General features: G+C 41.5%; 48 protein-coding genes and 1 riboswitch (1 of these 49 only partly in view). Of the genes, 29 read left to right on the top strand and 19 right to left on the bottom strand.

Annotated features, from left to right (window positions below):
• Positions 1 to 89: 89 nt before the first annotated feature.
• Positions 90 to 1,547, top strand: a complete 1,458-nt coding sequence (gene thiI, locus C7Y70_RS18225) for a tRNA uracil 4-sulfurtransferase ThiI (protein WP_099295030.1) — start codon at positions 90 to 92, stop codon at positions 1,545 to 1,547.
• A gap of 31 nt (positions 1,548 to 1,578) precedes the next feature.
• Here the strand turns inward: thiI and C7Y70_RS18230 are convergent, their stop codons facing one another.
• Positions 1,579 to 2,481: a 2-dehydropantoate 2-reductase gene (locus C7Y70_RS18230; RefSeq protein WP_135476345.1), complete on the bottom strand. Its 903-nt coding sequence runs from the start codon at positions 2,479 to 2,481 to the stop codon at positions 1,579 to 1,581.
• Positions 2,474 to 2,824, bottom strand: a complete 351-nt coding sequence (locus C7Y70_RS18235; protein WP_099295028.1) for a VanZ family protein — start codon at positions 2,822 to 2,824, stop codon at positions 2,474 to 2,476. Before C7Y70_RS18235 ends, C7Y70_RS18230 begins: the two co-directional genes overlap by 8 nt.
• A 152-nt stretch (positions 2,825 to 2,976) precedes the next feature.
• On the opposite strand from C7Y70_RS18235, the gene C7Y70_RS18240 reads away from it, so the two are divergent.
• Together C7Y70_RS18240 and C7Y70_RS18245 are read left to right on the top strand one after the other, a co-directional pair.
• A complete protein-coding gene (locus C7Y70_RS18240) occupies positions 2,977 to 3,459 on the top strand; it encodes a YajQ family cyclic di-GMP-binding protein (protein WP_099295027.1) in 483 nt (160 codons plus the stop codon).
• A gap of 205 nt (positions 3,460 to 3,664) precedes the next feature.
• Positions 3,665 to 3,823: riboswitch (cobalamin riboswitch) on the top strand.
• 33 nt (positions 3,824 to 3,856) lie between these two features.
• Positions 3,857 to 5,710: a TonB-dependent receptor gene (locus tag C7Y70_RS18245; RefSeq protein WP_135476347.1), complete on the top strand. Its 1,854-nt coding sequence runs from the start codon at positions 3,857 to 3,859 to the stop codon at positions 5,708 to 5,710.
• A gap of 56 nt (positions 5,711 to 5,766) precedes the next feature.
• On the opposite strand, the gene msrA is transcribed toward C7Y70_RS18245, so the two are convergent.
• From msrA to C7Y70_RS18260, 3 genes are all read right to left on the bottom strand, one after another.
• A complete protein-coding gene (gene msrA, locus C7Y70_RS18250; protein ID WP_135476348.1) occupies positions 5,767 to 6,300 on the bottom strand; it encodes a peptide-methionine (S)-S-oxide reductase MsrA in 534 nt (177 codons plus the stop codon).
• 145 nt (positions 6,301 to 6,445) lie between these two features.
• Positions 6,446 to 9,544, bottom strand: coding sequence for an efflux RND transporter permease subunit (locus C7Y70_RS18255; protein ID WP_135476350.1), 3,099 nt, complete (start codon positions 9,542 to 9,544; stop codon positions 6,446 to 6,448).
• A gap of 3 nt (positions 9,545 to 9,547) precedes the next feature.
• Entirely contained in the window at positions 9,548 to 10,600 is a 1,053-nt protein-coding gene (locus C7Y70_RS18260; protein WP_135476351.1) for an efflux RND transporter periplasmic adaptor subunit, read from the bottom strand.
• 231 nt (positions 10,601 to 10,831) lie between these two features.
• Here C7Y70_RS18260 and C7Y70_RS18265 point away from each other — a divergent pair, with 231 nt between their 5' ends.
• The 4 genes from C7Y70_RS18265 (at position 10,832) to C7Y70_RS18280 (ending at position 14,192) form a co-directional block, all read left to right on the top strand.
• Entirely contained in the window at positions 10,832 to 11,548 is a 717-nt protein-coding gene (locus C7Y70_RS18265; protein ID WP_245321596.1) for a DUF2982 domain-containing protein, read from the top strand.
• A gap of 23 nt (positions 11,549 to 11,571) precedes the next feature.
• The gene (locus C7Y70_RS18270) at positions 11,572 to 11,904 is read left to right on the top strand and encodes a hypothetical protein (RefSeq protein WP_099295022.1); all 333 of its coding nucleotides are present in this window, start codon (positions 11,572 to 11,574) and stop codon (positions 11,902 to 11,904) included.
• A gap of 102 nt (positions 11,905 to 12,006) precedes the next feature.
• Positions 12,007 to 13,686, top strand: coding sequence for a DUF1566 domain-containing protein (locus tag C7Y70_RS18275; protein WP_099295021.1), 1,680 nt, complete (start codon positions 12,007 to 12,009; stop codon positions 13,684 to 13,686).
• Positions 13,683 to 14,192, top strand: a complete 510-nt coding sequence (locus C7Y70_RS18280) for a DUF1566 domain-containing protein (RefSeq protein ID WP_099295020.1) — start codon at positions 13,683 to 13,685, stop codon at positions 14,190 to 14,192. The genes C7Y70_RS18275 and C7Y70_RS18280 overlap by 4 nt, the downstream gene beginning before the upstream one ends.
• Here C7Y70_RS18280 and C7Y70_RS18285 read toward each other — a convergent pair.
• Positions 14,189 to 15,304: a tRNA nucleotidyltransferase gene (locus C7Y70_RS18285; RefSeq protein WP_135476353.1), complete on the bottom strand. Its 1,116-nt coding sequence runs from the start codon at positions 15,302 to 15,304 to the stop codon at positions 14,189 to 14,191. The genes C7Y70_RS18280 and C7Y70_RS18285 overlap by 4 nt on opposite strands.
• 128 nt (positions 15,305 to 15,432) lie before the next feature.
• Here C7Y70_RS18285 and C7Y70_RS18290 point away from each other — a divergent pair, with 128 nt between their 5' ends.
• Together C7Y70_RS18290 and C7Y70_RS18295 are read left to right on the top strand one after the other, a co-directional pair.
• Positions 15,433 to 16,350: an AAA family ATPase gene (locus tag C7Y70_RS18290; protein WP_135476355.1), complete on the top strand. Its 918-nt coding sequence runs from the start codon at positions 15,433 to 15,435 to the stop codon at positions 16,348 to 16,350.
• A 12-nt stretch (positions 16,351 to 16,362) separates the two neighbouring features.
• Positions 16,363 to 17,415 (top strand): general secretion pathway protein GspB, encoded by a 1,053-nt coding sequence (locus C7Y70_RS18295; RefSeq protein WP_135476357.1) that lies wholly within the window; start codon positions 16,363 to 16,365, stop codon positions 17,413 to 17,415.
• 19 nt (positions 17,416 to 17,434) lie between these two features.
• Here the strand turns inward: C7Y70_RS18295 and C7Y70_RS18300 are convergent, their stop codons facing one another.
• The 8 genes from C7Y70_RS18300 to putA form a co-directional block, all read right to left on the bottom strand.
• The gene (locus C7Y70_RS18300) at positions 17,435 to 20,104 is read right to left on the bottom strand and encodes a TonB-dependent receptor (protein WP_245321592.1); all 2,670 of its coding nucleotides are present in this window, start codon (positions 20,102 to 20,104) and stop codon (positions 17,435 to 17,437) included.
• An 89-nt stretch (positions 20,105 to 20,193) separates the two neighbouring features.
• Positions 20,194 to 21,222 (bottom strand): FecR domain-containing protein, encoded by a 1,029-nt coding sequence (locus C7Y70_RS18305; protein WP_135476360.1) that lies wholly within the window; start codon positions 21,220 to 21,222, stop codon positions 20,194 to 20,196.
• 23 nt (positions 21,223 to 21,245) lie between these two features.
• Complete coding sequence (locus tag C7Y70_RS18310; protein WP_135476361.1) at positions 21,246 to 21,824, bottom strand: RNA polymerase sigma factor; 579 nt, start codon at positions 21,822 to 21,824, stop codon at positions 21,246 to 21,248.
• A 77-nt stretch (positions 21,825 to 21,901) separates the two neighbouring features.
• On the bottom strand, positions 21,902 to 24,646 hold the full coding sequence (locus C7Y70_RS18315; RefSeq protein WP_135476363.1) for a family 20 glycosylhydrolase: 2,745 nt from the start codon (positions 24,644 to 24,646) through the stop codon (positions 21,902 to 21,904).
• 203 nt (positions 24,647 to 24,849) lie between these two features.
• Positions 24,850 to 27,135, bottom strand: a complete 2,286-nt coding sequence (locus C7Y70_RS18320; RefSeq protein ID WP_135476365.1) for a family 20 glycosylhydrolase — start codon at positions 27,133 to 27,135, stop codon at positions 24,850 to 24,852.
• A gap of 83 nt (positions 27,136 to 27,218) precedes the next feature.
• Positions 27,219 to 29,735 (bottom strand): TonB-dependent receptor, encoded by a 2,517-nt coding sequence (locus tag C7Y70_RS18325; protein ID WP_135476367.1) that lies wholly within the window; start codon positions 29,733 to 29,735, stop codon positions 27,219 to 27,221.
• A 107-nt stretch (positions 29,736 to 29,842) separates the two neighbouring features.
• Complete coding sequence (locus C7Y70_RS18330) at positions 29,843 to 31,042, bottom strand: HD-GYP domain-containing protein (protein ID WP_135476369.1); 1,200 nt, start codon at positions 31,040 to 31,042, stop codon at positions 29,843 to 29,845.
• Positions 31,043 to 31,146: 104 nt separating this feature from the next.
• Positions 31,147 to 34,950, bottom strand: a complete 3,804-nt coding sequence (gene putA / locus C7Y70_RS18335) for a bifunctional proline dehydrogenase/L-glutamate gamma-semialdehyde dehydrogenase PutA (protein ID WP_135476371.1) — start codon at positions 34,948 to 34,950, stop codon at positions 31,147 to 31,149.
• Positions 34,951 to 35,120: 170 nt separating this feature from the next.
• Between putA and C7Y70_RS18340 the strand changes: the two genes are divergently transcribed.
• Positions 35,121 to 35,600: a winged helix-turn-helix transcriptional regulator gene (locus C7Y70_RS18340; protein WP_099295014.1), complete on the top strand. Its 480-nt coding sequence runs from the start codon at positions 35,121 to 35,123 to the stop codon at positions 35,598 to 35,600.
• A gap of 38 nt (positions 35,601 to 35,638) precedes the next feature.
• On the opposite strand, the gene C7Y70_RS18345 is transcribed toward C7Y70_RS18340, so the two are convergent.
• The gene (locus tag C7Y70_RS18345) at positions 35,639 to 36,238 is read right to left on the bottom strand and encodes a TIGR04211 family SH3 domain-containing protein (protein WP_099295013.1); all 600 of its coding nucleotides are present in this window, start codon (positions 36,236 to 36,238) and stop codon (positions 35,639 to 35,641) included.
• A 208-nt stretch (positions 36,239 to 36,446) separates the two neighbouring features.
• Between C7Y70_RS18345 and C7Y70_RS18350 the strand changes: the two genes are divergently transcribed.
• From C7Y70_RS18350 to C7Y70_RS18365, 4 genes are all read left to right on the top strand, one after another.
• Positions 36,447 to 37,967: a CYTH domain-containing protein gene (locus C7Y70_RS18350; protein WP_099295012.1), complete on the top strand. Its 1,521-nt coding sequence runs from the start codon at positions 36,447 to 36,449 to the stop codon at positions 37,965 to 37,967.
• A 32-nt stretch (positions 37,968 to 37,999) separates the two neighbouring features.
• A complete protein-coding gene (locus tag C7Y70_RS18355; RefSeq protein WP_135476373.1) occupies positions 38,000 to 38,662 on the top strand; it encodes an START domain-containing protein in 663 nt (220 codons plus the stop codon).
• Positions 38,663 to 38,802: 140 nt separating this feature from the next.
• Positions 38,803 to 40,791 (top strand): alkaline phosphatase family protein, encoded by a 1,989-nt coding sequence (locus C7Y70_RS18360; RefSeq protein ID WP_245321594.1) that lies wholly within the window; start codon positions 38,803 to 38,805, stop codon positions 40,789 to 40,791.
• Positions 40,792 to 40,859: 68 nt separating this feature from the next.
• Entirely contained in the window at positions 40,860 to 41,246 is a 387-nt protein-coding gene (locus tag C7Y70_RS18365; RefSeq protein WP_135476445.1) for a diacylglycerol kinase, read from the top strand.
• Between the two features lie 258 nt (positions 41,247 to 41,504).
• Here C7Y70_RS18365 and metK read toward each other — a convergent pair whose 3' ends face one another.
• On the bottom strand, positions 41,505 to 42,656 hold the full coding sequence (gene metK, locus C7Y70_RS18370) for a methionine adenosyltransferase (protein ID WP_135476375.1): 1,152 nt from the start codon (positions 42,654 to 42,656) through the stop codon (positions 41,505 to 41,507).
• A gap of 278 nt (positions 42,657 to 42,934) precedes the next feature.
• On the opposite strand from metK, the gene tkt reads away from it, so the two are divergent.
• The 9 genes from tkt (at position 42,935) to C7Y70_RS18415 (ending at position 51,529) form a co-directional block, all read left to right on the top strand.
• A complete protein-coding gene (gene tkt, locus C7Y70_RS18375; protein ID WP_135476377.1) occupies positions 42,935 to 44,926 on the top strand; it encodes a transketolase in 1,992 nt (663 codons plus the stop codon).
• 530 nt (positions 44,927 to 45,456) lie between these two features.
• Complete coding sequence (locus C7Y70_RS18380; RefSeq protein ID WP_135476379.1) at positions 45,457 to 46,053, top strand: hypothetical protein; 597 nt, start codon at positions 45,457 to 45,459, stop codon at positions 46,051 to 46,053.
• Between the two features lie 17 nt (positions 46,054 to 46,070).
• On the top strand, positions 46,071 to 46,697 hold the full coding sequence (locus C7Y70_RS18385; RefSeq protein WP_135476381.1) for a hypothetical protein: 627 nt from the start codon (positions 46,071 to 46,073) through the stop codon (positions 46,695 to 46,697).
• Positions 46,698 to 46,939: 242 nt separating this feature from the next.
• Positions 46,940 to 47,251: a pyrimidine/purine nucleoside phosphorylase gene (locus tag C7Y70_RS18390; RefSeq protein WP_135476383.1), complete on the top strand. Its 312-nt coding sequence runs from the start codon at positions 46,940 to 46,942 to the stop codon at positions 47,249 to 47,251.
• Positions 47,252 to 47,426: 175 nt separating this feature from the next.
• On the top strand, positions 47,427 to 47,783 hold the full coding sequence (raiA, locus tag C7Y70_RS18395; RefSeq protein ID WP_099295005.1) for a ribosome-associated translation inhibitor RaiA: 357 nt from the start codon (positions 47,427 to 47,429) through the stop codon (positions 47,781 to 47,783).
• 131 nt (positions 47,784 to 47,914) lie between these two features.
• Positions 47,915 to 49,165: a divalent metal cation transporter gene (locus C7Y70_RS18400; RefSeq protein WP_135476384.1), complete on the top strand. Its 1,251-nt coding sequence runs from the start codon at positions 47,915 to 47,917 to the stop codon at positions 49,163 to 49,165.
• 44 nt (positions 49,166 to 49,209) lie between these two features.
• Positions 49,210 to 49,665: a GNAT family N-acetyltransferase gene (locus C7Y70_RS18405; RefSeq protein WP_135476386.1), complete on the top strand. Its 456-nt coding sequence runs from the start codon at positions 49,210 to 49,212 to the stop codon at positions 49,663 to 49,665.
• Positions 49,666 to 50,077: 412 nt separating this feature from the next.
• Positions 50,078 to 50,944, top strand: coding sequence for an alpha/beta hydrolase (locus tag C7Y70_RS18410; protein ID WP_135476388.1), 867 nt, complete (start codon positions 50,078 to 50,080; stop codon positions 50,942 to 50,944).
• Between the two features lie 120 nt (positions 50,945 to 51,064).
• Complete coding sequence (locus tag C7Y70_RS18415) at positions 51,065 to 51,529, top strand: nuclear transport factor 2 family protein (RefSeq protein WP_135476390.1); 465 nt, start codon at positions 51,065 to 51,067, stop codon at positions 51,527 to 51,529.
• An 82-nt stretch (positions 51,530 to 51,611) separates the two neighbouring features.
• Here C7Y70_RS18415 and C7Y70_RS18420 read toward each other — a convergent pair whose 3' ends face one another.
• From C7Y70_RS18420 to C7Y70_RS18430, 3 genes are read right to left on the bottom strand one after another with little or no spacing between them, the layout of a single operon-like run.
• A complete protein-coding gene (locus C7Y70_RS18420; RefSeq protein WP_135476392.1) occupies positions 51,612 to 52,799 on the bottom strand; it encodes a VWA domain-containing protein in 1,188 nt (395 codons plus the stop codon).
• A 1-nt stretch (position 52,800) separates the two neighbouring features.
• Positions 52,801 to 53,649 (bottom strand): MoxR family ATPase, encoded by an 849-nt coding sequence (locus tag C7Y70_RS18425; RefSeq protein WP_135476394.1) that lies wholly within the window; start codon positions 53,647 to 53,649, stop codon positions 52,801 to 52,803.
• A 52-nt stretch (positions 53,650 to 53,701) separates the two neighbouring features.
• Positions 53,702 to 53,941 (bottom strand): DUF1653 domain-containing protein, encoded by a 240-nt coding sequence (locus tag C7Y70_RS18430; RefSeq protein WP_099294999.1) that lies wholly within the window; start codon positions 53,939 to 53,941, stop codon positions 53,702 to 53,704.
• A gap of 60 nt (positions 53,942 to 54,001) precedes the next feature.
• Between C7Y70_RS18430 and C7Y70_RS18435 the strand changes: the two genes are divergently transcribed.
• From C7Y70_RS18435 to C7Y70_RS18460, 6 genes are all read left to right on the top strand, one after another.
• Entirely contained in the window at positions 54,002 to 54,478 is a 477-nt protein-coding gene (locus tag C7Y70_RS18435) for a DUF2947 domain-containing protein (RefSeq protein ID WP_135476396.1), read from the top strand.
• Between the two features lie 63 nt (positions 54,479 to 54,541).
• Positions 54,542 to 55,165 (top strand): hypothetical protein, encoded by a 624-nt coding sequence (locus C7Y70_RS18440; RefSeq protein WP_135476398.1) that lies wholly within the window; start codon positions 54,542 to 54,544, stop codon positions 55,163 to 55,165.
• A 63-nt stretch (positions 55,166 to 55,228) separates the two neighbouring features.
• Entirely contained in the window at positions 55,229 to 55,519 is a 291-nt protein-coding gene (ftsB, locus tag C7Y70_RS18445; RefSeq protein WP_099294996.1) for a cell division protein FtsB, read from the top strand.
• A complete protein-coding gene (ispD, locus tag C7Y70_RS18450; RefSeq protein ID WP_135476400.1) occupies positions 55,509 to 56,210 on the top strand; it encodes a 2-C-methyl-D-erythritol 4-phosphate cytidylyltransferase in 702 nt (233 codons plus the stop codon). Before ftsB ends, ispD begins: the two co-directional genes overlap by 11 nt.
• Positions 56,207 to 56,689, top strand: a complete 483-nt coding sequence (gene ispF, locus C7Y70_RS18455) for a 2-C-methyl-D-erythritol 2,4-cyclodiphosphate synthase (protein ID WP_135476402.1) — start codon at positions 56,207 to 56,209, stop codon at positions 56,687 to 56,689. Before ispD ends, ispF begins: the two co-directional genes overlap by 4 nt.
• Positions 56,686 to 57,671: the 5' portion of a tRNA pseudouridine(13) synthase TruD gene (locus tag C7Y70_RS18460; protein WP_135476404.1), read on the top strand. Its footprint extends 43 nt past the window's final position; 986 of the gene's 1,029 nt are visible here — the first part of the coding sequence; it begins with the start codon at positions 56,686 to 56,688; the stop codon falls past the right edge of the window. Before ispF ends, C7Y70_RS18460 begins: the two co-directional genes overlap by 4 nt.

Here is a 57,671-nt window from a genome sequence, read left to right on the forward strand (position 1 = left end):
TGTTTATTTCCTAGACGCTAGATTTTTTGCTATAATCGCGCGCCCAGCACGTGGGTGCGTGAATTCTTAAATTGCCAAACGAGTAAACTATGCTTAAATTTATCGTCAAACTTCATCCTGAAATAGCCATTAAGAGCCGTTCAGTTCGTAAACGTTTTACAAAAGTGTTAGAAAATAACATTAAAATCGTGCTACGAAAGCTAGACGAGAAAGTGCAGGTTAAAAATAACTGGGATAATATTTCGGTTGTCACAAAAAGTGATAGTGCGCAGATGCGCCTTGACTTTATCGACGGTTTACAACGAATTCCAGGCATCGTTCAGTTTATTGAAGTAACAGAAACCCAGTACGATAACCTTCATGATATTTACGAAATTGCGTATGACTTAATTGGCCACACTATTGCAGGCAAATCATTTTGCGTGCGTTGTAAACGTCAAGGTAAACATGAATTCACCTCTACAGATGTTGAACGCTATGTCGGAGGCGGGCTAAACCAGCATGTTGAAGGTGCTCGCGTACAACTTAGTCGCCCTGAAGTGACTATTCGCATCGAAATAAAAGATGATAAAGCCTACATTGTTACGCAAACTCACTTTGGTATGGCAGGCTTTCCACTGCCAACGCAAGAAGATGTGCTATCACTTATGTCAGGTGGTTTTGACTCGGGTGTTGCTAGTTACCAAATGATCCGTAAAGGTGCGCGCACTCACTTTTTATTCTTCAACCTAGGTGGTGCCGCCCACGAGATTGGCGTAAAGCAAGCCAGTTACTACATTTGGAAACAGTTTAGCTCTACGCACAAAGTGAAATTTGTTAGCGTAGACTTCGAACCTGTGGTCGCTGAAATTCTTGAAAACGTTGAAAACAGCCAAATGGGCGTAGTGCTTAAGCGAATGATGATGCGTGCAGGTAGTAAAATAGCCGAGAAGATGGGTGTTCAAGCACTCGTCACCGGTGAGAGTATTGGTCAAGTTTCAAGTCAAACATTGGCTAATTTAAGCGTGATTGACCGTGTAACAGAAACGCTAATTTTGCGCCCGTTAATTCAACATGACAAACAAGAAATTATCAATATTGCGCGTAAAATTGGCACTGCTGAAATGGCAGAAACGATGCCTGAGTATTGTGGTGTAATTTCTAAAAAGCCGACTGTTAAAGCAAAAGTACAAGTCATTGAAGCAGAAGAACAAAAGTTCGATTTTGATGTGCTTGATACCGTTGTTAGCAATGCACGTGTGATGGATATTCGTGATATCGATGTAGAAGCCAAGCAAGAACTTAAAGAGGCTGAATCAGTCTCCGAGCTTCCCGCAGGAGCTGTTGTTTTAGATATTCGCTCACCAGAAGAAGAAGATGCAAATCCGTTAGAGATTGACGGTACTGAGGTTGTGCATTTACCCTTTTTCCGCTTAGCAACTAAGTTTGGGGATTTACCGCAAGATAAAGACTACTACTTGTATTGTGCAAAAGGGGTAATGAGTCAATTACAAGCCCTTATAATGCATGAAAACGGCTTTGCTAATGTAAAAGTCTATCGCCCATAACGAGTACAGCAACTTATTGTGAAAGCGCGAATTAATTCGCGCTTTTTTTATGCCTGATTACATCCAAGTAATATTGATTGTATGGTGTTTTTATACCGATCAACTCAGCTTGTTGGCAAATATAGCCGCACATAGCATCAATTTCAGTAGGGCGATTATGCATAATATCCTGATGCATGGATGAAAAGTTATTTGCAGTCGCACTCATTACCTTATAAGCGCTTTCTAATGAGTCAGGTAGTGTTACTGCAATGCCAAGTTTATTGGCTACAAAGCAAGCTTCGTTGAGTAAGTTGAAAATATCACTGTTGTATTTAGGTGAGTTAAGCTCTCCATTTTTCACATTATAAAATCCACTTAGTGGATTAATCGCTATATTTATTAATAATTTCTGCCAGCGAATAGTATCAATCTGCTTGCTGTAGCTAAGGTCAGGAATTGCGCAAAGAGTTGATACCAATTCGCAATATTGTTTATCGGCAGGGCTATTATAGGCTCCCAATATACTCTCGCCGTTTCCAGTATGTATCACCGTTGTTGAGTTTGCCTTGAAGCCCGCTAATCGTGTTGTTAAAAAATAAATGGGTTGGTTGTTTAATATGTTGTTCATAATAGGCGCTAAATCAGTCATCCCATTATGAGATAAAACCACTTTACATGAATCATTTAGGTAAGGGGATAATTGACTTAAAGCAATTTCAACTTGGTACGCTTTAACCGCAATAATAACAATGTCAATATTGGCTAAGCAGGCTAAGTGCTGATTATTGAGAGTTTTAATATTGATTAAATGTTTGCCACTGCTGCCTTGATAATAATATTGCTTGCCTGACTTTTTGCTACGGGTGATTAAAGTTACATGGTTTGAAGTACTTAAAAAATAACTATATAACAACCCTATAGCGCCATCACCCACAATAACAACATTACTCATGGCTCGGCTTTTTTCCAATATGAAATGCTAACTTGATAACAAAATAACTGGCGGCCCCAGCAAAGTCAGCAATAAAATCGGCCACAGAGGCTTGGCGGTATGGGAGCATACCTTGCATTACTTCAATGGCAGCACCATATCCGGCAAGCAAAAATATTTGCACCCATAAAGGTAGTTTAAATGCTTTGTCCATTACGACAGCAAGGGCAAAAAAGATTCCAAAGTGAGCTACTTTATCAACATGCGGAAATAAGCTTGCAGCGCCTTTTATTTCTTTGGCAAATAAAAAAGTAAAGGCCACTATGCTGACTAAAAAGAGTACTTGATAAACACGCCGAGTCACAAAAAATCCTAAATTGGCTATAAATAGAGCCACAGTATATCAAACTAATTTTGCATCGCACCTGAACGATATGCAGAAATATGTAAAGATTTATAATTTTGGCGTTATAATCCCAAGCATATTAATTTTTTAAATCTTGTTAGGAGAGACGAATGCCTTCTTTTGATATTGTATCTGAAGTAGAAATGAACGAAGCACAAAATGCGGTTGATAATGCAAAACGTGAACTTGAGACCCGCTTTGACTTTAGAGGCGTTGACGCATCAATTGAACTTAACGACAAAACCATCAAATTAAAAGCAGAAGCTGATTCACAAGTTCTACAGTTATTTGATATTTTAGCGAACAAAATTTCAAAACGTGGAATGGATGTATCAAGCCTTGAGTTGCAAGATATTTCGCGTGCAGGTAAAAACGTGTTTCGTAATGTCGCGCTTAAGCAAGGTATTGAAAAAGACGTAGCTAAAAAAGTAGTCAAAGCCATTAAAGACTCAAAAGTAAAAGTACAAGCCGCTATCCAAGGCGAAGAAGTACGTGTAACAGGCAAAAAGCGTGATGATTTACAAGAGGCCATGCAAGTTGTACGTAGCGCTGAGTTAGGTCAGCCGTTCCAGTTTAAAAACTTTAGAGATTAAAAAGCTCGGTTGCTAGGAGCTAGAAAAAGCCAAACTACAGTATTGTAGTTTGGCTTTTTTAGTTTGGAGCTTATGATGATTTTTTAAATCTAGAACCCAGGACCTATGACCCTGAATTCAGAATATTTAGATGTATAGCCGTCCATTGACATTTATCCCTAAAATCATCACAATGACGGCCTATTTCCAAGGTGCTTACTAAATATTAAGGTATAGGTTTCAAGGTATTGAAATTTTTAGTGAGATAATCGGGAAGTTGGTGAGTAGCCATGAAGACTGCAACTCCAACACTGCCCCCGCAACGGTAATGCAAGTGCTAAGCACACGCTGAGTCCGGAGACCGGCCTTGGAGTAATTTACTATTTGCGTGTGCGGTGGGCACAGGCTTGGGGAACTCATGCTAAACAAATCGATTTTAGGCGTAGCTATCGCAGCTGCGTTATCATTTTCAGTGTCTGCTGAACAACAACCTATTGAACATATTATGGTTTCTGCTAATAAGTTTGAACAAAACATTAATGATGTACTTGCCAGTGTCACGGTGATTGACCGTGCAGACATTGAATCAAGTTATGTACGTGACCTACCAAGCTTGTTATCAAAAGAAGCCGGTTTTCAAATCAATGCAAATGGTGGCTTTGGTCAAAGTGCAGGGTTGTCTTTACGCGGCGCAAGCTCACGCCATACACTTATCTTAATTGACGGGGTTCGCACTGGCTCAGCTACTCTTGGCTATAAGAGTATTAATAATATTCCACTTAATAGCATTGAAAGAGTCGAGATAATAAAAGGCTCACGTGCAGCTGTTTATGGATCTGATGCGCTAGCGGGCGTAATAAACATTATCACCCGAAAAGCACAAAACACGACGATCGACCTTACTGCTGGTTCCGATTCTTATAAACAGTTACAACTTGCAACTAGTGGGCAGTTTAGTGATGTAGATATAGCTTTAAACGCAGGGTATGAAAAAACCGATGGCTTTGACGTATTGCAAGGGTTGGCGCCTGATGAAGATGGTTTTGAAAATAAAAACATCGGCTTTAATATCGCATATCAAGATGAGTATTTAGGTACATTTTTAGCCCAGGGGCAGTATGCTCAAGGGGAGGCTAGCTATGACAGTGCTTATAGTCCCGCTGACAGTACCGTTGAGCAAGGTGAATTTGAGAATTATCAAACATCATTAGGCTGGAAAAAAACGTTTGAAAACCACAGCCACTCGATCGATATTGCCACTTCAAACGACAGCTCTGATGATTCAAGAGTGAGTTATACCGGCGATACGGTTGTTGATAAGTTTGAAACTGAGCGTGAGCAAATTGATTACAATGGTCAATATTTTTTAAATCAAGTTTTGACTTTGAGTGGTGGTTTAAACTGGTATAAAGACCAAATAAACACAAGTTCAGGCAGTTATTTAAAAGACAGCCGTGAAGTGTTTGCAGCTTTTGCTGGTGCTTATTACGATGATGAGCAGGTGCTTGCTAATTTAACGCTCCGTCAAGATGATGATCAGCAGTTTGGTAATGAAACAACTTACACAGCCGCTGTGGGTTACCATCTAAACGATATAGCAACGTTTAGAGTGAGCCAAAGCACAGGTTTTAAATCACCTTCGTTTAACGACCTTTACTACCCAGGTTCAGGCAATCCAGCCCTAAACCCTGAGACTTCTGATAACCAAGAGATTGGTTTATCACTAAACGTGAAAGACATCAGCTTAGACGTGGCAATTTTTAGAAGTGACATTGAGAATAAAATTGCTTGGGCACCTAATGCAGCTGGCAAGTGGGTACCTACCAATATTAATCAAGCACGCCATGAAGGGGTTGAATTTAGCTTTATTCAACAGGTATTTGGCTTTGATCACGCATTCAATATGACTTATTTATCTGCTGATGATACACAAACGGGTGAATCGCTGACTTATGTTTCTAAGCAAAGTATTAATTGGTCGCTTAATAAAGCGTGGGGTGCATTTGATGCTGGCCTTGAAATGCAATACCGTGGTGATCGCCGTGGTAAATTAACTCAATTACCTTCTTATACGCTGTGGAATCTAGTGGGTCATTATCAAGCAACGGATAACTTAACTGTGTCGCTGCGTGTAGAGAATCTATTTGATAGAAGCTACAGCGCCGTTGATGCATATGGTAAAGATGTTGATGGCGATTATATAAATGACGAAATTTATTACTACAACACCGCAGAGCGTCGTGTGTTTGTTGGAGCCCAATACCAGTTCTAATAGTAAGGAAAATTAGCACTGAGTTTAAAGCTCGCCACCTACTTGGCGAGCTTTATTTACTTTAATTTATCAGCATAAAGTTGCTCAAACTTTTTAAGTTTAGGTGCAATCAATATACTGCAATATCCTTGGTTTGGATTTTCGTTGTAGTAATCTTGGTGGTATTGTTCTGCCGAGTAAAAATGACTTGCTGCGCTTATTTCGGTAACAATTGGTTCACGGATCTGTTTCTGCAATTCATTGATCATTGCAGTTGCTTGTACGTGTTGCTGCTCATCATGATAATAAATTACGCTGCGATACTGGGTGCCAACATCGTTACCTTGACGGTTTAGTTGGGTAGCATCATGCAGAGTAAAAAACATCTCTAATAACGTGTTGTAGCTTATTTGGTTTACATCAAATTCAAGCTGAACAACTTCTGCATGGCCTGAGAGTCCAGTGCATATCTGTTTGTAAGTAGGGTTATCTGTTTCGCCACCAGTATAGCCAGAGCTTACGTTTATTACGCCTTCTACACGGCGAAAAGCAGCATCAATACACCAAAAACAGCCTCCACCAAATGTTGCTACTTCAATTTTTTTGCTCATTGTTTACTCCCAAAAACGTTATATCGCTAACATGTTCTAGCCTATCAGAAGAACGGTAACAGCAGGATTTTATTTCATAGATTAGATAGAGCAAGGAGAGGAGAGAAGCGTTGCTGCAAAGTGCAGCAACGCTCAACGCTTTTGCTTATATTTCTTTAAGCGGCTTTTCAGCTTCTTGTTGATTAAGCTTTTGTTGTAAAAACTCTGGTGACTGAGTATTACGTGCAAGCGCAGAGTAAGCCGCAGGCACAATAAACAGAGTTAGTAAGGTCGCAACAATGACCCCTGTAAATACCACAACACCTATTACCATTCTACTTTCAGCGCCAGGACCACTGGCTAACACTAGCGGTACTGAACTCATAACCGTGGTTAAAGAGGTCATGATGATAGGACGTAAGCGTTGTGTTGCAGCTTGAACAATAGCCTCACTAAACTCAACGCCTTTGTCACGCAGTTGGTTGGTAAATTCGACAATCAAAATACCATTTTTAGCACTGAGGCCAATCAGCATAACAATACCAATTTGGCTATAAATATTAAGGGTTAAACCTGTATACCATAAGCCAAATAGTGCCCCTACTAAGCCAAGAGGCACCGTAAGCATGATAACAAATGGGTGAACAAAACTCTCAAACTGCGCTGCAAGTACTAAAAAGGTCACTGTTAATGCTAAAATGAACACATATGTCATGGCAGATGCGCCTTCATAAAACAGTTGAGATTCACCTTTATAATCTACGGCACCGTCTATGTCGTTTTCTTCTGCTGCGACTTTGTTTAAGAAATTAAGCGCTTCTTCTAATGTATAACCATCCGCTAAATTTGCACTTAAAGTAATTGAGCGCATACGGTTGTAGCGGTTTAACCGCGATGCGGTCGCTTCTTCTTTTAAGCTAATAATGCTATCGAGTGGAACCAACTCACCGCTACGTGATTTCAAATAGATATTTGAAATATCAGTCGGGTCGGTAAAATCAGCTTTAGTTCCTTTGAGTATTACATCGTACTCTTCACCTCGGTCAATAAAGGTCGTAGCACGGCGTTGGCCAAGCATGGTTTCAAGCGTGCGGCCAATATCAGAAACTGATACACCGAGATCCGCGGCTTTATTTTTGTCAATGTTGATCAAAAACTGCGGGAAGGTTTCTTTGTAATCATGATCAATACGCACCAAGCCCGGGTTCTTCTCTGCTCGTTCAATGATTCTGTCACGCCAATCAGCTAACTGAGCGTAGTCATTGCCTTGTAACACAAACTCAATAGGGCGAGATGAGCCACCACCGCCAATGCCGCGGCGCATTATAGCAAAAGCGCGCACGTCAGTGACTTCTCTCATCTTGCCACTAATTTCACCCATCACTTCCCAAGTTGAACGCTTGCGCTCATCCCAGTCAGCCATGCCGATAATCGCAACGCCACCATTGCCACCCCAGCCCGGAACTCGCACAAGTACGCGGCTTAGTTCGCCTGACTCAGAGTACGGTAAGAGGCGATCTTCTATCTTCGCCATATTGGCGGCGTTATTTTCATAACTGGCACCTTCTGGGCCACTCATCATAATAAAAAAGGTGCCTCGGTCTTCTTTCGGAGTTAGCTCAGAGGGCACTTGTTGATAAAGCATAAAGCTTGCTAAGCCAGCCAATACCATGGTGAGTATTAAGCTCCACTTTCGGGCCATATTTGACCTCAATGAATTACTGTAGGCATTTTCAATTTTGCCAAAAAAGAGGTCCATTTTTTGGCTGAATTTACTCTCTTTTTCGGATGATTTAAGAACTTTTGAACATAATGCAGGGGAGAGTGTTAGTGCCGTAATACTTGAGAAGAATACAGCTGCACTCACGGCCATAGCAAACTCAGTGAATAACGCGCCAATACGGCCATCCATAAACACTAAAGGAACAAAAACAGAGATAAGCACTAAGGTTGTTGCAACAATCGCAAACCCTACTTCACGGGCTCCACGATACGCAGCTAAAAGTGGTGGCTCTCCAAGTTCTATTCTGCGGTGAATGTTTTCAAGCATGACAATTGCATCATCCACTACGAGTCCGATTGCTAAAACTAACGCTAACAGGGTTAGTAAGTTAATAGAGTAACCCATTGCGAGTAAAAACATAAAACTACCCACAAGCGCTACGGGGACCGTAATTGCAGGAATAAGCGTTGCACGTATATTCCCCAAGAAGAGATAAATAACTAATACGACCAATGCCATTGAGATTGCTAAAGTACGATACACCTCATCGATTGACTCTTTGATGAAGATCGAAGAATCATAACTGTCTTCAATCGTCGTCCCTTCAGGCAGGTTACGCTTTATTTTTTCAAGTTCAGCGCGTGCGTTATCAACCACGGTTAAGGTGTTTGCTTTTGCTTGCTTTACAATACCTAAACCAATCATGTTTCGGCCATTACCACGGAATAGGCTTTCATCATCAGCGGCTTCAAGGTGTACATCAGCCACTTCACCTAGGCGAACTAAGTAGCCATCTTCGCCACGCTTAATGACTAAATTTCTAAAGTCTTGCTGGTCTTTGTAACTACGCGCTGTACGAACAGTGAAGTCGCGATCGATAGATTCAATCTCACCGGCTGGTAATTCAACGTTTTCTGTGCGAAGCGTATTTTCTATATCACTTGAAGTAATACCGCGCGCTGCCATTGCTTGGCGGTTTAGCCACACTTTCATGGCATATTTACGTTCGCCACCAACTCGGACATTAGAAACACCATCTACAACAGCTAAGCGGTCAACAATATAGCGTTGTGCGTAATCTGAAAGCTGCAATGAGTCCATGGTTGTACTGTTAAGAACAAACCAGGCGATAGGGCTCTCATCGCTGTTTGATTTTGACACCTCGGGTGGTCGTACTTGCTCAGGTAGACTATCTAGCGCACGAGCAACACGTTCTCTCACATCATTGGATGCAGCATCAATATCGCGGCTAATATTAAACTCAATGGTAATGTTAGAACGGCCATTTCGGCTCGATGAGTTAATACTTTTTATACCTTCAATACCTGAGATACGGTTTTCCAGTACTTGCGTTATTTTGGTTTCGATAATTTCAGCTGACGCACCAGTGTAGCTAGTACTTACACTCACTATAGGTGATTCTATATCTGGGTATTCGCGCAGTGGTAACATCGAAAATGCCACTAAACCGAAAGTCAGTAGTAATAAGTTAATAACGATCGCAAAAACAGGGCGTTTGACGCTGGTATCAGTAATTTTCACTGTTTACCCCTTCACTGTGACTTTGCTACCAGAACGAATTTTAATAATTCCTTCTGTTACTACCTGTTGACCATCATTGAGGCCTTCATCAATCGCTACCCAGCCGTTGTGTCGGCCAGTAACATGAACTTCTACTTTTGTAGCAACGCCTTCGGTTATTTGGAACACGTAGTGTCTATCTTGCTGAGGGATAATAGCCTTTTCAGGCACCATCAGTGCTTTATTCGTACTTAACTGTAAGGCGGTTTTCAAAAGCATACCAGGGCGTAATAATCCAGATTCATTAACAAAGCTCGCAGTAACTTCAATGCTGCGCGTAACAGAATCTATACGTGAACTTATGTGAGTTACTTGACCGGAAAATGTTTTATCAGGGTAGGCATCATTTTGTGTCATCACTTTCATGCCAAGTCCCAGCTGGGCTAAGTATTTTTCTGGGACTTTAAAATCAACCTTGATTATACTGATATCATCTAAACTGGTTAATATCGTACTATTATTTACAAAGGCACCCACTGAAATAAGGCGTTTACCTAAAACACCAGAGAACGGTGCGGTTATAGTCATTTCGGCGAGTTTAGTTTTTGCATTTTGCAGTTGTGCTTTGGTAGCATCAACGCGAGATAACTGTTCTTCAAGCAATGATTTAGCGGTGGCTTGAGAGCGAGAAAGCTCAGTTAACCTGGCAAGTTGGCGTTCTTCTTCGCGTAAATTAATTGCAAGCTCTTTAACCGTAAGTTGCTCTTGTTGAGATTGTAATTGGGCAAGTCTTTGCCCTTTATCAACGAGATCACCGTCATTAAAGTAAATGTCAGTAATGTAGTCGCTTTGCGCGCTGTTAATGTAAACTGCTTGATTAGCGCGGGCACTCCCGATAGCCTCGATAAGGATTGGGTTTTCTTGAGTGGTTACCGTATGAGCTGTTACTTTAGTTGCTGTTGGTTTAAAACCTAATTGTTCACCCTGGCTGCTTGGCAAATAAAGGTATACACACAACCCGATCAACACTGTGATAATAAATGGAAATAATGCTTTGCCTGACTGCTTTGAATACATCTTATTTATACCGAAAGATTAATTACCACTAGTGTACGAAATAACGACGTAAAAAGACTGCCCGTGTATCTCAGAAATCTGTCAGTTAGCCGTAAAATCGTTTGCTGTCCCTTTTTTGCAAAGGATAAATTGCATCTATGAAGATGAAAACTGGCTGTGAACGATGTCGGAAAATTCGTAAATTAGTAATTTGGGCTATAATTATGTTTGTTTTTTATATGATTTATTATGATGGTTAAAGACGCAATGTTATGTTTAAAGCTTCGCTCACAGGGTTCAAAAAACGGAATGGAAATTCTGTTGGTTGGCTCATTTGGCCTTGTGTTTATTATGCTGGTTAATTTGCTCCGCCCTGGTTTAATCAGCATAGTAGAGATTTTCTTGGTGAGTGTATGCCTTGTTGCCGTGTTTGTTGGTTTTTTAAAGACTCAAGAGCCATTTTACAGCTTAATTATCACAGAGCAGCTACTTACGTATCATCATAAATATGGTTCATGGTCATTAAATAGGGAAAATCTGCACCATAGCGGAATACCAAAAGCGGAGCATGGACTTGAATACCTTGAGTTAAATGCTGTAGGCATTAAACTTAGGGATACGGATGATTTTTTAATGGATATTTCACCGCGGCTAGCGGGTAAACTATTAATAGAACAGCGCCACCTTTTTATGCAGGTTGTTCAAAAACATTGCAAAAATGGCCATTGCCCATCAGAATGGTTGGTAGAAGACAATAATTATACATCTTTAAACGGTCGCAAATTTAATGGATTAATTGCAATGTTCGCAAATCGAATGCGACATTTGCAGCAATTAACAGGGTATGACTTGCTGTTGCCTGCCAGTGTATTAGATAGAAGTATTTGGGATTTTAGCCATGGCCTAAACAGTTGGCAGCAAAATCCCAAACTCTTTATTCAATCTCAGTTAAAGGCTAAGAACGCCTAAATAGACGTCAGTAGGATAATGCGATGAGTCAAGATAGATCATTTATTAAAAGTGGAAGAAATACGATTATCCACAAAGAAAAAAAACTCGATTTAGTGATCGTAAACTCTGAAACTCACCCTAAAATTAAAGTGACTCAAAATGGCTTAGAGCCATTCAAAGAAGAGCTGCCAAAAAACCGTCGTGAAGCAAAAGAGCGTTATCTCGATATGGTATATATTAGTAGTGCTGATGTATTCGGTGAAGAAAAACGACTGCTATTCATACAAGCCTTGGATGGTCGAGAATACAAAGTAGATTACAGTAAAGTTGGCACAAAACTATTTGTACGTATCCATCAAGATAGTTATATGTAATCTCCTGCATAACTGGCATTGTTGTTGCTTATTATCTAATTAAAGAATGTAGCCTAAATAAGCGTGCTATATACCTGTATGATGAAAATGAGGAAACATTGCATGAGAGCTCTATTCACTTTATTGCCTGTTGTTAGCTTGCTCAGTGCTTGCGGCGGCTCAGGTGGTGGGAATGATAATCCCGATGTGGCTGCATCGGTCAACGCTGGGATAGATCAGCAAGTTATTGAGAAGAGCGAATTTACTCTAACAGCGATAGGCTCACCTGCAAATGGAACGTTTTCTTGGCAAAGAATTAATGGGCCCGCTGTTGAAGGGTTACCTGCTGATGGCGATGAACAAACCTTAACAGCGCCAGATGTAAAGACGGACAGCCAACTACTATTACGGGTTAACTACCAAACAGCAGACGGTCAGTTAGTTAGTGATGACGTTATGATTGATATTGTCTCGAATAACCAACTACCCGAGGCGGTTGTTACACAAATTGCGCCTGCAGAATTACCTTCCGATTATAAAGACACCATTACGTTGAGCGGTGCTGAGTCATCAGATCCCGATGAAAATGGTGCTATTAATAGTTATCGTTGGCAGCAAATCTCTGGTCCAACTGTTGCGGTCGATAGCTACAATAATGAGACCATCAGTTTTTCTCACCCTCTATTAGATGTAAACACAACTTTAGTGTGGCAGCTAACCGTCATTGATGATGAAGGGGGAGAAGCGAGTATTCAATATAATCATAAATTAAACAGAACAGATAAAGTGGTTATTGCTAATGCGGGGGCTGATCAAACTGTAAATGAAGTTGAACTTGTCACGCTTGATGCGACGGCAAGTGAAACCGTCACCGAAACATTCTCCTGTCATTGGGAACAAATTGTTGGCAGTGTTACTTTAGCAAATCAAGAACAATGTATTACCTCGTTTACCGCACCAAAAACCGAAGCTGTTAATACGTTTAGTTTTGAGGTAACAGTGACCGATAGTAAAGGTCGAACAGACGCCGATGTCGTACAAATCAATATTGAATCTAAACCGTTAGGTCTAATTAATGATACAGGGGTGAATACGTGCTACAACAATACCCAACAAATAGCATGTGACAGCCCTGACTTTCCTCGCCAAGATGCAGCCGTTGGTCGGGACAGTGTTGTTAGTACGCATATCAATAAAGTAGGCGCTGGTGATTCAGCATTTGATTTTACTAAGTTAAATGAGTTTGCCGATGAGCTTCCGGACAATGCGAGTAACTTTAGTTGCGTTCGAGATAATGTCACAGGACTAATTTGGGAAGTTAAAAGCCCAAACACTGGCACTTTACCTAACGCAACCTCACTCAGAGAAGGGCAGAACCACTATACATGGTATTTAAATGGAGAAACCGGCGTACAAGGTGGTAGTCAACTAGGTGCAACTACCACATGCTCGGCAACAACGAATTGTGGTTTACAAGAGTATGTTAATGCCGTTAATAATTCAGATTATTGTGGTGGAACTAATTGGCGAGTCCCCACGTACACCGAGCTGATGACTTTATTGGATTATTCTCAACATGGGCAATCGTTACTAATTGATAATGATTACTTTGTTAATACACCTACTCAGCACGCTTTTGTAAACCAACCTTTTTTACCTTATTGGACCTCGCAAACAGCGGCAGATGGCACTAGTTTATCGCAGGCATATATAATAGATATGAGCGATGGCAATGATTTAGCTTATCCTAAGAGTGAAACGGCATTTGTACGTTTAGTTAGAACAGCGGGGGCGTCACAATGAAAACATTATTTGCGAGCATACTACTTTTAAGCCCAAGCTTTTTGGCTGCGCAAACGTGTTACAGCACGGTGCCTGAAACAACATCCACAGCGCGTTTTACACTTAACAATGATGGCACCGTGAGCGATAGCGTGACAGGATTAATGTGGCAAACTTGTAGTTACGGGCAAAGCTATGATGCTGATACCACTAGCTGTACAAATAGCGCAATTAAAACCTCGTGGCAAGAAGCTTTAAGAGCGTCGGTTAACGACCGCACAGCAAATCATGATGATTGGCAAGTACCGAATAATAAAGAGCTAGCAAGTATTCTAGAGCACAGTTGTGTAACTCCAAGTATCAATGAGGTTATTTTCAAAGGGAATAAAAGTGAAAACTATTGGACGAGTACATCGGGCGTTATTGACCCCGGCTTTGCTTGGGTATACACATTCGACAGAGGCCTTAACAGTTTACATGCTAAAACTTCTAACGTTTACCTTCGCTTGGTGCGATATGAGGACTAAACCTGATTTAAATGTTGTTTAAACATGTCTAACCGCGCTTGTTCTAGCGCGGTTTTTATATCAGCACCTTTAATACCTTGAGCAATAAACTGTTGCGGGCTAATTTTTTTAGCTGCTTCAGTAGCACTTACTAGAGTGTGTTGCCATTTTAATGGCCCGCAATTGGCAATCTCTGCTGCTTTTAATAAAGCACTGAATCGTTCTGGTCGGCGCCATAGGTCAAGTTGATTACAAAGTGCCAGTAATTCACTGCTGTTAAGTTGTTCATCTTTAAGGGTTGCGAGGTGTTGTTGCAAGTAGAGCGCCATATCCCGAACATCATTTGGCACCCGAATTGATGTCGCTAGTGTGATTATTGAGTCACGGCATAAATCACTGGTGGCTTGGCAAAATAGTAAGCTAAGCTCAGTCACCTTTTGACTGTTTGCATACTCATAGCGGGCTTTGATTTGCTGGTATTTATCAGAGGTCCACAATGAAGCCAATGCGTTGCTGATAGAAGGAAGAGCATTAAGGCTGTAAAGCGTTTGCAAAAACTCAGCAAAAGCGCCATCACTGAGCGACTTTTCACATTCAAGCCAAATACGTTCTGGTGTAAGAGTGTTCAGTTCACCTTGAGAAATCATGTTTTTTAATAGCGTTTTGGTCTCATCAGCAATAGTAAAACCAAGGTAATGATAACGAGCTGCAAAGCGAGCAACACGCAATATTCGAAGTGGGTCCTCACTAAATGCATCGGATACATGGCGAAGAATGCGGTTGTCTAAATCTAGTTTACCGTTGTATGGATCAATTAAGCTGCCATCGTCAGCTTTTGCGATGGCATTAACTGTAAGGTCGCGTCGGCGTAAGTCATCTTCAAGTGTAACATCTGCTGAAAACTCACAAGTAAACCCGGTATACCCTTGACCTTGTTTGCGTTCAGTACGAGCGAGTGCATATTCTTCTTTGGTTTTTGGGTGTAAAAAAACAGGAAAATCTTTACCGACTTGTACAAAGCCTTGCTGTAAAAGTTGATCTGCAGTTGCACCAACAACAACATAATCACGTTCTTTAATTTTACGTCCGAGCAGCTCATCACGCACTGCACCACCCACTAAATAAACTTCCATAGTCACGCCTAGAGTTAACCTGTTTAGGTTATTTTACGTTATTTAAGTAATAAAACGCTAACAAGGTTTTCACTTAGTGCATTTTTTTGCCATTATAGGCGCAGATTTACTCAGTAAGGAAGTTCAGGGTGTATTTAAGCTATTTTGGCTTGTCGGAAAAACCGTTTTCAATCGCGCCAAATCCACAATATTTATTTTTAAGCGAGCGCCACAAAGAAGCATTAGCTCACCTTACCTATGGTTTAGGCGAGGCGGGTGGTTTTGTATTGCTTACAGGCGAGGTAGGGACAGGTAAAACAACCCTAATTCGTAGCTTGCAAGAACAACTGCCTGAGAATACGCAAGTGGCAATGATCCATAACCCGGCATTATCACAGCTAGAGTTGTTAGCCAGTATTTGCGATGAACTTGTCATTAATTATGATGGCGTCAATGCCACACTAAAAACCTTAACTGATGCAATAAAAAAGCATTTAGAGGCTAATCATGAATCGGGTGGTCACACGATACTATTGATTGATGAAGCACAGCTACTTGCACCAGATGTACTCGAACAACTGCGGTTATTGACCAACATAGAAACCAACCATAAAAAGTTACTGCAAATAGTGTTAGTCGGTCAACCAGAGTTACAAGAGTTACTTAAGCGCAATGAATTACGGCAATTAGCGCAGCGTATTACTGCTCGGTACCATTTATTGCCGCTGACCGAGGGGCAAACTATTGCTTATATCAAACATCGTTTATATGTTGCCGGCTGTGAACGTGCGATGTTTTCGGCTGATGCATTAAAAACTGTTTATGTTGTTACAAAAGGTATTCCTAGGTTAGTTAACTTACTATGCGAGCGTTGCTTAATGGGAGCGTTTTCTAAACAAGTTATGGTCATTGATAGTGAAATTGTGATGCGTTCAGCAGAAGAAGCGTTGCCGCCAAGCGTACTGCAAAGTGAAGTTCAAAGTGAAGCAAAAACCAGTAAGCTTTTAATACCTTTCGTTTTTATAACAGTGTTAGGCGCCGGTGTTGGCTTGTCGTTTATTTTTTAGTCGTGGTGAATTATGTCGTTTTTATTAGATGCATTAAAACAATCCGAGCATCATGATGAAGCATCTGCTTTTGATCAAAATGCTCAACAAATTAAACAACAACAAGAGCTAAAAAGGTATCGCTTAATCGCAATGTCACTTGGCTTACTGTTGGCTTTAGCGCTGACCTTAGTGGCTGGCTTTTCAATTGGTAAGTGGTTTCAGACTAAGAGTATTCCAACAGATAGTGCGTCAGAGCCTAGCCTTAAAGAGTTATCAGCAACTGATGAAAAAGTGATTCAGCCGAATGAAGACGTTTCTAGCGTGCAAAAGAGCAGCGATACATTGCCTAAGAATGTACCGCAAGAAGTTCAAACTGCACCCGCACAGTTTACTAATTCACAGCAGCCTGTGATGGCCCAAGGCTACGCGAACCAATCTCAACAGTATCAATGGGTCCAAGTGCCTGTTAATGCTGTACCAACTTACTCGCAAGGGCAAACTGTTTTAGTCCAAACTCCAAATGGGTATCAGCAAGTGATTAATGCCCCTACAGCTCAGTTTCAGCCGCAGCAGTATTCACAGCCACAGCAATACGCTCAACCTCAACAGTTTGCACAATCACAGCCAATAAATACACGCTCAAGAGATATTGATTTAAGCCAATATAAGGTGCTTGGAAAGCCCATTGAGCAGTCAAATTCAACGAACCAAATAGTACCGCAGCGTGACGATGAGTTAGAGACTGTGCCTAGTGAGCTTAAAAATGCGTTTGCCCAAGCAATTAAAGACACTGAAACAGTCACGACCAATCAAGTTACCCAAGCAACAAGAAACTCTTCTTATGCAGAGCCTATTGAGCTACTACCAGACGGCTTATTAGCTTTGCTACCTAATATTAAATATCAGGCACATATTTATTCATCGTCCGTTGAGAAGCGTTGGATCAAGCTTAACAACCGTGAACTGTATGAAGGTGATAGTTTAGATGATATTGAAGTGTTAGAGATAACCCCAGAACAAAGTGTATTAAGTTTCGATGGCTATCAATTTAGTATTAAAGCGTTGCAAGATTGGCCAGAGTAAAAGGCAATTTTTAACCGTATTAAAACTCGAAACTTAAGGCTAGTTTTATGGTTCGGCCAAATATTGGTCGGCCATAAAATAGCGGTTCTTGGTGGTTCAGATCATCTCTTGGATTACCTTCCGTCAAGCCCAGTGTGTTAGTGACGTTTTTCACTTCAAATTGCGCGCTGAGCTGCTCTGTTAGCATATACTGTGCAAAAATATCCCACGTTTGATACGCCGGCAATGCAAATTGATTGGCAACATCAGAATAACGTTTTCCTACATAAGACCAAGTGATTGCAACCGTTAGAGGCCCGACGTTATATTCTGGTGAGAGGCGCAGTTGCAACTTCGGTGTACGGGTTATTTGGTTACCATTATATTTACTCTGTGGTAATCGACCGGGAATGCCATAGAACCCTGCATCTTGCCACACGCCTATCGCAGAATACTGCCAAGTCTGATTAAACTGATAGTTATATTCAAACTCTAACCCTTGAGTTTGGGTGTTAATTAACACTGCCTGTTGTGTATTTTCAGCACCGCGATAAACAGTAAACGCAAGAGGAGCAAAGTTAGTATCAAAAACAGTGCCGCTGAACTGCCAGTGTGATGATTGGTAGCGTATTCCTATTTCACTTAAAGTTAAGCTTATTGGCTGACCAAAGTTTTGCTGTGCGCGTTGCTCATCGTTTTTAGCCCAACCGCGAGCATTACCATAATTTATTAGTCGCGGCATTTCAAAGGCGTCAGCATAGCGCGTAAACACGGCTAGCTGCTCACTGAGTTGGTAGTTGGCTCCGATACTGAGCGCATTTTCACTGAAAGAATCGGCTAGTGAGCTTGTCTCAGAGAAATGTGAGTAATAAGGCTTTGCATTGGATGTCGATGATAGCAGGCCCCGCTGACTATGACTGTTTAGCCTAAGCTGCTCATTTCGCAGTGCAAAATCCACCCTTAGTTTGTCAGTTAAGTGCCAGTCCAAACTTGCATAAAGAGAATGTGACTGCGACTGCCCTTGGCCTGTTAAATACACCGGTCCTGCATAGGATAAAAAACCTTCTTCGGTAAAATTAGCAATAACATTATCTTGCTTATCCACCAGCACAATATCAAGCCGTTCAGGCTGGTGTTTTACATCAGTAAGTAATTGCCCAAGCCATTGATCTAAAGGCAAAGAGCTAAAATCGCTGTGGGCGTAAATGTGTCCTAAGCTGATTGACCAATCTTCTTTCAGGTAGTTAATACTAAAATGATTTATAAACTGTTGTTGCTCGTAGGTAGAGTGCAACGGGTAGCTTGAAGTGATCAGTCCATTGCCATTAAGTCGATGGGGATCGTGAATTAACGTTTTATCCTTGCTGCGCTGGTATTTGGCTTGTAACTCTTCTTGTAATTTACCCTTTGAAAAAAGATTTTTAAATTGTGTTACATCATCAAACAGTAAGCGGCTATTTGCATCAATAATGCTCTCGTTGCCCAAGTTCATTAACGTATAAAGGCGATTACTTAAGTCTGCGTAACGGGTGATATTATTAAGTTGCAGTTGTTCTGAAAGTAGCCCTTTGAACTGGACTGTGTAGCTGTTCATTAAAGTGTGTTGCGCATCTTCTAAATCATGTTGACGGGTGCCTTGTGGGGTATAAAAGCTCAATGATTTTAGGTCACCGCTAAGTAATGTACCGTAGTCATAGGGGAGGCTTTGTAGTTGTTCGATAATGCCATGATTTTGCATAACTAATGGGGCATAAAAGCTGGTTTTATCGTTTAAGTGCTTGTAGCTAAAATCCAGCTCTATATCATCTGTTAGCCAGCTGAGACGGGCGCTAAATTGACCGCCTAAATCACTGTTAAAGCCAGGTTCACGAATGCCATTTGAGCTCCTATAAAAACCACCTAAGGTATAAAAAAGCTGATCATTAATAGGGCCACTAAATACACCGTCAAGACGAGTGTAGTCATAGTTTAGTGCTTGGCTAAGTTTAACTAAGTTAAATGGTATTTCGTCGCCGCGTCGACCAACATAGTTTACCATTGCAGCAGGGCCGTTTAGGGTGAAAATTCCGCTACTACCACCTCTTACAGCTTCAATTTTTTGATGGGTGAGATCGGGGCGTAAAAAAAAATCACTCCAAATACCATCGTAGGTTATTGGCAGCCCATCTTCCATTAAGCTGATAAAGCGAAACCCTTCACCACCTCTAAGGCCGCGTGGTGCAACATTGTTATTAGTTTCGCCACCTGAATCCTCTACCCAAAAGCCTGTGACATTTTTAAGAATTTCAGCGTTGGAATATGGGGTATGTTGATTTAGTTGCTGCGCTGACAGCTGAGTGATTGAAATAGAAGAATTTAAAATATTACGCGTTTTACCACTGACGCCAGTGACTATAATACGCTCAAAGTCGTTCAGTTTATCAACGGGTGTTGGGGTTACAAAAATACGCTGTTGAGTGGAGTCTAAGGTAAATTGATATGGGCTATTGGCCAAAGTTTTAACCAATAATTGCTCAAGCGTAAAGCGCCCTTGTAGTGGGGGAAGGGGCGCCTGTGCTTTTATATCTGCGGCGCTTAGTTGCCAACCACTTTGCGCAGCAACATCAAGCATGCGCTGCTGCAAAGTAGCTTCAGCTAAATTAAATTGATAGTCAGTAGTAGCATGTAGATAGCTACTAAATAATATCAACCAAGGTAATTGCTTGGTCAATAACCTCAATAACATGGTTTGATTCAATATTTTTATTATTGTCCAAACTTTGTACCATTTTTAGCGCACGTATGCCATGCCACTTTTAGCTAATTAGCTGCTAACGTAAACTTTTTCCCTTCTTGAGTCACCGTGATTGGATAAATTTTATCAAGGGTGTGTAGCCATGAGTCGATTTCAGAGGTTAACAAAGTCCCATTGTAGGTAAATTGACTAAGCTTTTGGCTGCCAAGGGTTATTTTTAGCTCACTATAACGGGCAATATCGTCAAGTACATCACCTAAGCGAGCATTCTGATACACTAAACGGCCTTGTTGCCAATCCATGGTGAGGTTTTCTCCTTGTGCTTTGCTACGAATAATAGTGCCAGTTTGAGTTATTTGCGCGGCTTGTCCTTGGGTTAATTTAATTGTTTGCTGCTGTGCAAGCGATACCGTGCCCTCAAGTACATCAACGCGAATAGAAGTAGGATGAGCACGCACATTGAACACCGTGCCTAGTGCTTCTACTTGGCTTTGCTGGTGGCGCACAATAAAAGGTCTTTGTTTGTCTTTAGCGACTGAAAATAGTGCTTCACCTTGGTACAAAGTTAACTCTCGCGAGCTATTACTATAGCGCACAGCTAATTGACTATTAGCGCCTAAATCTACCCGGCTGTTATCATCTAAAGTGAAAGTAAGGTGCTCGTTGATTGTGGTGCGAAAAAACTGATTTTGCACATCGGTCATTGCGGGACTATTATTTGCCACCGTTACAGTTTTATTACTGGGCTGTTCAACATTAATGAAGATACTAAAACTTAATAAAAAAAACGCGGCAGCTAAGGCATAATAGCTTGTTCGAGAGCGTTTTTCAGTACGTTTAATCATGTCTATCGCAGGTGGTATTTGCGCAAGCTGTTGCTCTACGTAATCAGTATCTAGTTGCGTAGTTACTTGCCATAGTTGCTGCATTTTTTGAAAAATATCACGGTGCAATTCGCTTTGCGCCAACCAATCTTGCAACTGAGTTGGGTAGTGTTGGCTGTTACTAATGGGCAGTTGCTGCTCCTCTAATAGCAAAAGCCAATCAGCGGCTTGCTCTTCAATAATCGCTAAATCGTCAGGTGATGGGTTCATGCTAATATCCTTAAAACTCATGATCAAAGCTCATGTTGTAACTGTTGATAGCAATGACGAACTGCACGTAATACATATTTTCGTACCATACTGGGAGATATTTGTAAGGTCAAAGCGATTTCTTCATAACTTTGACCACGAATTTTATACAGTAAAAAAGCCAGTCTGCATTTGTCTGGCAAACTTGCGAGGGACTTCTCCATTTCTTTAAGTAATTCTTGGGTATGATGATTTTTCTCAGGGTTGGCACTGTTACCAAGTTGCGGCATTTGCTCACTTTCGTCAGTGTGCTCTGCAAACGGACTGCGAGCTTTACGACGAAGCTTATCGATGGTTAAGTTGGTTGCTATTTTATATAAATAAGCAGCAATGTAATTACTTACTTGGGCATCTTCTAAACCTAACAGTTTTACAAATGCTTCTTGTGCTATGTCCTCTGCTTCACGCTTATCAAGGCCTTTAGCCATAATATGGCGTACTAACTTTTGCTGTTGTTGTAAAAACAGCTGCTCAACCTGCTGACGGCGCTGGGCATCGGCTTGTATCGTCACCGGGGCCTCGTTTGCGGCTTTCTTTCGTTTAAATGACAATAAAGGTGGCATGGCTACGCATCCTATTCTTCCATTTATAGTGCTACATGGGTTGTACCAATAGTACAACCCATGTGCAGTTTGCTTAGCTAGTTAATTGTTGCGACGCGGCTTACTTTGCCTGAATCACTTACCGTTCTCAGCAGTACACTTGCTGTTGTCGTAAGTGATACGGGAGCTTGATAGCTTTGCCATGTTGCACCTTGATCTGTTGAATACTCTGTTTTCATGCCAACAAATCGTGTATTCACAATGAGCTGGCCGTTTTCAATATTGCCACCGGGTAGAGGTATACGGTAATTAACGCCAATGTGTTCTGGCATTTGAGCATTAATATCGACCACTTGGTAATAGTCCAATAGTGGTAGAGCGTACTGTCCTAAGGTATTGGTGAAGGTTTGCCAAGCTTGTTCCATAGCAGCTCCTTCGGCTGGCATGCTCTGCACCCACGCACGCTCTGCTGCCCCTAATAACTTAGGGAAGGTCATGTAATCTAAAATTTCGGGGGATTTTTGATTTTCACCAAATAACTGTGCCTGAATCCCTTGGATGTTTTGTTTACCGGTTTCATTAAGTAATACCCAGTTTGGGTTCCAAGGCACAGGATTGCCTAGTTTGTCAGTTTCAGCGTTGGCGTAAATATTAAACGGGCGATACTCAAAGGTTTTTTTCGTGTCGGTGTAGCCCGCCCAATGATAGCCAATTTCATCAGGGTGTTTATTGTAAGCTAAATCCAAATACAGGTTTGTGGCATGAGAGAGCACGACTTGATACCCCTGATTAGCAAACTTATAAGCTTGATGCTCATTGCCCCAACCCCATACATTGTTCCAAAAAATAGGGTAGATGGTGCCATAATCTACATTGCCGGTGCCATTATGTGATAACACATCGCCCCAAGTTGCCATATCAAAACCATGTTGATTGACGATTTGTTTCCAGCGTAAGAAAAAGTAATCAAACAATTCAGCATCGGTTTTGCCCGCTGTGTTTGGGTTTTGTTGTACCGCAGGGGATTGAGCCCACCATTCATTTGGCCCTAAATGCGGCAATTCATCACCACCGCCATGTAAACGCGTAAGCTTAGCATCTGGGACTGCATCGTAGATTGCGCGGGTTTCACTGATTATATGGTTTAAAAATGTGAAGGTGCTCTCAAGCGCAGGATTGACAAAGTTATCATTATAAAATTGCGGTGTGTAGTACTTGGATTGATCTAGCGGATCGATCAGGCGATATTTGTTTGCTTGTGCTAAGTTGCTGTCTTTATATTTATTATAACGATACTCCATCGCTTTAATGGCGGCTCTAGCATGGGCAGGGAAGTCATATTCGATGATCACATCTATATGTCGGTCGGCGGCATACTGTAAAATCTCTTTGAAGTCATTAACAGTGTAGTAGCCCCAACCTTTGCCTAAGAAGTTTTGCTGCGCAACTTCAAAACCTTGAAAGCTAGGAGCAACGCCTAAGTTAGCCTCGGTGCGATTAGCTGGTTTATTTTCGATACCATCACCGGCTGCGAATTCATTGGCTGCGCCCATAAACGTATGTAGCATGTTTTCTTCGTTAAGATCATAACCACGCTTGGCACCAAAGTCGGTGAGTTCAGGAATACCTGGGATCTCAAGTCGCCAGCCTTCGTCATTGGCAAGGTTAATTTCGAATTTATTTAATTTATAAAAAGCCATTAAATCTAGCAGCTTGAATACTGTTTCTTTAGATTGAAAATTGCGTGCTACATCCAGCATCATGCCGCGATAGGCAAAGCGCGGCGCATCAAGAATAACACTTGCAGGTAATACGGTGTTGTCGGCCAAGGTTGTAGAGTTTTGCGCATTTTTATATACAGTTGCAGGGATCATTTGGCGTAATGTTTGAATACCATAAAACACGCCTTGTGCATCACTGCCAGTAATTTTAATACCCGTAAAAGCATTAATCTCGAGTTTATAACCACTGTCGTCGGCTTGGCCGTCTTGATTTGTGTCTAGGTTGCTATCAATCAATAGAGTGATTTGATTAGGACCATTTTGTTGGTTGGCATTAATTGCAAAGCTGCCGCTGAGCAAATCGCTTAACGCCGTTTGCAAATAAGCCGCTTCTTTTGTAAGCGCTGTTGGCGCAGTAATTGTGGTTAACTGACTCATTAAGGTTAAAAACTCATTGTCAGTGGTTACGACTGAATGTGGTTGAGGGACAAGTTGGTTTTGTAACGATAAACTGGCAAGCGGCGCACTGTTTTCGCTAAATCGTAATGCGCTGGTTTGCACCGGCATATTATCGTTAGCTGTTTGTGTGGTTTGTTTTGGATCGGTCGGATCCATATGAACATCCACCAAAACCGCCTGAGGTGCTTGGTTTTCATAGCTAATATGAAACCCAGAAGGCGAATCATTTTTTAGCATTTGCCAATACTGGGCGATAATTTCTATTTCACGAGACTCACCTGGTTGAATAGGCGTAAATCCTGCTATGGGTTTTAAGACAAAATAATCCCCGCTTTTTGCTGTGTCTGCATTGTCGAGACTTAAATGTTGTGCCGCAATATGCTGACGAGCTAATGCACCGTTTGGATCTGAACTTGGTAATACGCTAGCTGGTGGCCGCACTGAGCTAAAGTATAACGCCCAGCCAGCTTCACCGAGCGGTTCTAAACCATTGTTAGTAATGGTTAAGCTACCCATAAATATATTTTCACCAATACCATGGTCAATCACTTGCCAATTTAATGCTAAGTTATCTGGATTCGGTTGGGCGCTGCTAAATTGACTCGCAGTGAGTAATGCTAATACTGAAAGTGCTGTAGTAAATTTTTGCTTTTTAACAAACATAATGGCTCCTGAGCATTGTTATTATCTGTAGAGCGCTTACTGCAAGTTGACTCTAAGGTTATAAACGCTTTTAGGAAGCCGTTTGGGAACGAAAAACTAAAAAAAGCGCTAAATACGTATTTAGTATTAGGGCGTGTCGACCTTTCAGAATTAAAATTTGTTCTATCTCGAAAGATAAACACGCCCAAGAACTTTAGGCGGTTTTAGTACACGGCAATTTCATCAATATAAAGTGGTAGCTTTGGGATTTGCGGGTCATCAGATTGCTTACTATTGACCGCAATAACTTTTAAATAGCGCAGCTCCACACTATTAAATATCAGAGTCGATAATGGCCCTTGCGGGTTAATGTCCTCTGCTAAGCGCTGCCAATTTTGTTGATCGTTCGAACCCATGACTTGAATTTTTACGGGAGGATGGAGTTGACGGTGGCGTCCACTGTTGTAACCCAGTTTAACTTGGGTCACCAAAGTAGGCTCTGCCAAGTCGATTATCGCCTCTAAATCAGTGTCGTAAAAAATCGCATAATCGTCACTGCTGTAAAATTGATCATAGGCAAACTGGCCATCTTGCAATTTGGCTGCAGAATCATCGGCAGCTGTATTACTAAGCGTAATTTTTTTAGTTAATGCCAAATGTGGACTGAGGGTAAGGCGGGCATCACCAACTAACTGCCCAATTGCACCTGCATAGCTTTTTGCACGCAGTTGCGTTTCTTTAGAAATGACTAACGGCTCACTGTAGATCATTGATGAAAGTGTTGGCTCTGTGCCATCTAAGGTGTAATAAATGCGTGTGTTGGCAATCTCTGTGCTGATCTCAGCCTGTAAATTATTACCTATAATTGTGCTGCTTATAATCGGCTTATAGGCGCTGCTAGCCGTATTGATATGCATTTGTTGGTAACGTTTAAATAATGCTGGTAAGCGGTTTTGGCTATAGTCAGACCAAGATTTATTGTTTTTGTTAGACCACAATGTTTCAGCTAATGCACTTAAGCGAGGAAAGAGCATATACTCGGCGTGACGAGGGGTTTTAATGTACTCAGTCCATAAAGCGCCTTGTGCGCCAATAATGTAAGCTTGTTGATCGGCGCTTAAGTCAGTAGGTTGAGGATCGTACTGGTATACATCTTTTAATCCCGTTAAGCCATGAATTGCTTTAGGTTCGTCTAGATTGCGTGATTGATAAGCATCAAAATAAATATATTGATACGGGCTCATGATCACTTGATGGCCCATTTTCGCCGCTTGAATGCCGCCTTCTGTGCCACGCCATGACATGATCAAGGCATCATCTGCAACGCCTCCTTCGAGTATTTCATCCCAGCCAATTACCTTTTTATCAAGTGCTTGCACTATTTTTGCTACCCGTTTAATAAAGTAGCTTTGTACTTGCTCGGGGGTTGTAAGGTTATGCTGCTGCATTAATTTTTTCACCTGTGTACTTGCCAGCCACTGCTTTTTAATCACTTCATCGCCGCCGATGTGTATATACTGGCTTGGGAATAACTCAGCTACCTCTTGATAAACCACCGCGAGAAATTCAAATACATCTTCACGCGGGCATAGCACATCTTCAAAAATGCCAAATTGTGCTTGTACACTAACGGGTTGCTGATGACATGAAAGTTCAGGGTAAGCGGCAAGGATTGCAGTGCTATGGCCTGGAATATCAATCTCAGGAATGACTTCAATATGACGTGCTTTGGCATATTCAATCACTTCTTTAATTTGTGCTTTAGTGTAAAAACCCGATACCGGTTGGTTATCAAACAGTGGTTTATAATCATAAGTATGACCTACCACAGTATGCGGGCGAGTAGCACCAATGGAGGTAAGTTTTGGATAGGCATCAATTGCAAGACGCCAGCCTTGGTCGTCGGTTAAATGCCATTGAAAGACATTTAACTTATGCATAGCGAGCCAATCTATGTAACGTTTAATAAAGGCTACATCAAAAAAGTGTCGACTCACATCTAAATGCATTCCACGATAACTAAAGCGTGGCTCATCGTTAATTTCAACTAGTGGGATAAGCCAGCTTTGGCGATTAATTGGCATGCGTGACTCTATGGCTTCGGGCAATAACTGGCGCAAAGACTGCATCGCCCAAAATAGACCTTGTACAGTATTTGCTTTGGCTTCAATAAATTCTTTTTTAACAATTAATTGATAGCCTTCAGCGCTAACAGGGTGCTCGACAAGTTTAAAAAATACACTATTTTTAACTGTGTTATTCGCTTGTGTTACGGGGAATTGGTAGCCAGTTGGTGGGCGTAAAAAATCAGCAAAATGCTGTGCAACAGCTGCTGCGTCACTATGGTTATAGTGAATTTCAGTATCGTAAGCCAAAGTAAAACTGCCTTGGCTATAGTGACTGCTGGTTGGTTTTGGCGTGATCTGTGCAAGTGCAAAGTAGGGACTAACAAGCAGTAGCAGGGCTAGCAGACTGCATTTTAGGTATATAGTAATATAGCGTTGAGGCATTGTAACTTCCTGAGAAAAGCCCGCAATAGCGGGCTTGATTAAACTAATTAGCACTGGGCATAGCGCAAATTAGCAAGGGGGCTTTAAAAATTAAGGGTCAAAGATGCGCTGATAGTGCGCCCTAAAATAGGTCTGGCGTAGTAATAGTCATAGCCTGCCTGTACATCGTTAATTGCTCGCGGATTCCCTTCGGTTAAGCCAAGTTCATCACTGAGATTAGTGGCTTTAACATGCAAGGCAACGCTGTCATTAAAGCGATAATTGACACCCATATCGACGGTAGTATAAGCCGGTAGCTCAAATTTATTTTCGCCGTCGGAGTATCGCTCACCTAGATGATGAACCGTTAAGTACACATCGCCATCGTCAAAATAATAAGTGGGAGTAAAGCGTAATTGTACTTTGGGAGTACGTTTAACTTGTTTGCCATTCCAGTGTGAGAAAACACCGGTAAAACCTTCCATCTTCGGGTTTTGTACCACACCGGTTAATTCCAGTTGCAATGAATCGAGTGCTTGCCAAACAGCCTCAAACTCTACCCCATCAGTAATAGTATCAATCGTTTGGTTGGCGACTTCACCGTTGCTACCAGTAAAGTTACGCTCTACTAAGTCATTAAATTTGGTTCTAAATAACGTGACTGAGGTGCCTAGGGTGTCGCCTGAATAACGAGCGCCAAGTTCGCTAAAGGTAAGATTCACACTGTCATTAAAGTCAGCATCAACACCGGCATGAATGTTTTGCCCGTAGCTCATTAAACGCGGCATTTCGAACGCATCGGCGTAGCGGCCAAACATGGAAACATCGTCACCAATGGTGTAATTAAAGCCCACTGTCCATGCAGTTTCTGTTTCATCACGTTTTTTGGATAAGTATTTTGTTGAGGTGGTATCAACGTAGTTATTAGCGAGGTTGTTATCTACATCATTGCCACTTGCATCAAACGCGCCATCAACAGGTTTGGCAAACTCAGTGCCAGATGCCGTGCTATCAAGTTCTAGCCATTCAACGCGAATACCACCATCCAGACGTAAGTTATCAGTTGCTTGATATTGCTCATTAATAAAGAGTGAGTTCGAGGTACTAGTACCAAATGCTGTTGCTTGACCCCAGCCAGGTGCATAGCCGGTTGAGCCGTTGTCGGTGAGCTGACCAACCACTTGCTGGTTATCATCTACGGCAACAATATCAAGTAATCGGGCATTGTCTTTAACTTCGGTTAAAAATTGCGACTCCCATTTATCAACAGGCAGTGAATCGGCATCGACAAAAGCAAACAACCATCCCATAGTGAAAGTGTGTTTATCGCCTTCGTAGGTAAAATTAAGCTTATTAACGAATTGCTCGGCATCGTAGCGAGAATACAGCGGGTAGCTGGTGGTAATTAAGCCATTGCCATTTAGGTTACTTACATCATTAAGCATTTCGCCGCTATCTACATAACGATATTGGGCTGCTACAGCGCCATCATCCGCAAACTGATCAAGCATTGCCAGTACATCTTGTTGGCCAAGTCGGTCATTGGCATTGACTAAGGTTGAGTTGTCAAAGTTAAGCAAGATATACATGTCGTTTTCAAACTTAGAGTAACGGCCCGCTGTATTAAGTAACCAGCGATCATTGAGCTCCCAATCAAGGTTGTAGCCTAAGGTACTAAACTTAGTGTGTTGGCCGTCTTTATGATCGCGCGTTTGATAACTGCCATCTTCTTGCAAATAGTTAAGTAAGCGCTGACCATTACCAATTAATGTGCCGTGTTGCGGATTAACCCCGGGAATGCCTTTTGGATTGTTTTGATCTTGCAGCGGAATTGGCACAAAGAAAGTGGTGTGATCATTTAAATGTTTAGCCGAGAGGGTTAGTTGTCCTTTATCAAACTCGCGTACTAGATTAAGCCTAAGCTGACCACCGTGATCGGCAGTAAATTCGGTGTCTCTGACTCCGTCTGAACGGCGATAAAAACCACCCATAGACATTTTCCAATTATCACTGATAGGCGTGCCGTAAAAAAACTCACTACGGTACATGCCATAATCGGCAGTTGTGAACTTTATAGTGGCTTCTTCAACATCATCGGGTTTGCGAGTAATAAAGTTAACGAGTGCCGCAGGGCCGTTAGTAGTCAGTAAACCTGACGTACCACCGCGAACGGCTTCCATATGTTCGATGGTAATATCTTGGCGTTGATAAAAATCTACCCATACGCCGTCGTATACAACTGGCAAGCCGTCTTCTTCAACGCCAATATAACGAAATCCTTCACCACCTCTAAGACCACGTGGCGCTACATTGTTATTGGTTTCACCACCTGAGTCTTCAACCCAAAAACCTGGCACTGCTTCAAGTAAATCAGCAGTACCTAGCGGGGCTTCACGGGAGAGTTGCTCAGCATCTAAGGTGGTGATTGAAACTGATGATTCTAATTTTGTTTGTCCACGCCCGCCACTACCTGTGACAACGATGCGTTCAAGATCAAGTAGTTTTTTTTGCTCGCTATTAGAAGCAGAGCTTTGTTCTGCTGCAATAGTATTAATACTGAATAATACACTGCTTACAGCTAATGCTATGAGGTGTTTATTGTAAGTTCTGTTGTTGTTCATCTTATTCCCTTCGTTGTTGTTATAGACAAAGCTGACGGATTATTGGCTTTGTAAATCTATAAACGAACGAAGGGGGAGGTTTGGGAATCGTTTCTTATAAAAATTATTTAAGGCAGGATTGAATGTTTAAAAAATCTGATTAAATCAATATTAAAATCTTTAGGTTTCACGGCTGACTCCAGTGCATCATGAGTACGGCTATGAGCCAAATCAATATCTTCAACGCCTGTGTAGCGTGCATGTTTGGCATGATAAAAGGTTTTAACCTGCGGTTTTAGCGGGCTTGCTGGGTTGCTTTTTGTTACCAATCCGACTTTTTGGCTTGAAAGCTTCACCAAAGTACCAACAGGGTGGATACCAATACATTGGATAAACTTGGTCAATAGCTCGCCATCAAAGCTATCAGGACAGCCATCTTTCAGTATTTTAAAGGCTTTAATGGGCTCCATGCCATCTTTATAAACTCGCTCAGCTGTAAGCGCGTCATATACATCAACGATCGATGCCATACGCACATACTGACTGATTTCATCAGCGTGCTTACCAAACGGGTAGCCACTGCCATCCAGACGCTCGTGGTGAAAGCCTGCAATATCAACAGCAATGCCTGTTAAACCTGATTCTTCTAGAATTTGCTTACTATAAAGCGCATGATTTTGAATTGTTTTAAACTCTTGCTCAGTCAACCTTCCGGGTTTGTGAAGAATCTCATCAGGAATTTGTATTTTACCAATATCGTGTAGCAGGGCGCCTGTTGCTAGTTCTTCTATGAGCTCTTTTTCAAAATTTAAATGCTTGGCAAAAATACTAATTAAAACAGAAACATTAATTGAGTGCTCTAATAGGTAACTGTCTTTTTCTCGCATCCGTGTAATACAGGCCAGCGCATCTTGGTTACGAAAAACCGAATCAATAAAGCCACTTGCAAGCTCTTTAAATGGCGCTACTTCAATTGTTTTTCCTGCTTTAATATCACTAAATGCCTTGCTCTGTAAGTCTTTAGCTTCACAATAAAGTTTTTGAGCTTTGCCCATCTCTTGTTCAACAGAATGAGTGGTATGCCATGGGTCACGTTGTTTTGGAGTGTCACTAACAATGGGGGCGTCGTTGAGCTCTTTTGGTTGCTCTATGATGGTTTTATCAGGGTCAATCTCGACCTCTAAAATACCCGCTTTTATTAACTTATCGATACCAGCCTGCGTTTTTACCCACCCTTGGTTTTTTATTTTGATATTACCTGACTGCTTCGTTACTTGTTGTACGAACATACCGGGTAGAAGCTGTTTTATAGGAATGGTTTTAAACATTACTTACTCAAAAAAATTCGCATACATTAAAGTTAGCAAACTTTTCATTGTATAAGTAGCAAAAAGGGCGCTAAAAAGCGCCCTTTAATACTTAGTTGTTGATTTTATTCGTCATCTTCAACCAAAGTCATGAGAGATGTGTTACCACCTGAGGCGGTAGTATCAATACTAATCGTCTTTTCTGTGATCAGACGTTTGATCAGCGTATCGTAATACTCTGAGCTTATCACAGGCAAGATTGCGCCTTTGCGTTGTGCAAGCTGCTGGCTAAAGTAGCCCAGACGTGATGAACGTGCTGCAACCACTGCGCCCGCTAAATGTGGATGCGCCAAGATTGCTTGTAGCTGGTTTGGCTTTGCAACTTGGAACACACCTTCAGCGACACCCGTTGAGATAAACTTGTCTTTAAACGCAACAGCTTCATCATAGAATAATTCCGATGCTACTGTGATTACAGTATTACCCGCTGCAAGTGCAGTGATAATAGAGATAGCCCAAAAGTTAAATGATGTACTCTTATCTGCGTAACATACTACACAACCGCGTGCTTCAAGGTGTAGTGTGTTTGATTCGCCTGTTGGCCCTGGTAACGTAGTATATTTACGCATGTGCTTTTCAAGGCGGTTTAGCTGGGCACGTGCATCGGCAAGTGTTAATGCTAAATCATCTGCAAGCTCATCGATGATATCAACGGTGGCTACTTTGGCTAATAACTGTCTAACAGCAGAAACACGGTCATTTAGCGGTGTGCCACGCCAAATTTTTTCGTCGCGCATTGAGTTAGTCATTAACTTTTCAACTTGCTCATTTGCACCTGAGTAGTGGTGTAAATCAAGCTCATCGGGCGTTAAGTTGGTCATTTGCACGTTATCAGGTGACGCTTTTTCTTTAACTAAGCGTTGCAGGTAGTTTGGACCACCTGCTTTCGGGCCAGTACCAGATAAACCACGACCACCAAACGGTTGTACGCCTACAATTGCACCAATCATATTACGATTAACGTAAACGTTGCCCGCGCGTGACATTTTAGCAAGGTATTCACAGCGCTCTTCGATACGTGAATGAATACCCATAGTTAAGCCAAAGCCAGTGTTATTGATTTGGTCAACAACACTGTCAATTTCAGCGCCCTTAAAGCGAATTACATGCACACATGGGCCAAATACTTCACGTTTAAGTACTGATAAATCTTTGATTTCATATAAGCGTGGAGCAAAGAAATAAGCGCCATTTTCAGTATTATCAGGAATTTCACACTCATAGTGCAGTGTGGCATTGCCTTTTAGATACTCAACGTGATCGGTTAGGTTCTTCAATGCTTTTTCATCGATAACAGGACCAATGTCTGTTGAAAGTAGTGCAGGGTCGCCAACATGTAACTCTTTCAGCGCCCCTTTGATCATCTCAATGATGCCATCTGCCACGTCTTCTTGTAAAAATAATACACGCAATGCAGAACAGCGTTGACCGGCACTTTGGAAACCAGAACTAATCACATCATCAACCACTTGCTCAGGCAGTGCAGTTGAATCGACGATCATACAGTTTTGACCACCTGTTTCGGCAATTAACGGTACTTGAATATCATTACGCGCTGCAAGTGTTTGTGAGATGATAGTGCCAGTCTCGGTTGAACCGGTGAACATCACTGCTTGAATACGCTCATCGGGTACAATTGTCTTACCTACTTCACTACCGCGGGCAATCACGGGTTGTACAACATGCTCAGGTAAACCTACTGATAACATTAGTTCAATAGAGCGCAGTGCAATGTAACTAGTTTGTTCAGCTGGTTTTGCGATAACGGTATTACCGGTTACGATTGCAGCAGCTACTTGACCCAAAAAGATAGCAAGTGGGAAGTTCCACGGGCTTATACATAAAATAACACCGCGGGCTTCAAAGCGCTCATCTTCACTAAGCTCTTCAGCGCGAGCTGCGTAGTAACGACAAAAATCAACAGCTTCGCGTACTTCATCAATGCCATCTTGTGCAACTTTACCAGCTTCTTTAATACAGATTGCTACAAGCTCATCATGGTGGCGTTCTAGAATATCGGCAATACGACGAAGTAAATTTGCACGCTCTTTTACAGGTGTTTGTGACCATGACTCAAAGGCCGTTTCCGCGTTAGCAAGTAGGCTAAGCATGTCATCACTGTTATGTAATTTAACGTGGCCAATGACTTCTTTATGATTAGCTGGATTTTTAACCGCTAATGAGCCTTCAGGTACGTCACTTTCATTAATGCGATGTTCTTCAAACCACGAATCTAGGTTTTCTTTAAAGGGTGTAATTGCATTGATATCAGTTAAATCCATACCCTTTGAGTTAGCACGCTCTGCGCCGTATAAATCAATAGGCATCTTAATTTGCGTGTTGTACTTATTACGTAAACCTTGCAGTGTTTCTACAGGATCAGGAAGTAATGCTTCAACAGGTTGCGTGGTATCAACAATCGCATTTACAAACGATGAGTTAGCGCCGTTTTCAAGTAAGCGACGAACCAAGTATGCAAGTAAGTCTTCGTGCTGACCAACAGGTGCATACACGCGACACTGAATTTTCTCTTGCGTTACGATTTGGTCAAATAAAGACTCGCCCATGCCGTGCAGGCGTTGGAATTCAAATCCATCATGATCGCCTTTTGCAACTTCTAGAATCGTTGCCGCAGTGTATGCGTTATGAGTGGCAAATTGTGGATACAGCACGTCACGCGCTTCAAGCATTTTAATAGCACAGGCTTTGTATGAAACGTCAGTCGTTGCTTTTCGGGTAAATACAGGGAAATGATCTAAACCATCTTGCTGTGTAGTTTTGATTTCTGTATCCCAGTAAGCGCCTTTAACTAAGCGTACCATTAGTTTGCGGCCAACGCGGGTAGCAAGCTCTGTGAGCCATTCGATAACAAAAATAGCGCGTTTTTGGTATGCCTGAACAGCTAGACCAAAACCATGCCAGCCAGCTAAATCGTCGTCGCTAAATACGGCTTCAATGACATCAAGAGAAATATCCAAGCGGTCAGCTTCTTCAGCATCTACTGTAAAGCCAATATCGTAACTTTTAGCGACCAATGCAAGCGCCTTAAGTTTAGGCACAATTTCTTCCATTACACGTTCTTTATGGGTGAATTCATAACGTGGATGAATTGCCGAAAGTTTCACTGAAATACCAGGGCTCTTAATTGGGCCGCGGCCATTTGCAGCTTTACCAATAGAGTGAATCGCATTTAGGTAACTTTGATAATAACGGTCCGCGTCTTTCATTGTACGCGCGCCTTCACCTAGCATGTCGTATGAGTATACATAGCCCTTGCGTTCTGTATCTGCTGCACGCTCAATGGCTTCGTCAATGGTGCGACCCATAACGAATTGTTTACCCATGATCTTCATCGCGAAGTTAACTGACTTACGGATTACTGGCTCGCCTAAACGACCAATGGTTTTTTTCAACACACCAAATTGCTGATCTTTGGTTTTGTCGTTGTAGTTAACCATTTTCCCGGTCACTAACAAACCCCAAGACGATGCATTAACAAACAGAGAGTCACTGCTACCTAAGTGTGAGCTCCAATCGCCTTTTGCTAATTTGTCACGGATAAGGGTTTCTTGAGTCGCTTTATCTGGCACACGAAGTAGGGCTTCAGCCAAACACATTAATACCACACCTTCTTCACTCGAAAGTGAGAATTCATTTAAAAGTGCATCAACACCGCTTTGACCATCTTGGTCTTTACGAATATTGTGAACTATTTGACGTGCACGCTCCCATGCACGGCTACGGGCTTTAACACCTACTTCGGCAAGGGGTAAAATATGATCAATAACTGCATTTTCATCAATGCGGTAAAAGTCACGGATCTTTTGTCGAATTGGACACGTTGTAGTCAAATCGCCGTTGAATAACATAAGTAACCTCAAAAGTGTGGAGTCTTGCAGCAAAAAAAGAGTGCTGCTCGATTATCATGTTGTTTAATGCGTGCATTCTAATTAAATTCCAGCAGAATATGCTGGTTAAATTTGCCGATTTACGATAATTTACAGGGCATACGTTAAACTTATCCGCATAAAATTCTGTTATGACAAGTCCCAATAGATTACGCCTGCTTGATCGTATCGATTTAGCAATTTTAGACGTTCTGCAAAAAAACGGCAGAATATCTAATGTGAACCTTGCAAAGCAGGTTAACTTAAGCCCCAGCCCTTGTCTTGACCGAGTAAAACGACTCGAGCAAGAAGGCTATATCGAGGGCTACTTTGCTAAGCTTAACGAAGCAAAACTTAACCAGAGTTTATTAGCGCATGTACAAGTGTCATTAGTAACATCAAATACGGCCGTATTTAAAGTCTTCCGTGAACATATTTTACGAATTACTCAAGTTATCGAGTGCGATATGGTGGCAGGGGGTTACGATTATTTATTAAAAATACGTGTGTCAGATATGGACGAATACCGCCAAGTGTTAGGTGATTTAGTTGATATACCAGGCGTAGGTACACACCATACCTATATGGTTATTGAAAAAATAAAGCAAGACAATGGCCTAAAGCTCGATTAAATAAAAAAGCACCTATTGGTGCTTTTTTATTGTATTGCTTATGCCCATCCGTCGTAACGTTTACGGCGCGACAGCACTATCGTTAAAATAATCCCTAAAAACAATCCTATAAATGCGATAGCTCCCCCGTAGGTAAGTAGCTGACGTTTCTCTTTAGCACCGGCTTGTTGCTTTTGAGTACGTTCAGCATTTAGAGTCGTTTGCAGTTTGGTGATTTGTTCTGACAACATTAGATTTTGATCAGTGAGTGATTGGTTTTGCTCTTGTAGTTGTGGCAGTTCAATCTGGGTTTGACGAAGTTGCTCTTGCATCGACGTCATTTCTTCACTCAAAGTGCGATATTGCTGGTGAATACCAGCTGATTTAGAGACAAACTTAGCCTCTACCCAGCCTTCGCGTTCTTTATCATCAATGACTTTGACGAAGCCGTTTTCTTCTGGTGAAAGTTGCGTTAACTTTGTTCCCGCATCTACTGATCCGATAATTCGGTAGTTCTTACTCGCACCAGAATGCATAAACGTATAAAGATTATCAACAATATAAGCCGTATTTGTATTGTTTGTTGAATTTGCTTCTTCGCCGTGACTAACAAACGCAACAGCGCTAAGAAGTAAAGCTAATAAGGAATGTTTAAACATTAATCTACCCTGTTAATGTAACCGTGATCGTTACGGCAATTTTTTCGTTCTAAGTATAGAGATAGTATGGATTAAACTCGTTAATAGCAAGGCTGATATTGTAATCACATCACAGTGAATAAATGAAATCTCGCTAAAAAATTTGCATTACCGCTTTGCTTTGTTTATTTTGAGCTCTTATTTATTTTAAAGGTAATCCTCAAGCCTAATGGATACTGAGATAGAACTTAAGTTTTTGGTGTCAGATGCCGTTGTTCCACTGATCCCCGCGTTAATTACTCAATTTGCAAAAACCGTCACAAACAAGCCTTCCCGTAGTTTGCAAAATGCTTACTATGACACTCCTAGTCGAGAGTTAAGAGCACTTGATATTGGTTTTAGAACACGTTGTGCAGATAATCAATGTGAGCAAACAATCAAACTAGCAGGAGAAGTTGTTGGAGGTTTACATCAACGCCCTGAATATAATTTGCCGATTGAAAGTAACCGCCCAGATATCACTGAGTTTGACAGCGGTATTTGGCCTCACGGCATGCAAGTTAACGCAATAGCCGCTAATTTATACCCAATATTCAGTACTAACTTTATCCGCCGCACTTGGTTAATTGAAACCGAAGGTGGAGCAAAAATTGAGGTTGTTTTAGATAAAGGTGAAGTGTCAGCTTCTGGTCGGGTTGAAATTATTTGTGAGCTTGAAATCGAACTGATGGAAGGCAGTCGTGATGAGTTGTTTGCGTTAGCCGATAAACTAGTCGCACAGAGTAATATTCGTCTTGGTTTGTATTCAAAAGCGGCCAGAGGTTATCGTTTAGCGGATGAAAAACCACTTAAACCGAGCAAATCAATCGGTTTTGTTTCACTGCCTAAAAAGGCCACGCAAGAGCAAGCTCTCATTGCAGCAATAGGGTTTGGTATTCGCTTTGTGCAAAAACATGAGCAGTGCTATTTTGACAAGCCTAGCTTAAAAACGCTTAAACGAGTTACTGATGGCATCAGCCTGATTCGCCACACGTTTTGGCTATTTGATGACATTGTAGATAAAAGTACTACAGAGTCATTAAGAGTTGAGCTTAAGTGGTTGTTAAGCGAACTAGCGTGGGTTGAAAACGCTATTCAACTTAAAACATATACATCAAAACGTCATGCCTATTACAAAAAAATTAACAGTGCGCCAGAGCTTACTCAAGTGATCAATGACCTAAAAGAGCTACAGCCAAGTATTGATGACATCAACAAACTCTTTCACAGCGCACGCTATAATCGGTTACTCCTTAGTTTAACTACCTGGCTTGTAGATAAACAGTGGCGTAAAAGCTGGGGGCAAACCCAGTTTCAAGCCGCGGAACGCTCTGTTGATGAAATAGCAAACCGTTTATTTCATAAAGATTGGCAGGATCTGCACCAGTTGTTACCAGAGCAACAAACTCTTACTTGTAAAGACTACTTAAACCTACGTACCCGCCTTGAAAATAGCTTACTCAGTGGCAACTGTTTAGGTGCATTGTATGATAAAGAGGATCGCAGTGAGTTCCGTATTCCATGGCTTGATATTTCTCATGGGATATATGAGTTGTGTACGCTCGATTATTTAAAGCAGCTATGCGCAGGACAAGAAGACGAAGAGCTTGCCAAAATACAACATTGGCTTGAAATGAAATCTGAGTTTTTGGTCAGTGCGATGGAGCAAAGTCGTTTAGCATCATTTAAGATTTCACCCTACTGGGAATAGCCTTGTACTGATAGCAACACGATGGAGTGTTAATGCGCAAAATAGCCGGGTTATTAATCATACTGTGTTGCTTTACAGTTTATTCTGCGCAGCAAACACCATGGCAATTATGGAAAACTCAAGATGGTGTCAGTGTTTCTTTTAAAAAACACTCAAATGGTATTGTTGAAGTGCAAGGCACGTTACAGATAGAAAATAGCACTGCAAGCGACTTCATGGCCCTTCTTAGTGATACTGAGCGAGCCCCAAAGTGGGTCGAAAATGTGAGTCACGTTGAGGTGCTGGCCCGCCCAAGCGACGCAGAAACTATCGTGTATACAAAAATTAACTCGCCGTGGCCTATCAGAGATAGGGATATGGTGAGTTATTCCTGCTACAAACGGCTAAATCCCACACAAACGTTATTAACGATTAGTGCTTACTCTGATTTTAAAGAACACGTTGATTCGGTTGTGCGTATCAAGGATTTAAAAGCGACTTGGTTACTCGAAGAGCATAATAGCCCAGAAAAGGTCAGTCTGGCGCTCACCCACACAGTTTATGCAGACCCAGGTGGTGCAATACCCCATTGGTTAAGCAATAATGTAAGTTTAAAAAGTACGCTTAAAACACTACGAGCTTTACGTAGTGAGCTCGCTCAAGAGCAATATCACGCTGCGCCTACTGATATCAAAGAGGGTAATTGCTCTATATAGTGTTACCTTTTTGTTCCTTATAAGTTAATTACTTGTATTCGTTACACTTTCTTACATATTAATACATAATCTAAATGGAATTTATGGCTAATATTGGTATAGTTCCTTTTTTAGGAATGTGTGCTATAAGGACATAGGTTGTGTTTAATGCTATTTCAACGCCTTCAAGTCGTTGGTTTTCATTTGTGGCAGAGTGTTGGCGTTTAGCTGCACTTTGGTTTGCAGGTGTATTGCTCTTCATGAGCTTTCGTATTTTCTTCTTAGTATATTTTTATGACCATATTGCAGCACCTTTAGATGCAACAGCTCTATACAATACTTTAAAGACTGGCTTTGCTTTTGACTCAGCTGCGAGTGGGGTGTGTTTTAGTATTCCTTTTTTACTCAACTGCATCTTTCAGCCAATGCGGCTAGGGCACTGGGTTTCAAAAGTTCGTATTTATACTGCGAGAGTATTTTTTAGCGTAATGATCTTATTATGCATTACCAGCGTCACCTATATTTCTGAGTATGGTACACAATTTAACTACTTTATGTTTGAAGGGCTACATGATGATCAGCAGGCCATCGCATTAACCGCAATAAAGCAATACAAGCCATGGGGCAGCCTTATAAGTTTAGTGCTTCTGTTGTTTATTGCGTTTAGATATTGCAAGCATGTTGAGCAAACTAGCCTTAGTTTTTTATCGCGCATTTATACTGTCTGTAAGTGGAAACGCACACTACTGGTTATTCTGATAACGGTGCTTTTTATCTGCGCTATTCGCGGCTCATTCGAATCTCGTCCTGCTTCGCGTAAATGGTCTGCGGTGACTCCTGATGCGTTTGTAAATAACCTTGTGATTAACCCTTTTCGTAGCTTTGTGTATGCAATAAAAGACTATAACGAATTACAAAATCATGGAATAGATGGTAAAAACCCCTATTTGAGCTCAAATGCTGCACCACTCACTGATCCATTACTCGATTATCAGCAACACACAAAAGGAGCGTTTATTGACCCTCCATCACAGGTGTTTTTTATAATCATGGAAAGCTATGATTCGTGGCCTTTGCAGCAAAAGTACGCATCACTTAATGTGACTAATGAATTAAAAAGCTTAGCTAGCAAGGGGATCTATTTAGATAATATGCTACCTGCTGCCAGTAGTACGATGAATTCACTTTCGAGTATTTTGTCTGGTATTCCATTTTCAGGTGTGAACATGAGCCGCATTGGCCCGCAACAACCTGCCAGTAAGCTTTCTTTTATTAATCAAATGGAGCGGCTTGGTTACACCAGTCAGTTTTTTTATGGTGGATTACTCTCATGGCAAAATGTGGGTGAATATGTAGAATCGCAAGGTGTCGATAATATTTATTCCGCGACAGATGCTGGTGGTAAAGGCAGTGCGGGTGTATGGGGGATTGATGATAGCCAACTATTTGAACTCGCAGCGGCTAAAACCGAGCAAAAAAGTTTTAATGTAATTTTAAGCGGCAGTTATCACGGTCCTTTCAATTTAGATTTAGCGCAACTTGACTACCCATACGCATCTTATGATGATTACCCCGCAACAATACAATCGCTAGAAGGCGAACTATTAGACCCCTATGTGTTAGGGCATTTATGGTATGCAGATAAAATGCTGGGCGAGTTTGTGCGAAAAATGGAGCAGCGTTATCCTGATGCACTGTTTGTGATTACGGGCGATCATTTTAGTCGTCGTTACCTACATAGCCGACCTAATTTGTTTGAACTAACACACGTGCCAATGGTGATTTATGGGCAAGGTATTACACCTGATTTGTTGTCATCGCAACACGTTGCAAGTCATATGGATATTGCTCCAACCTTACTTAATTTAATCGCACCTAAAAATACAGCGTTTTATAGTATGGGCCAATCATTGTTAAGTATTGACGAAGAGCGCACCGTTTTTGGTTTTCAAACTATTCGTCGCAATGAAAAACTGTGGAAGGGAGATTTAAAGGCGATTTACGAGTATTATAAGGTTAATGAACACGATAAAACTCAGTTAACGTCATTCAGTCCGTCAGGGGTTGAATATATTGATGCTGATACAGAGCAAGCTTATAATCGTTATATGGCTACTGCATGGCACTTGCTTATTCGTGGTATGGAGTGAGTATTTGTTAGCCATACATCACTAATTCAAAGCCGTATGAAAAAGATAATAAAATGAATAAACCTGAAATCAATTTAGTTAATAAACCCAATGGCATTGGTATAGGCCGAATTATAAAAGCCACTCAGTGTTCTATAAAAGGGTTTAAAGCGGCTTTTAAAGAAGAGTCGGCATTTAGAACTGAACTGGCATTAGGTGTCATTTTGTTGCCCTTATCGTTTTGGTTGGCGCAGTCTTTACTGCACTGGGTGATACTCACTGTTAGCTTTTTATTTTTATTGATTGTTGAATTACTTAACTCCGCTATTGAAGCATTAACGGATAGAGTAGGGGTTGAATATCATGTTTTATCTGGGCGCGCTAAAGATATAGCATCAGCGGCAGTAACCTTAGCTTTAATTGTATTGTTAATAGTATGGGGTGTCGCTGGATATGAAAAGATACTTACATTATAGGTTAGAAAGTTAGGTAAAACGTCACGGGCTTCGAATAGATCTTAGTACCTAGTCACTTTTAGCTATTATTTTATAATTACTTCTCTTGAGCGCAGCGTCTCTTAATCTCTTTGTGAATAAATTACTTTTAAATTTAATTGCGTGGGGTAGCGCATGCCTAGCAGCAAGTTTACCTCGCGACAAAAACGTAGAACATAATTTCTAGGCATAAAAAAAGCGCCAATTGGCGCTTTTTCTACATTCACACAAAGGCTGGAATTAAAGACCAGCTGCTGCGCGAAGTGCGTCTGCTTTATCTGTGCGTTCCCATGGGAATTCATCACGACCAAAGTGGCCGTAAGCCGCTGTTGGTAGGTAAATTGGACGCTCAAGATCTAGCATTTGAATTAAGCCGTAAGGGCGTAAGTCAAAGTGTTCACGAATAAGTTCGATTAAACGACTTTCTTCTAATTTGCTAGTACCAAACGTTTCAACACTGATTGACGTAGGCTCTGCAACACCGATAGCGTAAGAAACCTGTAGCTCACACTTGTCAGCAAGGCCAGCGGCAACCACGTTTTTAGCAACATAACGTGCAGCGTACGCAGCTGAACGGTCAACTTTTGATGGATCTTTACCAGAGAAAGCACCACCACCGTGACGTGCCATACCGCCGTAGGTATCAACAATGATTTTACGACCTGTTAAACCACAGTCACCCATTGGGCCACCGATAACAAAACGGCCAGTTGGGTTGATGAAGAACTTCGTTGCGCTAGTAATTAGCTCTGCAGGTAGTACCGGCTTGATGATAGTTTCCATTACCGCTTCTACTAAGTCATTTTGTGAAATTTCTTCACTGTGCTGAGTAGAAAGAACTACTGCATCGATACCAACAGGCTTACCATTTTCGTATGCAAAGGTTACTTGTGATTTTGCATCAGGACGTAACCAATTAATCTCGCCGCTTTTACGTACTTGCGCTTGGCGCTGTACTAAACGGTGAGAGTACGTGATTGGTGCAGGCATTAGCACTTCAGTTTCGTTACATGCGTAACCAAACATTAAGCCTTGGTCACCAGCGCCTTGTTCTTCAGGGCTAGTACGGTCAACACCCTGGTTGATGTCTGGTGATTGCTTACCGATAGTGTTTAAAATTGCACACGAATCAGCATCAAAACCCATATCTGAATGAGTATAGCCAATTTCACGCACTGTTTTACGCGTGATTTCTTCGATATCAACCCATGCACTCGTGGTGATTTCACCACCGACCATGACCATACCGGTTTTTACGTAAGTTTCACACGCAACACGTGCATGAGAATCTTGCTCTAAGATGGCATCTAGTACCGCGTCAGAGATTTGATCCGCGATTTTATCCGGATGACCTTCAGAAACTGATTCAGAAGTAAATAAATGTTTTGCCATTGTATTTCTGCTCACAAATATTGCGCTTCACAAACGTCGGTAAGAGCGCTAAAAAATTAAGGGACGTATTTTATCTAAAACAAATATATTTTCATAGTAATTTTACGCCTAGACGTCTAAATAAAATTACTAATAACTTTTAGTTCTTAATAAACCTCCATTTTAGTCTAATTTATTAGGGGTTTTAATTGCACACTGCCCCTAGAATAAGTAAGAATGGGTGTTTCTAGTAAAACACACAATCAACCAGCGCAAATACAGTAAAGGTAGGAGAATTCATGCCGTCTCGCAAAGAACTTGCAAATGCTATTCGCGTCTTATCAATGGACGCAGTACAACAGGCCAAATCAGGCCACCCTGGAGCCCCTATGGGCATGGCAGATATCGCAGAAGTACTATGGCGCGATTATCTAAATCATAATCCAACAAATCCAGAGTGGATAGACAGAGATCGATTTATACTCTCAAACGGCCACGGTTCAATGCTTATTTATTCTCTACTGCATTTAAGTGGTTATGATTTACCAATTGACGAAATTAAAAACTTCCGTCAAATGCATTCAAAAACACCGGGTCATCCAGAATATGGTTATGCACCAGGTATCGAAACCACTACGGGCCCACTTGGTCAAGGGATCACAAATGCAGTCGGTATGGCGATTGCTGAAAAAGCATTAGCGGCTCAGTTTAACCGTGAAGGCCACGACATTGTTGATCACTTCACATATACGTTCTTGGGCGATGGCTGCCTTATGGAAGGTATTTCTCACGAAGCATGTTCGCTTGCTGGCACTTTAGGCCTTGGTAAGTTAGTGGCATTTTGGGATGACAACGGTATTTCAATCGATGGTGAAGTCGAAGGTTGGTTCAGTGATGATACCCCAGCGCGTTTTAAAGCGTACGGTTGGCATGTAATCAGTGATGTAGATGGCCATGATTCAGACGCTATTCGCACAGCAATCGAAGAAGCACGCAGCATCACAGACAAGCCAACACTCATTTGCTGTAAAACAGTAATTGGTTACGGTTCACCTAATAAATCAGGTAGCCATGACTGTCACGGTGCGCCACTGGGTGAAGACGAAATTAAAGCCGCGCGCGAGTTCCTTGGTTGGACTGGCGACGCATTTGACATTCCAGCTGACATTTACAGCGAGTGGGATGGCAAAGAAAAAGGTAAGCAACTTGAAGCGAGCTGGGATGAAAAGTTTGCCGCATATGCAGCCGCACACCCTGAACTAGCAGCAGAGTTTAAACGTCGTACAAGTGGTGAGTTACCAGCTGATTGGAGCGAGAAATCACAAGCGTACATTGAGCAACTTGATGCAAACCCAGCAAACCCTGCATCACGTAAAGCATCACAAGATGCACTTAATGCATTTGGTCCTCTATTACCAGAGTTTATGGGCGGCTCTGCTGATTTAGCAGGTTCAAACCTAACAATTTGGAAAGGTTCTAAAGGCCTTGAAGCCAATGATGCCAGCGGTAACTACATCTACTACGGTGTGCGTGAGTTTGGTATGTCAGCAATTATGAACGGTATTGCACTACATAAAGGCTTTATCCCTTACGGTGCGACCTTCTTAATGTTTATGGAATACGCGCGTAATGCTGTACGTATGGCTGCGTTAATGAAAGTGCCAAGCATTTTTGTTTATACCCATGATTCAATTGGATTAGGTGAAGATGGCCCAACCCACCAACCAGTAGAGCAAATTGCGAGCATGCGTTTAACGCCTAACCTAGTTAACTGGCGTCCGTGTGACCAAGTTGAGTCTGCAATTGCATGGCAACAAGCCATTGAGCGTAAAGACGGTCCAACGTCATTGATCTTTACTCGCCAAGGGCTTGCTCAACAAACTCGTTCAGCACAGCAATTAAGCGATGTGAAAAAAGGCGGTTACGTACTTAGCTGTGATGGTGAGCCTGAGCTTATTTTAATTGCAACTGGCTCTGAGGTGCAATTAGCACAAGATTCAGCGACTGAATTACGCAAGCAAGGTAAAAAAGTACGTGTTGTATCAATGCCATCTACCGATGTATTTGATGCACAAGATGCTGCATACAAAGAAAGCGTATTACCAGCAAGCGTTACACGCCGCGTAGCAGTAGAAGCGGGTATTGCTGATTACTGGTATAAATACGTAGGCCTAAATGGCGCAGTAGTAGGTATGACCACCTTTGGTGAGTCAGCCCCTGCTAACGAGCTGTTTGAACACTTTGGCTTCACAGTAGAAAACATCGTAAACAAAGCTAACGAATTGTTTTAAGCGCTAGTTGTTTAAATTTAAAAGCCCGCACTGTGTTTACGCAGCGCGGGTTTTTTTGTGTGGAGCTGTAAGCTTTCAGCCGTCAGCTGTCAGATCAAAAAGTAACCCAAGCACAGTGCCAAGTAAAATCGTAGGAGGGTGCTTAAGCCCCGATTTTTATAGTGTGCTTTTTTAATTCTTTGTAAGATCTTGTAGGCGTGAAACTTGTTCCGCGCGTTGTCTTTGTAGGTCGTGCTTTAGCGCGTCTCCAAAGCCATCAGCTTCAGTCATCATCCGTCAGATCAAGAGTAACCGAGCCACAGTACCAATAAAAACCGTAGGAGGGAGTTTTAGCCCCGATTTTATTGGTGTTTCACTCTCGATTTTATGGTGTCCAAATTACCTTATTTGACTTCGCTTTAAGCAGAGCAAAAACTTAATGATAGTAATGTGTTAGGTAATTTGTTAAAACTATATAAAATAGTAAGTGAGCGGTAAAATGGCAGAAATACCACGATTAGCGTACTAAAAATGTTATAGGTATCAGAGATATGATTGAAGCAATTGAAGGCAAGCTTACTCAAGTTCGAGCTAGTGGAATTGCTGAACTACTAAAAGTCGTAACAGAACAATTCATAATACACTGCAACACCGTAAATCTAGTATACGAAAAATATGGAAAGATACCGGAAGGTAAGCTCTTAGCTCAGGAAAGTTTTGACGCAAAAACTCAAGCAATTGTTTCTCAAGTTTTTACCGCAATGATAATAGAAGCTTTTTACTTTGATTATTATCATGGTAAAAAGTCTAAATCTGAAGCTGAGAAATGGTCTAAGCAAAGCCCAGTAGAAAAGTTCTCGTCGCTTGCCACGAAGTTTTGGAATATTGAAAATATTGAAGAAATTGAGCTATACAAACAACTGCATGATTTAAATAAAGTAAGAAAAAGGTGGGTTCACAATCAAAGTACACAATTAGGTAGATATCGAAAAGACTTAAATTACCTATCTTCTGATGGTTGTGTTGAGCTACTTCGAAGCTTTTTTAGCTTCGTAGATGAGCAAGACCCTTCATACAAGGCTGCAAAATTAATTTCAGATTACTTGTCGGCTTTGCAGTTTAATATAAAAGGATACACAGGCCTATAACAACCCATTGTGGTCGTTTGCAGTACTCACTGGGTATTGGTGTTCTAGGTATAACCGAGACATTATTGATGGAACCAGAAAGTAAAAAATATAATCAAATAATGGTGAAAATGTATGAAACAGTCTCATATTTCATCGAAGATGTTGAATCATCAGATAGGTTAACTATAGTCAAGGACTCACAGTTTAATCGCCGTCAGTATGTTCGTTCATTGTGTGCATTTATTGAAGCAACAATATGGCAATACAAACAGTGCTGTTTGAAGTTAACAAAGCTTGTAAATATGCCAAGTTTAACAACCATTGAGAAGGCATTTTTAGATGACGAGGAAGTCAAATTGAACGATAAAGGCGACTTCTCGACAAGCAGAATTAATATCCCATTATCAAGGAACCTTTTAGCAACAGCTAATGTATTGAATAAAATGCTTCACACAACTATCGAGCCTAAGTCTGATAATGCAGGTTGGGAGTCTTTTGTGAAACTTAATCGAGTTAGAAACACTCTTATGCATCCCAAATCTAAAGCTGATTTCGAGGTAGATGATGATGCTATGAAGTATGCGAGAACCACTTTCATGTGGCTTGTAAAAGAGTTCCATAAAAAAGTTTTTGATTCATCAGTTGAAATCAAGAGTAAGTAAAGCAACTTTGTAGAAAGAGATGTGGGTTCGCGCCTTGTTTTCCCCATCTCTATTTTCACTTATTAACCTTTTAACCTATTGACGCGCTAAAGCACGACCTACAATGTTGGCTCGAAGCTCGAAGCTCGAAGCTCGAAGCTCGAAGCCAAATGAACATTTTTCACTTCACTGCTCTTGCAAGCTTTGGGTGTATCAGGCACTGTGGTCATTAATAAATTATAAAACACTAAACAGGAGTGAGGATGTCTCAGTTTGATAATGTAAGTGTTGTTAAAACAGCAAACGTGTATTTTGACGGTAAAGTGTCAAGCCGTACAGTGATTTTTGCAGATGGCAGCACCAAAACATTAGGCTTTATGCAAGCGGGTGAATTTGAGTTTGCTACTAGTAAAAAAGAGCTAATGGAACTTAACGGTGGTCAGTGGGAAGTTTTGCTCCCGGGTGAGACCGAGTGGAAAACTATGTCAGCAGGTGAGTCATTTAATGTTGATGCGAACGTTACTTTCCAAGTAAAAGTGGCTGATTTTGCTGATTACTGTTGTTCGTACACTTAAAATAAGTATACCGCTGAAAGCCCTGCACCACGTGGGGTTTTGCATATTTAATGCTCGCCAATTGATCTTAATCAGCTTTACTAACAAATAAATGTCATATTTCTGTGTTTTGCGCTTGTGTAAATCTAAATAGCCCCCAATACTAGAGTTGAGGTAACAAAAAAAAGGATACCCTATGAAAATTAATCTTTCTGGTCACCATGTTGACGTTACTGACTCTATTAGAGAACACATCAACGAAAAGTTTTCAAAAATTGCGAGCCATTTTCCATCTCTGATCGCACTAGATATCATTCTTTCAAAAGAGCATCATAAGCTCCAAGCAGAAATTAGCACTATTTACGAAGGCGCGCGTATGTCGGTAAAAGGTGAGAACGAAGTTCTATACCCAGCTATTGCAAGCGCAGCTAAAAAACTCGATGCGGCACTAAAGCATCGTAAAGGACAAATCAAAGCGAACCTACACGAAAAACCAGTGAGCACCACACCTGAGATTGCTCACGAAAAAGTTCAAGAAATGGACTTGCGTTAATATTTAAGGCGCTAGGTTCTAGGTAACTAGGATCTAGCGAACCGTTTAATCTTCTACTTACTTTCTCACTTTCAATCCTCTGTAAAACGTTGTAACTTGCTTATTAATAAAAATAAAATGTAAGCATGGATATGCATTCAACAACATCAACTTGGCAAACTCGTCTAAACGCATTAGGCCCTGGCATATTAATGGCAACGGCGGCAATTGGTGGCTCTCACCTTGTTGCATCAACACAAGCTGGCGCTATTTTTGGCTGGCAGCTTTTTTGGCTCATAGTGGTGGTGAACGTACTAAAATATCCGTTTTTCCGCTTTGGTATTGAATACACGCTCGCCACTAAAAAAAGCTTAGTTGAAGGCTACCAAAGTAAAGGCCCGTGGTTTTTTTACAGCTTTATTGGTTTGAATATTATAGCCGCCATAGTGAATACCGCTGGCGTGTTATTACTCACAGCAAGCCTATTGCACTATGCATTGCCTGTGAGTATCTCTGTAACCTTATTGTGCTGGTTAATATTAGCCGTGTGTTTAGTTATTTTATTGCTAGGCCATTTTAAAGCGCTTGATAACGTTGCTAAAGCGATTATGGGCCTACTCACCTTAGCTACCGTAACAGCGCTTGTTATTGCAGTTAGCAGCGGTGCTATTAATCATGGAACAGTGACGCCTGTTGATTATATTGGCCCGTCGCCGTATGAGCTTGCTATGCTGGGATTTATGGTGGCGCTAATGGGCTGGATGCCCGCACCGATTGAAATTTCAGCACTCAGCTCATTGTGGCTAAAAGAAAAGCAAAGCCAACAAACGGTAACACGTATGGAGGGCTTGTTTGACTTTAATGTTGGTTATTGGCTAACCGCTGCGTTAGCGCTGGTGTTTTTCTCACTGGGCGTGTTAGTGCAATACGGGCAAAACAATGAAATTGCATTAGGCGGCGTAGCATTTGCTAAACAACTGATTGATATGTACGCCTTCACAATTGGTGAGTGGGCAAGGCCCTTGGTATCGGTTATCGCGTTTTTATGTATGTTTGGCACTACTTTAACCGTGCTCGACGGTTATGCTCGAACCCTTAATGAATCGCACAAACTGCTTGGCTTTAAGCAAAGCAAACACAGCTTAAATATCTGGCTAATATTGCAATCACTCGCTGGCATGGCGGTGATCTTGTTTTTTAAATCAGCCCTCGGCCCCATGCTTACCTTTGCCATGACACTCGCCTTTATAACCACCCCCATTTTTGCATGGCTAAACTTTAGCCTAGTGCGCTCGGAGCCCAGTATTCAACACTCTAAATTGGTGCGAACGTTGAGTTGGATTGGTTTGGTTTATCTGATTGGTTTTGCACTGGCGTTTTTGGTTTGGAAATTAGCCGCTTAAAAAGTAATAAATAAAACCGGAATACAACGAGTAAAGAGGAATAAATGAACATTAAAACTGGCGAACTTGCACATCCAGATGTTATTGCATTATTGCAAAGCCACCATAATGATATGCTACAGCATTCACCAGTAAAAAGCGTACACGCCCTTGATGTGAGTAAGCTCGCAGCGCCGGAAATAACGTTCTATAGTTTATGGATTGACAATAATTTAGCAGGGGTTGGGGCATTAAAAGCGCTCAATACGACTCATGGCGAGATTAAATCTATGCGCACATCATCTGCTCATTTACGCCAAGGTATAGCCGCTAAATTACTTACCCACATTATTGCACAAGCAACACAGCGCGGGTATAAAACACTAAGCCTAGAAACCGGCACCGCCGATGCGTTTTTGCCCGCACAAAGGCTATATACTCGCTTTGGTTTTAAAGAATGTGAGCCGTTTGGTGATTATGTTTTAGACCCCTACAGTCTGTTTATGAGTAAAGTGCTTTAAGCTACAGCAAGAAGTACCTACTGCCACTTGTTTAAAATATTTGAATCAATAGGGTCAAATTTTGACTTTAAACATCAAAAGCCTTTTAAAGAAATGACTCACGAAAGTGGATGCATTTACTTCATTCTGCGGCAACTGTATTGCCTTGTTCAGAATATAGAAAAGCTGCAAACAGGCTGCATTAAAAAAGGGGGAAGTCCTTTTCAGCCGAAATATGCCACTTAGTCACCTATAACCACCTTTAAAACATCCACTAAAACAACCGCAAATCCTCTTTTCTATTTTATGTAAGATAGCGATAACAGATTGAACCAAAATAGAAACTCGGCTATGGTTGATTCGTCAATAAAAATAAATTTAAAACGAGTTAATCTACAGGCTTGCTAAGCCTCACGCAGAGAATGGAGTCTAAATGAGATCAATACTATGTTTATTTTCAATTTTAATTAGCTTTGGTGCACTAGGTACAGAGCAGGAGTTACAAGCAACAAAGTCTGGGTTATATGACGTTGGTGGGTTTAAGTTGTATCTTGAGTGCTACGAAAATGACAAGCCTCAATTAATACTTGAGCAGGGCTTCGGTCTTTCTGGTTCAGATGGTATTTGGTTAAAGAATATTGAAAAACTAAAAAGTGAATTCAGTATTTGTTTATATGATCGAGCTGGCCTTAGCAAAAGTGAAAGCGGTCCAGTACCATTTACAGTAAATGATATCTCCAGAAGGCTACGCAACTTATTACAAGCTGCAGATGTTAAAGCTCCTTATTATTTTGCAGGCCATTCATACGCATCATATGTCATAAATTCATTCAATAACCTATATCCGCAAGAAGTGATGGGGGCTGTGCTAATCGATCCACCTCCTTTAGGCTACTTCTATACTATGGGTACAAGGTGGCCTAAAAACTTTAAAACGGATAATGAAAAATTGGAGCGTTTTTATAATTTTGAGCAAAGTGTTTATGATCCAATGTTTGAAAGCGTTCCTGAAAACGTAGATCATATGAAAAGCTACACAATCTTATCTAATGCAGCGAATTTCGGTGATAAACCTATTATAGTTTTACGCTCTAAACAGACTGGAAAGCGCTATGATCCTCCTTTTGTACCTGAGGAAGTCGCAAAGCCAATGGACTCCCTATATGCTAATGCAGAGACTTACTTCAAAAGTTTATCTACAAATAGCCGAATTATCTATTCGGAGTCAGAAAAACACTTCTTGCATATTTATGACAGTGACTTGGTTGTAAAAAGCATTAAAGAACTTGTTAGCAAGTGAGGCTTAACAAGGTGACAAAGCGAATGGGCGTCTTAAATTTGGCTAAGCGTTCATTTTCACTTATTTTAGCCAACTTCAACTAGTTGCTTAACGTTGTGTTAAGCAGACAAAGAGAGTTCAGTGAAAAAATTAACTTTCATATTCATATCGCTTATTTTATCTTTTTCAAGTTCTGCAAATAACAACTTCACGGCAGATCAGTTAATCGAAAAAGCAAAGGCATTTGTAGCAGCCAAAAATGCTCGGCAACAACCAAATACAACCACTAAAGAAATAGATCATTATATATCGTTACTATCTGATAACTTCATCGATGAACATGTTAAATTCAATTTTACGTATACTGATAAATCGAAACTCCGTTCAGATATGATTGGTAAGCTAAAAGATGAAGTTATAAATAGCGATATTGAGATAAACGAAATTATGGTAGGGGCTAATGTTGTTTTTATAAAAATGACTGAAATGGGTAAAGTTAAGCCAGTACACTTAGATAAAACCATTGAATATAGTAAAACTAATATTGTCTCATTAGAGTTTAACGAGTCAGGTTTAGTAAAGCATATTCGCCGACACCACGGTTAAAAAATGAGATCATGGCTTGCCTTTTACCTCTTTTTTGGGTGTTCTAAATAGATACGGAGCTGTGGTTAATTCACGCTTTAACTCAGCTCAATTCCCTGATCGCATTACTAATGCCATCCAAGCTCAGCGGGTACATGCGGTTATCCATCAACTGTTTTATAAAATCAATTGATTGATAGTAACGCCAGTGTTCAACCGGTTGTGGGTTGAGCCAGGCAACTTTATCAAAGTGGTTGGTTATGCGGTTTAACCAAGCACTGCCGGGCTCTTCGTTGTAGTGCTCTACAGAGCCGCCGGGGTAAGCTATTTCATACGGGCCCATGGTGGCGTCGCCGACAAATATTACTTTGTAGTCGCTGGTGAATTTGTTGATTAGCGTCATGGTGTCGATAACGTTTGCATGGCGGCGTTGGTTATCCTGCCAAACATGCTCGTATAAACAGTTATGAAAGTAATAAAACTCTAAGTGTTTAAATTCGCTGTGGGCAGCGCTGAACAGTTCTTCGCAGGTGTGAATGTAATCATCCATTGAGCCGCCAATATCAAACAGCATTAACACTTTAACTGCGTTGTGGCGCTCTGGTGCCATTTTTACATCCAGCATGCCGCCTTGTTTGGCAGTCGCGCGAATGGTTTCGTTTAAATCAAGGGTGTCGCTTGCGCCAGTGCGGGCAAATTTACGTAGTTTTTTAAGGGCGAGTTTAATGGTGCGCGAGCCAATTTCACGATCAGAGTCTAAGTTACGGTATTCGCGTTTATCCCACACTTTGACAGCGCGGCGGTTGCGGTTGCCGTCTTGACCTATGCGCACGCCCTCGGGGTTATAACCATACGCGCCAAAGGGTGATGTACCACCCGTGCCAACCCATTTACTCCCGCCAGCATGGCGTTTTTGTTGCTCTTCTAGGCGCTCTTTCAGGGTTTTCATTAGCTCATCAAGGCCGCCCATGGCGTTGAGTTGGGCTTTTTCTTCATCGCTTAAATGCTTTTCAAACTCTTTGCGCAGCCAGTCATTGGGTAAGTCATGTTGCTGCTTTAAGCTTTCGAGTAAGTCGAGGTCGGCAACGCCACTAAAGTAATCAGCAAAGGCTTTATCAAAACGGTCAAAGTGGGTTTCGTCTTTAACCATAATGGTACGGGCTAAATAGTAAAAACCGTCAATGTCGGCAAATACCGCACCTTTTTTTATTGCATTGATTAAATCAAGCAGCTCACGCATGCTGACCGGTAAGCGGTATTCACGCAATTTGAAGAAAAACGCAATCAACATCTTAACGGCTGCTCATAAAGGCAAGTTTTTCGATTAGGCTGATGTCTTGCTCGTTCTTTAAAAGCGCACCAAACATTGGCATTAGGCCACCTTTTTGGCTTTTGTCGTGCAAGATTTTCGCATCGATATCCTCAGCCATTAAAAGTTTAAGCCAATCGAGTAGTTCGCTGGTAGATGGTTTTTTCTTAATGCCGTTGACTTCACGTAGACCAAAAAACACTTCCAGTGCTTGGCGCACTAAATCTTGTTTTACATCGGGGTGATGGACATCAACAATCTGCTGCATTTCGTCGCTCGATGGAAAATCAATATAATGGAAAAAGCAGCGGCGTAAGAAGGCATCAGGCAGTTCTTTTTCGTTATTTGAGGTGATGATCACAATAGGGCGCTGTTTAGCAACAACGCGCTCGCCAGTTTCATAAACATGAAACTCCATTTTATCTAGCTCAAGCAATAGGTCGTTTGGGAATTCGATGTCGGCTTTGTCTATTTCATCAATCAATAATACTGGGCGTTTATTATTCTGCTCGCCGTAGGTAAAGGCTTGCCAGAGCTTACCTTTAATAATGTAATTGCCGATGTCGTGCACACGCTCATCACCAAGCTGGCTATCACGCAGGCGTGATACTGCGTCATATTCGTATAAGCCTTGCTGTGCTTTGGTGGTCGATTTGATATGCCATTGTATAAGTGTGGTATCTAAACTTTTAGCCAGCTCTTCGGCCAACATGGTTTTACCTGTGCCGGGTTCGCCTTTTATTAGCAGAGGTTTTTCAAGCAAAATAGCCGCATTAACCGCTTGTTTTAACGAATTACTTGCGATGTAGTTATCTGTAGAATTAAATTGCACGGTAATACCTTATCTGGTCTGAGCAGTAATGATTATAAACATGATGCCATAACTATTCGGCATCGCCAAGATAAGCAAAGCGTGGGATAGTTTTACCGTCTTTTTCTACCGTTTCTAAAAACATGCTTAGTGGCCGTGCCCACATGCCATGCTCACCATATAATGCTTGGTATATAACGAGTGGTTCTTGCGTTTCGCTGTGAGTTGCTACATAAAACACTTTGTATTTAGGGCCTTTGTAGTGTTGGTATATGCCTGATTTGAGGGGAAGTGCTTTTATTGCTGTAGTCATGTTTTGATCTCTTGTATAATTTGCGCTTGCACTTTTAATGCTAACTAATTTGCCAATATTATGAACTATATACCGTTAGATGATTACAAAAAAGCGTGGGTTTTTCGCCACCAAGACGCCCCCGTATCAGAGCAAGACCTTGCTTTAATAAAACCCATGAGCCATGAACGTGCGGCTGTTCTTTGGAGCACTATGGTGAGCCGAGAGCATGATCACCCTGATTTTTTTGATAAAACTGATTGGTGCGGCAAAGAAGACACTTTCACTGAAACCGTTCGTTGGGAAGATGCTTGGGAAGAGGGTGAAGCATTACCACCTGAAGAAATTTTAGCTCACCTCGACTGGCAAGCAAATACCACGGTGTACTTTTGTATGGCGCGAGATAACATCATTGAAACTAGTTTTGATGTATTCAAACGTAATTGGCAAAACTTTATGTTTTTAGCTGATGGTAGTTTGTTGTTAGGCAAGAAGCGTGATGCGGTCGTGCAATTTTTAGAAACTGGTGACGCAAAGCTAGGCAATAAGCCCGCGTAGGCGCTTAAAAAGCAGTCAATACTGTGCTATAAAATAAACACCTAGGAGTATTGAGTAGAAGCGTTGACTGCGAGTAACCCTGACCAACAAGTTGATATTTGGCAATCTGACGCGCAGCGTGTGCTCTATGCCCAACTGTGTAATGCCTTTTATGCAAGGGAGATTGCGCGCTTAGTGACGGAACCAAATGAGCAACGGTTGCGTGCAATTTTGAAAAGCTTACCTTATTACATAGAACGCGCGGCTACGCGTGTGGTAAATGGTGAGTCACCTTTTGTACTCGATCCGCAAAATGGTAGTTGGCTTGATAAGCAAAAAGCTAAGCCCCCTTCCCAAGATGACCTTGCAGATTTTTACTCCCTCAATAGCAAGTTAGGCCTTATTGTGCCGTTATTAGTTATTAACGATAATCTGTCACGGGTTGCAATAGACAGCATCGACCAAGTAAGCGACAATAAACTTCATTGTAATGAACATGGTTGGTTTGATTACCAAGGTAAGCCTCTCGATGGGCAAGTAGGGCTGTTATTAAAACCTTCAAAAGCAACAATGACGGCAGCTTGTTGCGGCCACCAGTGGCGTTTTTCTAAACGTAGTACACCGCGTATTTTGTCACTGAGAGAAATGCTGCTTGCGAGTAATATTAATTGGCGAAACTTAAAACGCCCCGTGTTCATTAAAAAGTGACCAGTAGCCTTATTTATGTGCATTTAATTTTATACTGGAAGAGCAACATTCAAGGAGTATTTCATGCGACTGTTTCAATTATTATTACTGTGTTTGGCACTATTTGTTCAGTATAAGTTGTGGTTTGGCCACAATGGTGTGCAAGATTACAGTCGCTTAAAAACTGCTGTAAACTCTCATCAAGAAACCAATGCCAATTTAATTAAGCGCAATAAAGTACTTAAGGCCGATATCGAAGATTTAAAGCTTGGCCAAGAAGGTGTAGAAGAACGCGCTCGTAACGAATTAGGAATGATAAAACCAGGTGAAACGTTTATACGTGTTCTACCTGGTCAACAATATAATGACCAATAAATATTCAATAGCTGCTGTAGTACCCGCCGCAGGGGTTGGTAGTCGTATGCAACATACTGCGCCAAAACAATATATAACGTTAGCGGGTAAAACTATTTTAGAGCACACGCTAACAAAGCTTGCTGAGATTTCACAGCTGACTCATATTGTGGTTGCTGTAAGTGATGATGACCCCTTTTATGCGCAATTACCGTCCATAGATAGCAGAGTTATACGTGCCAGCGGTGGTAAAGAGCGTGCCGATTCAGTTTTAAGTGGTTTGTTAGCACTTGCTGACTCGCCGCCTGACTGGGTGCTTGTGCATGATGCCGCAAGACCTTTAGTTGATATTGGCGATATAACTAATTTAATTGAGCAGTGTGTGCATGCGGATGAGGGCGGTATTCTTGCCGCTAAAGTAAAAGACACCATTAAACGTGGTCACACTCATAGCGAACAAACAGTGCCGCGAGATGATTTATGGCAAGCATTAACTCCCCAGCTTTTCAAGTACACCGATTTAACGGAAGCCTTAACAGGTGCATTGGCACAACACGTTGCCATTACCGATGAGGCGTCAGCCATTGAGTGGGCCGAGAAACCAGTTAAATTGGTTGCAGGGCGTAGCGATAATATAAAAATAACCACGCCAGAAGACTTAGACTTAGCGCACTTTTTACTTCAAAAACAACACAGCGAGAACGCATCATGATTAGAATTGGCCATGGCTTTGATGTTCATAAGTTTGGCGGCGAAGGCCCATTAACAATTTGTGGGGAAAAGATTGATTATCCTCAAGGGTTTTTAGCCCATTCCGATGGTGATGTTGCTATTCATGCATTATGTGATGCCATTTTAGGTTCGCTTGCAATGGGTGATATTGGCAAACACTTTCCGGATACGGCCAGTGAATATGAAAATATCGATAGCCGTATTCTATTACGTCATGTAGTTGATTTGGCTAAACAGCAAGGCTATGTACTTGGTAATGCTGATGTAACGATTGTTGCTCAAGCACCTAAAATGCTGCCACATATTCAAGCTATGCGTAAAAACCTAGCGGCAGATTTAAACGCCGATATTAGCCAAGTAAATGTAAAAGCAACCACCACAGAAAAGCTAGGGTTTGAAGGGCGTAAAGAAGGTATTTCAAGCCATAGCGTAGTGATCATGAGTAAAGCAGCACAATGAGTGGTTTAAATTACTTATACGGGAAACCGTTATCTCAGGCTGATTTTAAAACCACCGCCGAAGATTTTATGGTGGATGAAGACTTAGGTATTGAATTTACTGGCAGTGGTGAACACGTGTGTTTGCAAGTCGTAAAAAAAGGCGAAAACACACAATATGTGGCTAAGTTATTGGCGCAAAAAGCGGGCATTTCACCGCGCGATGTAAGCTATGCTGGTATGAAAGATCGCCACGGTGTATGCAGCCAATGGTTTAGTGTGCCAGTGCCAATTAAAAAAGAAATCGATTTTACCGAGCTTAACAGTGAGTCTGTGTTTATTGTTTCGCAGCAGCGCCATAACCGTAAATTGCGAACGGGTTGCCACAAAGGCAATAAATTTACCATTACACTGCGTAATGTCACGCAGCCACTTGATATTTTATGCCGAATTAACGCTGTGCGTGCAGGCGTTCCTAATTACTTTGGTGAGCAACGCTTTGGGCACGATGGTCATAACCTTGATATGGCAAAGCGCATGTTTGCCGGCGAACGAATTCGCGATAAAAAACTGCGGGGATTAATCATTTCTGCAGCACGCTCCTATGTGTTTAACCAAATTGTTAATATGCGAGTTGCTGAGCACGGTTTAGCTAAAACAATGCACCGTGAGGTGTTTATGCTCAGTGGCAGCAATGCGTTTTTTGAAGATGCAATCAGCGATGAAAATATAGCACGACTTGCCTCTGGCGATATTATGATGTCGGCACCGATGGTAGGAAAAAGCGAAAAAGGCTTAACAGAACAAGAAAAAACATGGCTAGAACCTTACCAAGAGTGGTGTGACGGGCTCGGTGAATTAGGGCTTAAGAATGAGCGCAGAATGCTGCGTTTAATCCCGCAGGATTTAGCTGTTGAAACTATTGACGATAGCACTGTTAAGCTAAGTTTTGGATTACCCAAAGGGACGTTTGCTACAGCGTTACTTCGTGAGCTGGTGGATTA

It is taken from the genome of Pseudoalteromonas sp. KS88 (assembly GCF_004766475.1).
Taxonomy (GTDB): Bacteria; Pseudomonadota; Gammaproteobacteria; order Enterobacterales; family Alteromonadaceae; genus Pseudoalteromonas.

Coding starts and splice junctions, on each gene's coding strand:
- C7Y70_RS18380 (WP_135476379.1), top strand. CDS start 45,457: ATGATTGAAGCAATTGAAGGCAAGCTTACTCAAGTTCGAGCTAGTGGA.
- C7Y70_RS18340 (WP_099295014.1), top strand. CDS start 35,121: ATGACAAGTCCCAATAGATTACGCCTGCTTGATCGTATCGATTTAGCA.
- ispF (WP_135476402.1), top strand. CDS start 56,207: ATGATTAGAATTGGCCATGGCTTTGATGTTCATAAGTTTGGCGGCGAA.
- putA (WP_135476371.1), bottom strand. CDS start 34,950: ATGTTATTCAACGGCGATTTGACTACAACGTGTCCAATTCGACAAAAG.
- C7Y70_RS18245 (WP_135476347.1), top strand. CDS start 3,857: ATGCTAAACAAATCGATTTTAGGCGTAGCTATCGCAGCTGCGTTATCA.
- C7Y70_RS18275 (WP_099295021.1), top strand. CDS start 12,007: ATGAGAGCTCTATTCACTTTATTGCCTGTTGTTAGCTTGCTCAGTGCT.
- C7Y70_RS18325 (WP_135476367.1), bottom strand. CDS start 29,735: ATGAACAACAACAGAACTTACAATAAACACCTCATAGCATTAGCTGTA.
- C7Y70_RS18330 (WP_135476369.1), bottom strand. CDS start 31,042: ATGTTTAAAACCATTCCTATAAAACAGCTTCTACCCGGTATGTTCGTA.
- raiA (WP_099295005.1), top strand. CDS start 47,427: ATGAAAATTAATCTTTCTGGTCACCATGTTGACGTTACTGACTCTATT.
- C7Y70_RS18270 (WP_099295022.1), top strand. CDS start 11,572: ATGAGTCAAGATAGATCATTTATTAAAAGTGGAAGAAATACGATTATC.
- C7Y70_RS18405 (WP_135476386.1), top strand. CDS start 49,210: ATGAACATTAAAACTGGCGAACTTGCACATCCAGATGTTATTGCATTA.
- C7Y70_RS18265 (WP_245321596.1), top strand. CDS start 10,832: ATGGTTAAAGACGCAATGTTATGTTTAAAGCTTCGCTCACAGGGTTCA.
- C7Y70_RS18280 (WP_099295020.1), top strand. CDS start 13,683: ATGAAAACATTATTTGCGAGCATACTACTTTTAAGCCCAAGCTTTTTG.
- C7Y70_RS18435 (WP_135476396.1), top strand. CDS start 54,002: ATGAACTATATACCGTTAGATGATTACAAAAAAGCGTGGGTTTTTCGC.
- C7Y70_RS18430 (WP_099294999.1), bottom strand. CDS start 53,941: ATGACTACAGCAATAAAAGCACTTCCCCTCAAATCAGGCATATACCAA.
- C7Y70_RS18285 (WP_135476353.1), bottom strand. CDS start 15,304: ATGGAAGTTTATTTAGTGGGTGGTGCAGTGCGTGATGAGCTGCTCGGA.
- ispD (WP_135476400.1), top strand. CDS start 55,509: ATGACCAATAAATATTCAATAGCTGCTGTAGTACCCGCCGCAGGGGTT.
- C7Y70_RS18320 (WP_135476365.1), bottom strand. CDS start 27,135: ATGCCTCAACGCTATATTACTATATACCTAAAATGCAGTCTGCTAGCC.
- C7Y70_RS18315 (WP_135476363.1), bottom strand. CDS start 24,646: ATGTTTGTTAAAAAGCAAAAATTTACTACAGCACTTTCAGTATTAGCA.
- C7Y70_RS18305 (WP_135476360.1), bottom strand. CDS start 21,222: ATGAACCCATCACCTGACGATTTAGCGATTATTGAAGAGCAAGCCGCT.
- C7Y70_RS18390 (WP_135476383.1), top strand. CDS start 46,940: ATGTCTCAGTTTGATAATGTAAGTGTTGTTAAAACAGCAAACGTGTAT.
- msrA (WP_135476348.1), bottom strand. CDS start 6,300: ATGAGCAAAAAAATTGAAGTAGCAACATTTGGTGGAGGCTGTTTTTGG.
- C7Y70_RS18310 (WP_135476361.1), bottom strand. CDS start 21,824: ATGCCACCTTTATTGTCATTTAAACGAAAGAAAGCCGCAAACGAGGCC.
- tkt (WP_135476377.1), top strand. CDS start 42,935: ATGCCGTCTCGCAAAGAACTTGCAAATGCTATTCGCGTCTTATCAATG.
- C7Y70_RS18355 (WP_135476373.1), top strand. CDS start 38,000: ATGCGCAAAATAGCCGGGTTATTAATCATACTGTGTTGCTTTACAGTT.
- C7Y70_RS18345 (WP_099295013.1), bottom strand. CDS start 36,238: ATGTTTAAACATTCCTTATTAGCTTTACTTCTTAGCGCTGTTGCGTTT.
- C7Y70_RS18230 (WP_135476345.1), bottom strand. CDS start 2,481: ATGAGTAATGTTGTTATTGTGGGTGATGGCGCTATAGGGTTGTTATAT.
- C7Y70_RS18295 (WP_135476357.1), top strand. CDS start 16,363: ATGTCGTTTTTATTAGATGCATTAAAACAATCCGAGCATCATGATGAA.
- C7Y70_RS18410 (WP_135476388.1), top strand. CDS start 50,078: ATGAGATCAATACTATGTTTATTTTCAATTTTAATTAGCTTTGGTGCA.
- thiI (WP_099295030.1), top strand. CDS start 90: ATGCTTAAATTTATCGTCAAACTTCATCCTGAAATAGCCATTAAGAGC.
- C7Y70_RS18240 (WP_099295027.1), top strand. CDS start 2,977: ATGCCTTCTTTTGATATTGTATCTGAAGTAGAAATGAACGAAGCACAA.
- C7Y70_RS18260 (WP_135476351.1), bottom strand. CDS start 10,600: ATGTATTCAAAGCAGTCAGGCAAAGCATTATTTCCATTTATTATCACA.
- metK (WP_135476375.1), bottom strand. CDS start 42,656: ATGGCAAAACATTTATTTACTTCTGAATCAGTTTCTGAAGGTCATCCG.
- ftsB (WP_099294996.1), top strand. CDS start 55,229: ATGCGACTGTTTCAATTATTATTACTGTGTTTGGCACTATTTGTTCAG.
- C7Y70_RS18420 (WP_135476392.1), bottom strand. CDS start 52,799: ATGTTGATTGCGTTTTTCTTCAAATTGCGTGAATACCGCTTACCGGTC.
- C7Y70_RS18350 (WP_099295012.1), top strand. CDS start 36,447: ATGGATACTGAGATAGAACTTAAGTTTTTGGTGTCAGATGCCGTTGTT.
- C7Y70_RS18400 (WP_135476384.1), top strand. CDS start 47,915: ATGCATTCAACAACATCAACTTGGCAAACTCGTCTAAACGCATTAGGC.